Origin of the sequence: Nocardia albiluteola (assembly GCF_018860155.1) — a bacterium.
GTDB lineage: Bacteria > Actinomycetota > Actinomycetes > Mycobacteriales > Mycobacteriaceae > Nocardia > Nocardia albiluteola.
The window spans coordinates 343,781-400,642 of record NZ_JAHKNI010000005.1; the positions used below are offsets into that span (position 1 = coordinate 343,781).

57 protein-coding genes and 1 pseudogene (2 of these 58 only partly in view) are annotated in these 56,862 nt (G+C 69.3%); 35 read left to right on the forward strand and 23 right to left on the reverse strand.

Annotation, left to right across the window (positions count from 1 at the left end; genetic code table 11):
* The 4 genes from tatB to sigE all read right to left on the reverse strand — a co-directional run.
* Positions 1–272, reverse strand: partial view of a Sec-independent protein translocase protein TatB gene (tatB, locus tag KO481_RS17475; RefSeq protein WP_215918215.1) — the 5' portion only. It extends 172 nt beyond the left edge of the window; 272 of the gene's 444 nt are visible here — the first part of the coding sequence; its start codon is at positions 270–272; the stop codon falls past the left edge of the window.
* 9 nt (positions 273–281) lie between these two features.
* Positions 282–1,871: a S1C family serine protease gene (locus KO481_RS17480; RefSeq protein ID WP_372452062.1), complete on the reverse strand. Its 1,590-nt coding sequence runs from the start codon at positions 1,869–1,871 to the stop codon at positions 282–284.
* A gap of 10 nt (positions 1,872–1,881) precedes the next feature.
* Entirely contained in the window at positions 1,882–2,340 is a 459-nt protein-coding gene (locus KO481_RS17485) for a zf-HC2 domain-containing protein (protein WP_215918216.1), read from the reverse strand.
* A 61-nt stretch (positions 2,341–2,401) separates the two neighbouring features.
* Positions 2,402–3,040, reverse strand: a complete 639-nt coding sequence (sigE, locus tag KO481_RS17490) for an RNA polymerase sigma factor SigE (RefSeq protein WP_215918434.1) — start codon at positions 3,038–3,040, stop codon at positions 2,402–2,404.
* A 351-nt stretch (positions 3,041–3,391) separates the two neighbouring features.
* Here sigE and KO481_RS17495 point away from each other — a divergent pair, with 351 nt between their 5' ends.
* The 6 genes from KO481_RS17495 (at position 3,392) to KO481_RS17520 (ending at position 8,232) form a co-directional block, all read left to right on the forward strand.
* Entirely contained in the window at positions 3,392–4,039 is a 648-nt protein-coding gene (locus KO481_RS17495; protein WP_308166654.1) for an O-methyltransferase, read from the forward strand.
* A gap of 124 nt (positions 4,040–4,163) precedes the next feature.
* Positions 4,164–4,886: a TetR/AcrR family transcriptional regulator gene (locus KO481_RS17500; RefSeq protein ID WP_215918217.1), complete on the forward strand. Its 723-nt coding sequence runs from the start codon at positions 4,164–4,166 to the stop codon at positions 4,884–4,886.
* Positions 4,887–4,919: 33 nt separating this feature from the next.
* On the forward strand, positions 4,920–5,861 hold the full coding sequence (locus KO481_RS17505; protein ID WP_215918218.1) for an ABC transporter ATP-binding protein: 942 nt from the start codon (positions 4,920–4,922) through the stop codon (positions 5,859–5,861).
* The gene (locus KO481_RS17510) at positions 5,858–7,519 is read left to right on the forward strand and encodes an ABC transporter permease (RefSeq protein WP_215918219.1); all 1,662 of its coding nucleotides are present in this window, start codon (positions 5,858–5,860) and stop codon (positions 7,517–7,519) included. The genes KO481_RS17505 and KO481_RS17510 overlap by 4 nt, the downstream gene beginning before the upstream one ends.
* Positions 7,520–7,676: 157 nt before the next feature.
* On the forward strand, positions 7,677–7,916 hold the full coding sequence (locus KO481_RS17515) for a hypothetical protein (protein WP_215918220.1): 240 nt from the start codon (positions 7,677–7,679) through the stop codon (positions 7,914–7,916).
* Positions 7,917–8,004: 88 nt separating this feature from the next.
* Entirely contained in the window at positions 8,005–8,232 is a 228-nt protein-coding gene (locus KO481_RS17520) for a hypothetical protein (RefSeq protein WP_215918221.1), read from the forward strand.
* A gap of 164 nt (positions 8,233–8,396) precedes the next feature.
* On the opposite strand, the gene glgC is transcribed toward KO481_RS17520, so the two are convergent.
* On the reverse strand, positions 8,397–9,611 hold the full coding sequence (gene glgC / locus KO481_RS17525) for a glucose-1-phosphate adenylyltransferase (protein ID WP_215918222.1): 1,215 nt from the start codon (positions 9,609–9,611) through the stop codon (positions 8,397–8,399).
* A gap of 116 nt (positions 9,612–9,727) precedes the next feature.
* On the opposite strand from glgC, the gene glgA reads away from it, so the two are divergent.
* Positions 9,728–10,882 (forward strand): glycogen synthase, encoded by a 1,155-nt coding sequence (gene glgA, locus KO481_RS17530; protein ID WP_215918436.1) that lies wholly within the window; start codon positions 9,728–9,730, stop codon positions 10,880–10,882.
* Position 10,883: 1 nt separating this feature from the next.
* Here glgA and KO481_RS17535 read toward each other — a convergent pair whose 3' ends face one another.
* The 5 genes and pseudogenes from KO481_RS17535 to KO481_RS17555 all read right to left on the reverse strand — a co-directional run bounded on the left by KO481_RS17535 (position 10,884) and on the right by KO481_RS17555 (position 14,062).
* A complete protein-coding gene (locus KO481_RS17535) occupies positions 10,884–11,732 on the reverse strand; it encodes a putative RNA methyltransferase (RefSeq protein WP_215918223.1) in 849 nt (282 codons plus the stop codon).
* A 24-nt stretch (positions 11,733–11,756) separates the two neighbouring features.
* Complete coding sequence (locus KO481_RS17540) at positions 11,757–11,924, reverse strand: DUF3117 domain-containing protein (protein WP_215918224.1); 168 nt, start codon at positions 11,922–11,924, stop codon at positions 11,757–11,759.
* A gap of 167 nt (positions 11,925–12,091) precedes the next feature.
* Complete coding sequence (locus tag KO481_RS17545) at positions 12,092–12,676, reverse strand: DNA-3-methyladenine glycosylase I (protein WP_215918225.1); 585 nt, start codon at positions 12,674–12,676, stop codon at positions 12,092–12,094.
* Positions 12,677–13,508: 832 nt separating this feature from the next.
* Positions 13,509–13,794: pseudogene (locus KO481_RS17550) on the reverse strand (DivIVA domain-containing protein); the annotation flags it as partial.
* 118 nt (positions 13,795–13,912) lie between these two features.
* A complete protein-coding gene (locus KO481_RS17555; RefSeq protein WP_215918226.1) occupies positions 13,913–14,062 on the reverse strand; it encodes a hypothetical protein in 150 nt (49 codons plus the stop codon).
* 156 nt (positions 14,063–14,218) lie between these two features.
* Here KO481_RS17555 and KO481_RS17560 point away from each other — a divergent pair, with 156 nt between their 5' ends.
* Both KO481_RS17560 and KO481_RS17565 read left to right on the forward strand, forming a co-directional pair.
* A complete protein-coding gene (locus KO481_RS17560) occupies positions 14,219–15,508 on the forward strand; it encodes an NsdA family TPR-like regulatory protein (RefSeq protein WP_215918227.1) in 1,290 nt (429 codons plus the stop codon).
* A 5-nt stretch (positions 15,509–15,513) separates the two neighbouring features.
* A complete protein-coding gene (locus KO481_RS17565) occupies positions 15,514–16,431 on the forward strand; it encodes an aminoglycoside phosphotransferase family protein (RefSeq protein ID WP_215918228.1) in 918 nt (305 codons plus the stop codon).
* A 204-nt stretch (positions 16,432–16,635) separates the two neighbouring features.
* Here KO481_RS17565 and KO481_RS17570 read toward each other — a convergent pair whose 3' ends face one another.
* The 3 genes from KO481_RS17570 to KO481_RS17580 all read right to left on the reverse strand — a co-directional run bounded on the left by KO481_RS17570 (position 16,636) and on the right by KO481_RS17580 (position 20,351).
* Positions 16,636–17,772: an Mrp/NBP35 family ATP-binding protein gene (locus KO481_RS17570; RefSeq protein WP_215918229.1), complete on the reverse strand. Its 1,137-nt coding sequence runs from the start codon at positions 17,770–17,772 to the stop codon at positions 16,636–16,638.
* A gap of 29 nt (positions 17,773–17,801) precedes the next feature.
* Positions 17,802–18,650, reverse strand: a complete 849-nt coding sequence (locus KO481_RS17575) for a lytic transglycosylase domain-containing protein (protein WP_215918437.1) — start codon at positions 18,648–18,650, stop codon at positions 17,802–17,804.
* Positions 18,651–18,761: 111 nt separating this feature from the next.
* The gene (locus KO481_RS17580; RefSeq protein ID WP_308166655.1) at positions 18,762–20,351 is read right to left on the reverse strand and encodes a lytic murein transglycosylase; all 1,590 of its coding nucleotides are present in this window, start codon (positions 20,349–20,351) and stop codon (positions 18,762–18,764) included.
* 342 nt (positions 20,352–20,693) lie between these two features.
* On the opposite strand from KO481_RS17580, the gene KO481_RS17585 reads away from it, so the two are divergent.
* The 8 genes from KO481_RS17585 (at position 20,694) to KO481_RS17620 (ending at position 28,925) form a co-directional block, all read left to right on the forward strand.
* The gene (locus KO481_RS17585) at positions 20,694–21,650 is read left to right on the forward strand and encodes an HpcH/HpaI aldolase/citrate lyase family protein (RefSeq protein WP_215918231.1); all 957 of its coding nucleotides are present in this window, start codon (positions 20,694–20,696) and stop codon (positions 21,648–21,650) included.
* Between the two features lie 12 nt (positions 21,651–21,662).
* On the forward strand, positions 21,663–22,157 hold the full coding sequence (locus KO481_RS17590) for a YflT domain-containing protein (protein WP_215918232.1): 495 nt from the start codon (positions 21,663–21,665) through the stop codon (positions 22,155–22,157).
* 64 nt (positions 22,158–22,221) lie between these two features.
* Positions 22,222–22,797 carry a suppressor of fused domain protein gene (locus KO481_RS17595; RefSeq protein WP_215918233.1) on the forward strand — a complete coding sequence of 192 codons (576 nt, stop codon included), beginning with the start codon at positions 22,222–22,224 and terminating at the stop codon, positions 22,795–22,797.
* 57 nt (positions 22,798–22,854) lie between these two features.
* Entirely contained in the window at positions 22,855–23,709 is an 855-nt protein-coding gene (locus KO481_RS17600; RefSeq protein ID WP_215918234.1) for a PHP domain-containing protein, read from the forward strand.
* Positions 23,710–23,749: 40 nt separating this feature from the next.
* Positions 23,750–24,016: a hypothetical protein gene (locus KO481_RS17605; RefSeq protein WP_215918235.1), complete on the forward strand. Its 267-nt coding sequence runs from the start codon at positions 23,750–23,752 to the stop codon at positions 24,014–24,016.
* A 51-nt stretch (positions 24,017–24,067) separates the two neighbouring features.
* Complete coding sequence (locus KO481_RS17610) at positions 24,068–25,672, forward strand: FAD-dependent oxidoreductase (RefSeq protein WP_215918236.1); 1,605 nt, start codon at positions 24,068–24,070, stop codon at positions 25,670–25,672.
* A 539-nt stretch (positions 25,673–26,211) separates the two neighbouring features.
* Positions 26,212–27,408: an NAD(P)-dependent malic enzyme gene (locus KO481_RS17615; RefSeq protein ID WP_372452063.1), complete on the forward strand. Its 1,197-nt coding sequence runs from the start codon at positions 26,212–26,214 to the stop codon at positions 27,406–27,408.
* 80 nt (positions 27,409–27,488) lie between these two features.
* A complete protein-coding gene (locus KO481_RS17620) occupies positions 27,489–28,925 on the forward strand; it encodes a glycoside hydrolase family 27 protein (RefSeq protein WP_308166656.1) in 1,437 nt (478 codons plus the stop codon).
* Positions 28,926–28,997: 72 nt separating this feature from the next.
* Here KO481_RS17620 and KO481_RS17625 read toward each other — a convergent pair whose 3' ends face one another.
* Positions 28,998–30,332, reverse strand: coding sequence for a sensor histidine kinase (locus KO481_RS17625; RefSeq protein WP_215918237.1), 1,335 nt, complete (start codon positions 30,330–30,332; stop codon positions 28,998–29,000).
* Positions 30,329–31,006, reverse strand: coding sequence for a response regulator transcription factor (locus tag KO481_RS17630; RefSeq protein ID WP_215918238.1), 678 nt, complete (start codon positions 31,004–31,006; stop codon positions 30,329–30,331). The genes KO481_RS17625 and KO481_RS17630 overlap by 4 nt, the downstream gene beginning before the upstream one ends.
* 103 nt (positions 31,007–31,109) lie before the next feature.
* On the opposite strand from KO481_RS17630, the gene KO481_RS17635 reads away from it, so the two are divergent.
* Together KO481_RS17635 and KO481_RS17640 are read left to right on the forward strand one after the other, a co-directional pair.
* Positions 31,110–32,417 carry a DUF1800 domain-containing protein gene (locus KO481_RS17635; RefSeq protein ID WP_215918239.1) on the forward strand — a complete coding sequence of 436 codons (1,308 nt, stop codon included), beginning with the start codon at positions 31,110–31,112 and terminating at the stop codon, positions 32,415–32,417.
* 15 nt (positions 32,418–32,432) lie between these two features.
* Complete coding sequence (locus KO481_RS17640; RefSeq protein WP_215918240.1) at positions 32,433–33,629, forward strand: DUF1501 domain-containing protein; 1,197 nt, start codon at positions 32,433–32,435, stop codon at positions 33,627–33,629.
* Between the two features lie 40 nt (positions 33,630–33,669).
* On the opposite strand, the gene KO481_RS17645 is transcribed toward KO481_RS17640, so the two are convergent.
* Positions 33,670–34,164 carry a hypothetical protein gene (locus tag KO481_RS17645; protein ID WP_215918241.1) on the reverse strand — a complete coding sequence of 165 codons (495 nt, stop codon included), beginning with the start codon at positions 34,162–34,164 and terminating at the stop codon, positions 33,670–33,672.
* A gap of 285 nt (positions 34,165–34,449) precedes the next feature.
* Here KO481_RS17645 and KO481_RS17650 point away from each other — a divergent pair, with 285 nt between their 5' ends.
* A complete protein-coding gene (locus KO481_RS17650; RefSeq protein WP_215918242.1) occupies positions 34,450–34,818 on the forward strand; it encodes a mycothiol transferase in 369 nt (122 codons plus the stop codon).
* A 38-nt stretch (positions 34,819–34,856) separates the two neighbouring features.
* Here the strand turns inward: KO481_RS17650 and KO481_RS17655 are convergent, their stop codons facing one another.
* The gene (locus KO481_RS17655; RefSeq protein ID WP_215918243.1) at positions 34,857–36,014 is read right to left on the reverse strand and encodes an MFS transporter; all 1,158 of its coding nucleotides are present in this window, start codon (positions 36,012–36,014) and stop codon (positions 34,857–34,859) included.
* Between the two features lie 63 nt (positions 36,015–36,077).
* Here KO481_RS17655 and KO481_RS17660 point away from each other — a divergent pair, with 63 nt between their 5' ends.
* The 5 genes from KO481_RS17660 to KO481_RS17680 all read left to right on the forward strand — a co-directional run bounded on the left by KO481_RS17660 (position 36,078) and on the right by KO481_RS17680 (position 39,895).
* Complete coding sequence (locus tag KO481_RS17660) at positions 36,078–36,455, forward strand: MerR family transcriptional regulator (protein ID WP_215918244.1); 378 nt, start codon at positions 36,078–36,080, stop codon at positions 36,453–36,455.
* 303 nt (positions 36,456–36,758) lie between these two features.
* On the forward strand, positions 36,759–37,586 hold the full coding sequence (locus tag KO481_RS17665; protein ID WP_215918245.1) for an SDR family NAD(P)-dependent oxidoreductase: 828 nt from the start codon (positions 36,759–36,761) through the stop codon (positions 37,584–37,586).
* 70 nt (positions 37,587–37,656) lie between these two features.
* On the forward strand, positions 37,657–38,142 hold the full coding sequence (locus KO481_RS17670) for a hypothetical protein (RefSeq protein ID WP_215918246.1): 486 nt from the start codon (positions 37,657–37,659) through the stop codon (positions 38,140–38,142).
* 5 nt (positions 38,143–38,147) lie between these two features.
* Positions 38,148–39,269 (forward strand): sensor histidine kinase, encoded by a 1,122-nt coding sequence (locus KO481_RS17675; protein WP_215918247.1) that lies wholly within the window; start codon positions 38,148–38,150, stop codon positions 39,267–39,269.
* On the forward strand, positions 39,236–39,895 hold the full coding sequence (locus KO481_RS17680) for a response regulator transcription factor (RefSeq protein ID WP_308166657.1): 660 nt from the start codon (positions 39,236–39,238) through the stop codon (positions 39,893–39,895). Before KO481_RS17675 ends, KO481_RS17680 begins: the two co-directional genes overlap by 34 nt.
* A 20-nt stretch (positions 39,896–39,915) precedes the next feature.
* Here KO481_RS17680 and KO481_RS17685 read toward each other — a convergent pair whose 3' ends face one another.
* From KO481_RS17685 to KO481_RS17700, 4 genes are all read right to left on the reverse strand, one after another.
* Positions 39,916–40,608 carry an ABC transporter permease gene (locus KO481_RS17685; protein ID WP_215918248.1) on the reverse strand — a complete coding sequence of 231 codons (693 nt, stop codon included), beginning with the start codon at positions 40,606–40,608 and terminating at the stop codon, positions 39,916–39,918.
* The gene (locus KO481_RS17690) at positions 40,605–41,285 is read right to left on the reverse strand and encodes an ABC transporter permease (RefSeq protein ID WP_215918249.1); all 681 of its coding nucleotides are present in this window, start codon (positions 41,283–41,285) and stop codon (positions 40,605–40,607) included. The genes KO481_RS17685 and KO481_RS17690 overlap by 4 nt, the downstream gene beginning before the upstream one ends.
* Before the next feature lie 4 nt (positions 41,286–41,289).
* On the reverse strand, positions 41,290–42,435 hold the full coding sequence (locus KO481_RS17695) for an ABC transporter ATP-binding protein (protein ID WP_215918250.1): 1,146 nt from the start codon (positions 42,433–42,435) through the stop codon (positions 41,290–41,292).
* A 79-nt stretch (positions 42,436–42,514) separates the two neighbouring features.
* Complete coding sequence (locus KO481_RS17700) at positions 42,515–43,411, reverse strand: ABC transporter substrate-binding protein (RefSeq protein ID WP_215918441.1); 897 nt, start codon at positions 43,409–43,411, stop codon at positions 42,515–42,517.
* A gap of 243 nt (positions 43,412–43,654) precedes the next feature.
* On the opposite strand from KO481_RS17700, the gene KO481_RS17705 reads away from it, so the two are divergent.
* From KO481_RS17705 to KO481_RS17715, 3 genes are all read left to right on the forward strand, one after another.
* Positions 43,655–44,656, forward strand: a complete 1,002-nt coding sequence (locus KO481_RS17705) for a glycine betaine ABC transporter substrate-binding protein (protein WP_215918251.1) — start codon at positions 43,655–43,657, stop codon at positions 44,654–44,656.
* A 276-nt stretch (positions 44,657–44,932) separates the two neighbouring features.
* Positions 44,933–45,433, forward strand: a complete 501-nt coding sequence (locus KO481_RS17710) for an MTB12 C-terminal domain-containing protein (RefSeq protein WP_215918252.1) — start codon at positions 44,933–44,935, stop codon at positions 45,431–45,433.
* Between the two features lie 6 nt (positions 45,434–45,439).
* On the forward strand, positions 45,440–47,041 hold the full coding sequence (locus KO481_RS17715) for an MFS transporter (protein WP_215918253.1): 1,602 nt from the start codon (positions 45,440–45,442) through the stop codon (positions 47,039–47,041).
* Positions 47,042–47,170: 129 nt separating this feature from the next.
* Here KO481_RS17715 and KO481_RS17720 read toward each other — a convergent pair whose 3' ends face one another.
* Positions 47,171–47,785 (reverse strand): TetR/AcrR family transcriptional regulator, encoded by a 615-nt coding sequence (locus KO481_RS17720; protein WP_308166658.1) that lies wholly within the window; start codon positions 47,783–47,785, stop codon positions 47,171–47,173.
* Between the two features lie 121 nt (positions 47,786–47,906).
* Here KO481_RS17720 and KO481_RS17725 point away from each other — a divergent pair, with 121 nt between their 5' ends.
* From KO481_RS17725 to KO481_RS17735, 3 genes are all read left to right on the forward strand, one after another.
* Positions 47,907–49,418, forward strand: a complete 1,512-nt coding sequence (locus tag KO481_RS17725; protein WP_215918254.1) for a flavin-containing monooxygenase — start codon at positions 47,907–47,909, stop codon at positions 49,416–49,418.
* Positions 49,415–50,245 carry an SDR family NAD(P)-dependent oxidoreductase gene (locus tag KO481_RS17730; protein WP_215918255.1) on the forward strand — a complete coding sequence of 277 codons (831 nt, stop codon included), beginning with the start codon at positions 49,415–49,417 and terminating at the stop codon, positions 50,243–50,245. The genes KO481_RS17725 and KO481_RS17730 overlap by 4 nt, the downstream gene beginning before the upstream one ends.
* A 352-nt stretch (positions 50,246–50,597) precedes the next feature.
* Positions 50,598–52,388 (forward strand): AMP-dependent synthetase/ligase, encoded by a 1,791-nt coding sequence (locus tag KO481_RS17735; protein ID WP_215918256.1) that lies wholly within the window; start codon positions 50,598–50,600, stop codon positions 52,386–52,388.
* Positions 52,389–52,505: 117 nt separating this feature from the next.
* Here KO481_RS17735 and KO481_RS45010 read toward each other — a convergent pair whose 3' ends face one another.
* Complete coding sequence (locus KO481_RS45010; RefSeq protein WP_215918257.1) at positions 52,506–53,261, reverse strand: IclR family transcriptional regulator; 756 nt, start codon at positions 53,259–53,261, stop codon at positions 52,506–52,508.
* 156 nt (positions 53,262–53,417) lie between these two features.
* Between KO481_RS45010 and KO481_RS17745 the strand changes: the two genes are divergently transcribed.
* The 4 genes from KO481_RS17745 to ptsP all read left to right on the forward strand — a co-directional run.
* Positions 53,418–54,035 carry an MIP/aquaporin family protein gene (locus KO481_RS17745; RefSeq protein WP_215918258.1) on the forward strand — a complete coding sequence of 206 codons (618 nt, stop codon included), beginning with the start codon at positions 53,418–53,420 and terminating at the stop codon, positions 54,033–54,035.
* 13 nt (positions 54,036–54,048) lie between these two features.
* Positions 54,049–55,050 carry a dihydroxyacetone kinase subunit DhaK gene (gene dhaK / locus KO481_RS17750; protein WP_215918259.1) on the forward strand — a complete coding sequence of 334 codons (1,002 nt, stop codon included), beginning with the start codon at positions 54,049–54,051 and terminating at the stop codon, positions 55,048–55,050.
* 2 nt (positions 55,051–55,052) lie between these two features.
* Positions 55,053–55,673, forward strand: a complete 621-nt coding sequence (dhaL, locus tag KO481_RS17755) for a dihydroxyacetone kinase subunit DhaL (RefSeq protein WP_215918260.1) — start codon at positions 55,053–55,055, stop codon at positions 55,671–55,673.
* A gap of 313 nt (positions 55,674–55,986) precedes the next feature.
* A protein-coding gene (gene ptsP, locus KO481_RS17760) for a phosphoenolpyruvate--protein phosphotransferase (protein WP_215918261.1) crosses the window boundary here: on the forward strand, positions 55,987–56,862 show its start. The gene runs 1,857 nt beyond the window's last position; 876 of the gene's 2,733 nt are visible here — the first part of the coding sequence; the start codon lies at positions 55,987–55,989; the stop codon falls past the right edge of the window.

Sequence of the window (56,862 nt, forward strand, 5' to 3'; positions counted from 1 at the left end):
CGGGGTGTCATTCCTCGCAACTCGTTCAACGGCCGGGTCAAATCGCTGAGCGGTTTGCGCAATTCGTTCAGCTCTTCGAGCGGCTTACGCAGTTCATCCAGCTCGGGGCCGAGTTCGCCGCGCAGCTGGCTGGTAGCGCCGCTGGCATAGTCGCGCACCTGGCGCAGGCTCTGCGCGGTCCAGCGGATCGCCCCCGGCAAACGCTCCGGACCGAGGATCATCAAGGCGGCGACCACCAGGATCACCATCTCGGGCCAGCCGATATTGAACATGAGACCAGGCTACTGGGGTTGCTTGGGTGCGTCTTTATCGGAGCCCAGCGTCACCGGAATGGTGACCTGCCGGCCGCCGCGGACCACCTGGAAGTCGACGGACTGGCCGATCTGCTGGGACATCACCGCGACGGTGAGTTCGTCCGAGGCGGTGACCGTGCGATCGCCCACCTTCACCACCACATCGCCCTCGACCAGGCCCGCGCGGGCGGCCGGGCTGCCCGGCACCACGTCGGCGATCTGCGCGCCGCTCAGCGTGCCGTTCTCGACGGTGCCGTCCTTGGCGCTGACCCCGAGCCACGGATGGGCAATCACGCCGCCGTGGATGATCGTCTCCGCGGTCTGCTTCACCAGGTCGACCGGGATCGCGAAGCCCAGGCCGACCGATCCGCCGCTCTCACTGCGGATGGCGGTATTGATGCCGATGAGCCTGCCCTGGGCGTCGACCAGCGCACCGCCGGAGTTGCCGTGGTTGATCGCGGCGTCGGTCTGCACGGCGTCGAAGGCGCCGGCGGTGTCGTCACCGGCCTCGGGCGTCTCGACCATCGCGCGGTGCAGGGCGCTGACGATGCCCGCGGTGACGGTCTTCTGCAGGCCCAGCGGCGAACCGATCGCGAGCGTGGTGTCGCCGACCTGGACACCGTCCGACTTGCCCAGCTGGGCGACGGTGAGATTCTTGACGTTGTCGACCTTGAGCACCGCCAGGTCCCGCTTGGGATCGCGGCCGACCAGCGCGCCGGGCACGACGGAGCCGTCGGAGAAGGTGACCTGGATCTTGCCGCGGTTGGTCTTGTCCATCGCGACCATCGAGATCACGTGGTTGTTGGTGACGATGTACCCGCCGCCGTCGATGATCACGCCCGAGCCCAGTGCGCCGTTGTCGCCCACGGTCTCGCGGATCTGGACCACCGAGGGCATCACCGAGTCGACGACCTTGGCCACCGAGCTGTGCGGCTTCCCCGCGCCGTTGTCCTGGCCGATCGTGACCTTCTTCGAGGTGAGCACGTCGGTGGCCTCTGCGGTGAGCCGGCCGACCATACCGCCCGCCAGGCCGATGACCAGCGCGATCGCCCCGAGGATGGCCAGCGCGGCGGGGGCGACCCGGCTGCCGAACAGCACCTCGCGGGCGGTGAGCTTGGGGGCCGGGCGCAGCGGCGGGGCCGCGGGGGCGCCCACCGCGGGGGCGCCGAGCCGCGCGGCCGCGTCCGGGTTGCGCCACGGATCCTCGGGCGCGGCGGCGGCCGCGGGGCCGGTGGTCGCGTCCGGGTCGCGCTGCAGCAGCTCGTCCGAGCCCTCGGGACGGCCGAAGGCCTCGGCCAGCACCGCGGCGGGCGGCTGATTGATCAGCTCGGGCCCGTCCTTCGGGGCCTGCGAGGCGCCGGGGGTGTGCGGGGCGAACGATCCGGCCTGATCGCCGGGGCGGCGGAAGGCGCGCGCAGTGTGCTTATCGATGTGGGGCCGGTATACCGGCCGCGGGCCCAGTATCGGCGCATCCGACGGCCTCAGGTTCCCCCGATTGGCCGCCGAATCCGACATGGGAGACCCGGCCGCGGGCTCACCCTCGGATTGTGATCCGGTGTTCGTCGATTCGGTGGTCACCTGGAGAACTCTACTTCCGCCACCAACCGGTCCACCGTCTGCTGTCGGAACTCAATTCCCGGCCTGGCTGGGAGGCGAAACGGAACGAATCCGCCCGCAGGCCCAGGAAACTCACACCGCGGGACATATCCTCGACGCTGTTGCCGGTGAGGTCGGCGAGCGGAATCCGGCTCAGCGTGTCGTGCAGATCGTGCGGAGCGGAAATATGGCTCTGGGCGGCCTGGCGCAAAGCAATGCGGGCCTGCTGCTGGGCCTCGACCTCCGCCGCGCATTCGGAACATCGGGCCAGATGCTCGGCGGCGCGCAGATAGGGATTCATGCGCAGCTCGCCGTCGACATAGGCCGCGATGGCCTCGCTGGCCAGGTGTTCGGTCGGGGCGAAGCGCGGGCGGCGACCGGATGCACTACCGGAAACACGACCGGCCGCGGAATTCGAACCGCGATTTGTCGCAGGCTCCTCGCCACTCATACGGTGCACACCTCTTCCGACCTCACTGGTTGTGCCGGGGACGCCGCCGTGGCGGCCCGAATTACCCGACGCTTTCCTGGGCGGCAAGCCGCTCCTGAGATCCATTATGCGCAAGGTGCTCCCGCAGTGCTTGCCGCCCGCGATGGATGCGGCTGCGCACGGTGCCCAGTTTCACACCGAGGGTGGCGCCGATCTCCTCGTAGGACAATCCCTCGATATCGCACAGGACCACCGCGGCGCGGAACTCCGGCGCCAGCGCGTCCAGCGCCGACTGCAGGTCCGGATCGAGGTTCGCGTCGTGGTAGGCCTGCTCGGGATCCGGGCCGTCCGACGGCACGCGATCGTAGTCCTCGGGCAGGGCCTCCATGCGGATCCGGTTGCGCCGCCGCACCATGTCCAGGAAGAGGTTGGTGGTGATGCGATGCAGCCAGCCCTCGAAGGTGCCGGGCTGATAGCTCTGCAGCGAGCGGAAGACGCGGATGAAGGTCTCCTGGGTGAGATCCTCGGCGTCCTGCGGATCGCCCGTCAGGCGGTAGGCCAGCCGGTACACCCGGTCGGCGTGCTCGCGAACCAGCTCGTCCCAGCTCGGCATCATCGATCGATCGCCGGTGGCGTCGAAGGCCGCGGTCCCCGAGAGCTGCTCGTCCTCGGTGAGCGCGAGGGAGCCGTCGGAGGTGAGTTCGGGCGCGAGGACGGGGATGCCGTCGGTGGCGGGCAGGGCGAAGTCGGCCGGGACACCGTCGATCGACAGGCTCGCCTCTGGCAGGGTGGCGTACTCACGCGCCGCATCGACCTTGTGGATGGGGTTACCTCCTACTCGGGACCGTGGCCGGCACAGATGACAGAAGCTGTCATTCGACGGGTACAACCGCAACCCTTGCCCGGTTGTTCCCGGCACCGGCCGCCGATCGGACGGCCTTTGCGTAGTGCTTACTTAACGTGGTCTCGATGTGCTGTTGATATGGGAAGGCTGAACGACACCTGAGAAAAATTGGTTCATCGGATCTGTCACGACACGCTCCGGGCCGGTTCCGCCGTTAGCCTCATAGCCGTGAGTCTCAATTCCGCCGCATCGGCCCTGCAGCGCAACCTCGCCTATGTGGAGGAATCCGTGGTCGAGGACGAGGTGATGGTCGCCGCGCGTGAGCGGGCCACCGAATTGGGCGCGGCGCCGGTGCCGCCGTCGGTGGGCGCGCTGCTGAGCATGTACGCGCAGCTGCTGGGCGCGCGGGCGGTGGTCGAGGTGGGCACCGGCGCGGGGATCAGCGGCCTGTGGCTGCTGGACGGGATGCGCGAGGACGGCACCCTGACCACCATCGATTCCGAGCCCGAACATCAGCGCGCCGCGCGCGATGCGTTCCGGGCGGCCGAGATCACCCCGGCCCGCACCCGGCTCATCAACGGCCGCGCCCTGGACGTGCTGCCGCGCCTGGCCGATGGGGCCTACGACCTGGTGTTCATCGATGCGGCCCCGCTCGAGCATCCGCAGTACGTGGAGCAGGGGGTGCGGCTGTTGCGAGAGGGCGGCGCGATCATGCTGCACAACGCCCTGCTGGGCGGGCGGGTCCCCGATCCGACCCAGCGCGACGCCGGCGCGCAGGCGGTGCGCGCGGCGACCCGGGCCATCGCCGAGGATCCCAGCCTCACGAGCGTGCTGATTCCGGTGGGGGACGGGCTGCTCTGCGCGTCGCGGGGGTAGCCGGCGCGACACGCATGGGTCGTTACCGTCGCTAACCGTTCCTGACCTGCGGCGATAAAGAAATCGAAGAGATTCCCGGCGAGTCTTGCGTGACGATTGAACGGCTGTTTAATATACTGAACATGTGTTTAAAGGAGCAGCCGTACCGGAAGGATCCCCCGAGGATCTGAACACGCGCGCCCGCATCCGGGATGCCGCCACGACCCTGTTCGGTGAGCAGGGTTTCGGGGTCGGTGTCCGCGCCATCGCCGCCGCGGCGGGGGTGTCGCCCGGCCTGGTCAACCATCATTTCGGTTCCAAGGACGGGCTGCGGGAGGCGTGCGACGATCAGGTCCGGGAGTTCATTCGCCGGGAAAAGATGAAGTACATGGAGAATCCCTCGCCGCAGGGATTGCTCCAGGCGCTGGCCGATGTCGAGGAGTTCGCTCCGCAGCTGGCCTACCTGCTGCGCAGCCTGCAGGACGGCGGTCCGCTGATGGTCGAGCTGTTCGAGCACATGGTCGGCGATATGGAGACCTACCTGCGGGTCGGTATCGATAACGGATCACTGCGCGCGCCGAGCGATATCAAGGCGACCGCGCGAGTCATGGGCTTGCTGAACGGTGGCGGGTTCGCGATGTTCATGCAGCTCTATGCCGCACAGCACCAGGGTCCGACCGACTATCGGAAGATGCTGCGCGAGTACGCCGATCTGGTGATGCTGCCCATGGTCGAGATCTACACCAACGGCCTGCTGACCGACTCGATGGCGCTGGACACGCTGCTCGCACACCGCGACGGCGCGGCCGCGCAAGCGGATTCCGCATCAGACAACCCACCCGCACACACATCCGGCACGGACGGCTGAACCCGAATCCGTGCCGCAGACACAGGAGATTCGATGTCATCGGCAATCGTTGTCCGGGAGCTGCACAAGCATTTCGGACATGTACGTGCCCTCGACGGTCTCGATCTGGACGTCGCCGAGGGGGAGGTGCACGGCTTCCTGGGCCCGAACGGGGCCGGTAAGTCGACCACCATCCGCATCCTGCTGGGGATCCTGGCCCGTACCTCCGGCGACGCCGAGGTACTCGGCCGCGACCCGTGGGCCGACGCGGTCGCGCTGCACCGCGATATCGCTTATGTCCCAGGCGATGTCACGCTGTGGCCGTCGCTGTCCGGCGGGGAGACCATCGACCTGCTGGCGCGCATGCGCGGCGGGCTGGACCCCACCCGCCGAGCTGAACTGATCGAGCGCTTCGAGCTCGATCCGCGCAAGAAGGCGCGCACCTACTCCAAGGGCAACCGGCAGAAGGTCGCGCTGGTCTCGGCCTTCTCCTCCGACTGCGAACTACTGCTGCTCGACGAGCCGACCTCGGGCCTGGATCCCTTGATGGAGCAGGTATTTCGCGAATGCGCCCGGGAGGCCGCCGCGCGCGGGGTGACGGTGTTGCTGTCCAGTCACATCCTGTCCGAGGTCGAGGCGCTGTGCGACCGGGTGACCATCATCCGGGCCGGCAAGACCGTGGAGAGCGGGTCGCTGGCCCAGATGCGGCACCTGAGCCGTACCTCGATCAAGGCCGAATTGATCGGCGACCCGGGCGATCTGAGCCGGATCGCGGGCGTCGAGGACATCTCCGTCGAGGACCACACGCTGCGCTGCCAGGTCGACAGCGAGCACCTCGGCGAGCTCATCCGTGTGCTCGGCGATGCCGGGGTGCGCAGCCTGGTCAGCCAGCCGCCGACGCTGGAAGAGCTGTTCCTGCGCCACTATTCGGTCGAAGGGCAGGCCGTCGTCGACGGTTCGACCGGCGCGCAGAAGCTCGCGGAGGCGTCGAAATGACCACCGCGACACTCGCCGGCCCGGCCGGACGGGCCTCTGAAACATCGCGCGGCGCTTCGGAATTCACCGGGACCTGGCGACTGTTCCGGCTGTATCTTCGGCGGGATCGAATCGTGCTGCCGCTGTGGGTGATCCTGCTGTCGCTGCCACTGGGCAGCGTCTATGTCAAGGCCACCCAGAAGGTGTATTCCACGCCGGATCAGATCCGGCACTTCGTCCATTCGGTCAACACCAGCCCCGCCCAGCTGGCGATGTACGGCCCGGCCTACAACGAGACCTCCGGCGCGGCCGCGGGGCTGTGGAAGGCCGGAATGTTCTTCACGATCATCGGGATCGCGACGATCCTGACCGTCATCCGGCACACCCGCGCCGAGGAGGAGACCGGCCGCGAGGAGCTGCTCGCCTCGACCCGGCTCGGGCGCCTGGCCAATCTCACCGCGGCGCTGCTGGTGGCCTGCCTCGGCGCGCTGGCCACCGGCCTGCTCGGCGCGGCGAGCATCAAGGGCGCTGGCGTGGACGGGCACGGTGCGCTGGCGTTCGGCCTGGCCCTGGCCGGATCGGGCATCGTCTTCGCCGCCGTCGCGGCGGTGGCCGCACAGCTGTCCGCCAGTGCCCGCACCACCCGGGGCATTGCGTTCGTCGTGCTGGCGGTGACCTACACGCTGCGGGCCATCGGCGATGCCCGTGCCTCGAACGGGCCGGCCGATCCGCTCAGCTGGCTTGCGCCGCAGGGCTGGTCGATTCAGGTGCGGGCGCTCTCGGGTGACCACTGGTGGGTGCTGCTGCTGCATGTGGCGGCCACCATCGTGCTGACCGGCGTGGCCTACGCGCTGCTGAGCCGCCGCGATATCGGGGCCGGGCTGATCGCCGAGCGTCCCGGTGCGCCGGCGGCAAGCGAGAACCTGGCCGGGCCGTTCGGGCTCGCCTGGCGGCTGCAGCGGGGCACGCTGATCGCCTGGACCGTCGGGCTCGGACTGTACGGACTGGTGATCGGCAGCATCATCCACGGCATCGGAAACGAGATCGGCGGCAGTAAATCCGTGGAGGACATCGTCACTCGCATGGGCGGCGCTTCGGGGCTCGAGGACGCCTTCATCACCACCGGCTATCAGATGCTCGGCCTGGCCGCGGCCGCCTACGCGATTTCGGCGGTGCTGCGGCTGAATTCGGAGGAGTCCGCCGATCGCGCGGAGATCGTGCTGACCGGTGTGGTCGGGCGGATTCGCTGGGTCGCATCCCATCTGCTGTACGCGCTGCTCGGACCCGTTATCGTGCTGGGTGTTTCGGGCCTGCTGGGCGGGCTGGCCTACGGTATCGCCGCGCACGATGTGAGCGGCAAGCTGCCGCGGGTGCTGGGCGCGGCCATGGTGCAGCTGCCCGCCGTCTGGCTGTTCGCAGGCGCCGCGGTGCTGCTGTTCGGGCTGCTGCCGCGGTGGGCGAGCCTGGCCTGGGGTGTCTTCACCGCCGGGGTGGCGCTGTACCTGCTCGGGTCGATAGCCGGTATACCGCAATGGGTTCTGGACATCGACCCGTACAGCCACCTGCCCAAGCTGCCCTCGGCGCCGTTCACGGCGACGCCGGTAGTCGTGCTGGTGGTGATCGCCGCGGTGCTCGCCGGGATCGGCCTGGTCGCGTTCCGCCGCCGCGATCTGCGCTGAGCAGACCAACCCCGTCGGCTCGCCGGGCGAGGAAAGAGTTCACCGGCGGTACGCTCCCCGGTCGCAGGGGAGCGTACTGTTCTGGTCGATCGCCCGATTGTTCTGCGCACCATACATGTGTCGTCGCGCGGCCTCGGCGGTCGATGGGTGAGACAGGATGGCCGATTTCGACGAGCTCCAGAACGAGCTCGGGGACTTCATGCCCACCGGCTGGCTCGGACCGATGGTGGTCATGTTCGGGCTGCTGGTGTTCATCGCGCTGCTGGTTCTGCTGCTGGTCGGCGGGGCGCACTTCACCGAGCAGAAGTCCCCGGTGCTGACCACCCCGGGCACCTGCGCGCCCTTCTGCGGCGACTCGCCGTCGCCGCTGCGAACGCCGCCGCCCCCCACGTCTTGACGGAATGCCTACGCCGCTGGCCGATCCGCACGTACTGTGAACCGATATCATTGTGGCAGTGAGTGGTTCAGTCGTGGGGTGATGAACGATGGTGTACGAGCGGGCGATTCTCTTCGAAGTCCTGCCACGCGGCTGGATCACGCTGGTCATCGTCGTCCTGGGGTTCGCGGTCTTCCTCGCGTTGCTGGTGATGCTGCTGGTCAGCGGTTACGGCAACAAGCACAGCAACAGCAGCGTCATCGCGCCCACCACCCCCGCCGTCTGCTACCCGTTCTGCACGGCCACCCCCAACACCCCGCCGTCGGGCTGGGAGTGAGCACCGCGCGCCCAGGGCTTGCTGACATCGAGGTAGCCGTCCTGATGGGAGTGAGCACCGCGCGCGCCCAGGGCTTGCTGACGTCGAGGTAGCCGTCCCGATGGGAATGAGCACCGCGCCCAGGGCCTGCTGACGTCGAAGTAGCCGTCCCGATGGAGTAAGGGCTACACCCAGACGCCCTTGCCGACAGTGACGATTCCCCCGTTGCTGACGGCGAACCGTTCGCGGTCGCGAGCGAGATCGATGCCGATGGTCTCGCCCTCGCCGACCATGACGTTCTTGTCCAGGATCGCGCGCCGGACGATGGCCCCCCGGCCGATGCGGACACCCGGGAGCAGCACGCTGCCCTCGACGGTGGCGCCGTCCTCGATGGTGACATTGGAGGACAGCACCGAATTGCGGACCGTCGCCGCGGACAGGATGCTGCCGGAGCCGACGATGCACTCCTGGGCCAGCCCGCCCCGGGCGAATTTGGCCGGCGGGAGGTTTTCGGCGGCGCCGCGGATCGGCCAGTGCTTGTTATAGAGGTTGAAGACGGGGTGCACCGAGACCAGGTCCATGTGGGCGTCGTAGAAGGCGTCGATGGTGCCCACGTCGCGCCAGTAGCCGCGGTCGCGGTCGGTGGAGCCGGGCACGTCGTTCTCGGCGAAGTCGTAGACGCCGGCCTCGCCCTTGCCGACCAGGGTGGGGATGATGTCCCCGCCCATGTCGTGGTCGGAGTCCGAATCGTCGGCGTCCGCGCGGATCGCGTCCACCAGGGTCTTGGTGGTGAAGACGTAGTTCCCCATCGAGGCGAAGGTCACGTTCGGGTCGTCGGGGGTGCCCGGGGGGTGGGCCGGCTTCTCCAGGAACTGGGTGATGCGCCCGGACTCGTCGGAGTCGATGCAGCCGAACGCGCTCGCCTCGCCGCGCGGCACCCGGATGCCGGCCACGGTGACCCCCGCGCCGGAGTCGATGTGGTGCGCGACCAGCTGTTCGGGATCCATCCGGTACACGTGGTCCGCGCCGAAGACCACGATGTAGTCGGGGTCCTCGTCGTAGATCAGGTTGAGCGATTGCATGATCGCGTCGGCACTGCCGGTGTACCAGCGCGGGCCCAGGCGCTGCTGGGCGGGCACCGGGGTGATGTACTCGCCGCCGAAGCCCGACAGCCGCCACGTCTGCGAGATGTGACGGTCCAGCGAGTGCGACTTGTACTGGGTGAGAACGCATATCCGCAGAAATCCCGCGTTCACGAGGTTCGACAGCACGAAGTCGATGAGCCGGTACGCGCCCCCGAAGGGGACCGCGGGCTTGGCGCGATCCTTCGTGAGCGGGAACAGGCGCTTGCCCTCACCACCGGCAAGCACTATCCCGAGTACGTGCGGCTGGCTCCTCACGTGTTCCAACCTACCGTCCTAGCGTCGGACGGGTGGTCATGACGGAGGTGAACGATTAGGTTGGACCGGTGACTTTGGGCGCCGCCCCCGAGGAACGCGACCGGCTTCGAGTCGCGATGATGACCCGTGAATATCCCCCCGAGGTGTACGGCGGGGCCGGTGTTCACGTCACCGAGCTCACTGCCCAGCTGCGCCGGCTGTGCGAGGTGAGCGTGCACTGCATGGGCGTCTCGCGCAACGATGCGGTGGTCCATCAGCCCGATCCGATGCTGTACGCGGCCAATTCCGCGCTGCAGATGATGTCGGCGCAGCTGCGCATGGCCGATGCCGCCGAGGGTATGGACGTGGTGCATTCGCACACCTGGTACACGGGCCTGGCCGGACATCTGGCCGCCACGCTGTACGGCATACCCCATGTGCTCACGGCACATTCGCTCGAGCCGCGGCGGCCCTGGAAGGCGGAGCAGCTCGGCGGTGGATACCGGCTGTCCTCGTGGTCCGAACGCAATGCCATGGAGCACGCCGATGCCGTCATCGCCGTCAGCGCGGGCATGCGACTGGATGTGCTCGACGCCTACCCGGCCATCGACCCCGATCGAGTCCACGTGATACACAACGGGATCGATGCGAACATCTGGCATCCGGGCGGGCCCGTCGAGGAAGCCCGCGACGTGCTCGCCGAGCTGGGGGTGCGCACCGACCTGCCGATCGCCGCGTTCGTCGGGCGGATCACCAGGCAGAAGGGCGTGTCCCATCTGCTGGCCGCCGCCCGCGAATTCGACGACGGCATCCAGCTCGTGCTGTGCGCCGGCGCGCCCGACACGCCGCAGCTGGAGGCTGAGGTGTCCGCGGCCGTGGCCGAGCTGGCACAGCGCCGCGGCGGGGTGTTCTGGGTGCGTGAGATGCTGCCGGCGGAGCAGGTGCGTCAGATCCTGGCCGCGGCAACGGTATTCATCTGTCCCTCGGTGTACGAGCCGCTGGGCATCGTCAATCTGGAGGCGATGGCCTGCGGCACCGCGGTCGTCGCCTCGGATGTCGGGGGGATTCCGGAGGTCGTGGCCGATTCGACCGGCCGCCTGGTGCATTACGACGCCGACCGGGCCGCGGATTTCGAGCACGAGCTGGCAGCGACGGTGAACGCCGTCGCGGGCGACGCCGAACTGGCCGCCGCGCTCGGCACGGCCGGGCGTGCCCGGGCGGTCGCAGAATTCGACTGGGCCCGGGTTGCCGCCGCGACCCTGCGGCTGTACGACCGGATCCGCAAGGGCTGACTTATCGAGCCCGGTACCGCGAGACCGTGACCGAGGCGGTGACCTCGACCGTCTCGGGCAGCGCGGCGATCCGTGCCGCACGCAGGTCGCTCGCGTGATGCGCCGACGGACCCATGGCCACCACATTGCCCACATCCGGGTGAGTGAGCCGCAGCGAATACTCCACGGGCGCGGTGTCGACCCGGTCGAAGCGGCCGGACATCGCCTCGGCGAGCCGGTCGTCCTTCGTCGCGTCGACGCCGATCATCCCCAGCGGAGCGATGAGTTCCGAGAGATGGCGGGGCGTCGGGGTGACCACGATGAACGAACCCCCCGGTGCGAGCACCCGGGCGACCTCGTCCGGGTTGCGGGGCGCGAAGACCGAGAGCACCACATCGACCAGCCCGTCCCGGATCGGCAGGCCGCGCCAGACGTCGGCGAGGATCGAGGCGGCCCGGGGGTGCGCGCGGGCGCCACGCCGGGCGGCGGGCTTGGACACGTCCAAGGCGATCCCGTGCGCGTCCGGCGTGGCGTCCAGGGCGGCCGCGAGGTAATAGCCGGTACCGGAGCCGATTTCGAGTATGGAGTGCGGAAATCGTGTGCCCGCGCCTTCGGCGGAGATCGTCGCCATCGCGGTGGCGATCGGCGCGAAGTGCCGGGCATCCTGAAAGGCGGCCCGTGCATCGAGCATGGCCGCGGTATCGCCGGACATCTTGGTCGACGCACCCGTCAGCAGGCTGACGTATCCCTGCCGGGCGATATCGAAACCGTGTCCGCGCGCGCAGAACAACGAGCGATCGCGGACAGCCAGAATGTCACCGCATTCGGGACAGGCCAGCAGGGACGCGACCGCAGCTAGCTGTGACTCCACCACTTCGGGTGTGTCGAGCTGCTGCTAACCCGTGACTTGCATGAGCTCTTTGCCCAGAGCCTCCGCCTCTTCGGGCGTCAGCTCGACGACCAGCCGCCCGCCACCCTCGAGTGGAACCCGCATGACGATTCCACGCCCTTCCTTGGTTGCCTCGAGGGGACCGTCCCCGGTGCGGGGCTTCATGGCCGCCATCCTCTGCTCCCTCCAGATCCGCGCGGTCTTCTGCGCACTTTCTTGGAACTCGTGTTGTCACCAACAGGTAGCCCACCCATGTGGGGAGGGCTACACCCAGCCCATTCTTCCCTATCGGTGATCGAGGCGGGTACCTGAGTTCCAAAACCGACCAGCCGGGCGTGTGGTCACCCGCCTGCGGAGACCCAGCAATCGGCCACATGATCGTCGACCATTCCGGTCGCCTGCATCAGCGCATATGCGGTCGTCGGGCCGACGAACCGGAAACCCCGCCGCTTGAGTTCCTTTGCGAGAGCGACCGATTCGGGTGTGACGGCGGGCACGTCGGACAGTGCGGCCGGCCGCGGGCGCGGCGGCGGCGCGAACGACCAGAGCAGTTTGTCCAGACCGATGTCCAGCTCGCGCGCGACGCGCGCATTGGCGATGCTGGCCTCGATTTTGGCGCGGTTGCGCACTATGCCCGGATCGGCAAGCAGCCGCTCCACATCCGCCTCGCCGAACTCGGCCACCCGGTCGATCGCGAAATCGGCGAACGCCGCCCGGAACGCCGGGCGCTTGCGCAGGATCGTGATCCACGACAGCCCCGACTGGAACGCCTCCAGGCACATCCGCTCGAACAGTGCGTCGTCACCGTGCAGCGGCTTGCCCCACTCGTCGTCGTGATAGTCCCGGTAGAGCGCCGAGGACTCGGACCATCCGCACCGCACCTTGCCGTCGGACTCCGGCTCGGCCGGGCGTGGCGCGGGGCTCACCGTGCGCTCCGCTCGGCGGGCCGTTCGATGGGCTGCGATACGTGCGCGGTCGGGATCATGGGTCGAGGGTATGACCCGGCACCGACAGACTCGCCCCGGCGGTGCATCGACCGAGGTCGGCGCGGTGGAACAGGCATTCGCGCCTACGACTGCCCGGACGGGGTTCCGGCACCGCCGGGGTGGGCGGGTGGCTGCAGGAACGCGGACTGCGCCGGAGTGACCGGGGGCAGTGCCAGGCTGCCGGTCGACGGGGCGCTCCCGGCGTGCTCCGCCCCCGGAGCCACGGCGCCGGCGGCCTGCTCGGGGCGCGATATCTCCGGCACCGCCGGATGCGGCGCGCCGGAGGGAACTGCGGGCAGCAGTCCCGAGCTCCATGAGCCGGTGTGGGGCTCGGGCGCCGGATGCGGCTGGGCGATGCTGTTCGCCGCGACGGGCGGCTCCCACGGTCCGGTTCCGGCCGGTCCGGGCCACGCAATCGCGCCCGTGCCGGGGTGAGTGCCGCCGGACTGCGCGGTCGGATCGAATCCCGGTCGGGCCGTCGGCGTCCCGTTGTTCCCCGCCGTCGGCCCGGGACCGCCCTGGGGTTCGGTCCGGACGGTTCGCTCCTCGCCGGACGGACTCTGCTGATCTGTCCGGACCGGACGTTCCGCACCGCCCGCGGGCCGACGTTCGGTCCGGACCGTGCGCTCCTCGCCGGACACCGGCGCGCCGCGTTCGTCCGCTTGCGCCGGGCGGGGGGTGGCGGGCTGCGCAACGGCTGGGGTGGCGCCGGTCCACGCGCGCGGCACGGCCCCGGTCCGTTCCACCGAAGCCGTCGAGGCCGACCGTGGCGACTCGCCCCGTGCCCGGGCCAGCTGGCCCTCCAGTTCATCGATGCGGGCCGCGAGCCGGGCCAGCGCCCAGTCCACCTCGCCGGCCTTGTAACCGCGAAATACCTGCTGAAAGCGCAGGTCTCGGACATCGGCGCCGCTGATGTGCTCGGCGGGCAGGACCGTCTCGGTCGTGCCCGCCGGCAACGGGCCGAGTTCCTCGGCGCGCCCGAATACCGCGCTGGCGATCAAGAACAGCAGCGCCGCCACCAATCCGACGATCAGCACGTACAGCAGCATCGTGAGCATGGGTTCGAGAATAGGGGCACCGGGCGAGGGACGCCGGGCCGGTTCCCCCGGCTCCACCCGCTGCGCGGGCCCGGTCGGCTCGCCGCCCCCGCGGCACCGGCCCGGCGTTCCCCTCCCCTCACCGCTCCCCGGTGCGCCGGAAACAGTAGGCGGCAGCGGCGAGATACTGGCGGCATCCGCCGCCGTGCCCGGCGTGCACGGTCAGCAGGAATCGGGCGTGGTCGTAGGTGAGCTCGCCCGGATCGTGCGAGCAATCGCGGCTGTTCATCAACCACAGATCCCTGGTATCCGAGGACGGTGGGTACATGCCAACAACTTTCGTCGTTCTCGTTCCGATGCGAAATCGCGCAGTGTTGGTGTTGGTGTTGGCCTACTGTTGGCACGACAGCGCGCAACACGGAATTAACAATTGCTAGGACTTCCCATGGTGTTGGGTCGGCCGTGGACCGGCTTCGAAGCGGCCGCGCTGCAGGAAGCTACCCGAAAGTCGGTGCGGGAGTTCGCGGCTCATCTCGGCGTGGAGATGACGACCGTCGCCAACTGGCGGTCCGGTCTGAGTGCGGTCACCCCGCGCCCGCTCACCCAGGAGCTGCTCGACACCCTGCTGATGCAGGTCGGTCCGGAGGCGCGCGAACGCTTCGAGCAGATCCTGGCCGAGGGGGAGGCCGCACTGGGTGCGCGTCGGCTGCCCGCGCGTCGCGTCGCGCCGGCGCCCGCAGTACCCGCGCCCGGTGACGACGCGGCCCTGCTGGCCCGGCTCGACGATGCCCGCTCAGTCGTCGACCGCACGGTGTCGGCCTGCACGGTCGGCCCGATGATGGTCGAGCTGATGGAGGAACGAGCCGCGGGCAGAATGCTGGCCTATACCCGCACCCCGCCCGCCCGGGTGCTGGCCACGGTGCTGCCGGACGTGCTCGAGGTGCAGGGGATCGCCGCGCAGCGGCAGCCCGCGGCCATCCAGTCCCGGCTCTCGGAGGTCACCGCGGTGCTGGGTCTGCTGGTGGCGGACGCGCTGATGAAGCTCGGGCAGATCGAACGCGCCAACACCTGGTACGGCTCCGCGCGGATGGCCGCCGATGACACGGCCAACCTGCGGCTGCGCGCCCGGGTGCGGGCACAGCACGCGATGCTGCCGTACTACTACGGCACCCCCGAACAGGCGGTCACGCTCGCGCGGGCGGCACAGGCGCAGCTGCCCGGCGCCGCCGACGACGCCACCGCCCTGGCGGCCGCGGCCGAGGCGCGGGCACTGGCCCGGCTCGGCGACGCCGACGGGGCGGATCTGGCCCTGGCGCGGGCGGTGCGGCATACCGGCCAACTCGGCGACGCCGCCTCGGACGAGGCGTTCCGGTTCGGCGAAAAGCGGCTGCTGCTCTACCAATCCGGCATCCTGACCAATCTCGGGCGCACCGTGGCCGCGCGCCGGGTGCAGGAGCGGGCGCTGGCGCTGTATCGGAACAGCCCGGACGTGCTGATCGACCCGGCGCTCATCGAACTCGACGCCGCGATCGGCTATGCCCTGGAGGGTGCGGTGGATCAGGCCTGCGAGCTGGCCGTGCAGGTGCTGACCACGCTGCCCCCGGAACATCGCACCACGATCGTGCTGACCCGGGCGGCCGCGGTGGTGGACGCCATAGCGCCGGACGGCCGCGGCCGTCCGGCGGCGGACGAGCTGCGGCAGCTGATGTCCGCCGAGACGGGACAGGGTCGGTGATCGCGATGTCGCAACCGGCGGAGCCGGCGGCCGCCGCCGAGTTCACCCCGCAGCGCACCCATCGAATCCTCGAACGGGCTTGCCGCACGGCCGGATTGGATCCGACCGGGGCGCGGCTGCTGCGTCATCACACCAATGCGGTGTACCGGCTGGTCCGCTCTCCGGTCGTGGTGAAGATCGATCGGCCGTGCGACGGGCGGCCGCCGGTCGACGTCGTCGGGCTGGCTCGGTGGCTGCAACGGCAGGATGTGCCGGTGGTGCCGCCGGCGCCGACGCGTCAGCCGCTCGAGTTCGACGGCTGCGCGGTCACCTTCTGGCGGTATCTGCCGCCGTCGCGGGAGATCGTCGCCGCGGACCTGGCCGCGCCCCTGTCGCTGCTGCACGCGCTGCGTACCCGCCCGCCGCAGCGGCTGCCCGGACGGCATCTGCGCGACACCTTCGCCCGCATCGCCGAATCCATCGACGCCAGCCGGATCCTGTCCCCGTCGGATCGCATGCTGCTGCGCGCCGAGCGGGCCCGCCTGGCCGCCCGTGCCCCCGAGATCGCCTTCGCGCTGCCGCCGGGTCTCATCCACGGCGACGCCCATCATCGAAACATGCTGTGGGACAGCACCACCGCAGAGGCGGTGCTGTGCGATCTGGAGAGTGTCGCACTGGGCCAGCCGGAATGGGATCTGGTCACGGTCGAGGTGCACTGCCGCCGCTTCGCGCACCCTTCGATCGAATACGAGAAGTTCTGCCGCGATTACGGTTTCGACGTCCGCGACTGGCCCGGCCACCCCTGGCTCCGCGACCTGCGCGAACTCCGAATGATCACCACCAACGCCTACAAGTCCGCCCCGGGGAGCCCGTGCGCCCGAGAGGTATTGCGCCGCATAGCCGCATTACGCGAGGGCGTCCAGATCCGCTGGCACATCCTCTGATGGATTCGCCTCGCCACCGTGACCGGCTGGCGACCGCTCGGGAGGTATGGCGTACATCCCGGCAGGCTGTGGTCGAGATCAACGGCTGCTTACTGCGTGCCAGTGAACTCCGGTCGCGGGCGCGGCGGCTGAGCGGCCACACGCGGGCGGTATCGACCGGACCACAATGACGCTGGAACGGCCGGTGCCGGTGCGTGCCAGCGGCTACAGGTGGCGAGTGGTGTCGATGCCCAGCGACATGCCCGCCAGGCCGCGGCGGCGCACCGCCAGCTTCTCGGCGATGTCATTCAACGCCTGGGCCGACGGGTTGTCCGGGTGGCTCAGCACGATGGGGGTGCCCGAGTCGCCCGACTCGCGCAGTTCCTGGGTGATCGGGATCTGGCCCAGCAGAGGGACATTCGCGCCGACGGCCTGGGTGAGGCGGTCGGCGACGGCCTGGCCGCCGCCCGAGCCGTACAGGTCCATGCGGCTGCCGTCGGGCAGGTCCAGCCACGACATGTTCTCCACAACGCCGGCGATGCGCTGGCGGGTCTGCAGGGCGATGGCCCCGGCGCGCTCCGCGACCTCGGCCGCGGCGGGCTGGGGGGTGGTCACCACCAGGATCTCCGCGTTCGGGACGAGCTGGGCGATGGAGATCGCGACATCGCCGGTGCCCGGCGGCAGATCCAGCAGCAGGATGTCCAGATCGCCCCAGAACACGTCGGCCAGGAACTGCTGCAGCGCGCGGTGCAGCATCGGGCCGCGCCACACCACGGGGGTGTTGCCCTGGGTGAACATCGCGATCGAGATGACCTTCACCTCGTGCGCGACCGGCGGCATGATCATCCGCTCGACCTGGGTGGGCCGCTGGTCGGTGCCGAGCATGCGGGGCACCGAATGACCGTAGATGTCCGCGTCCAGCACACCGACCGACAGCCCCCGCGCGGCCATGGCCGCCGCGAGATTCACTGTGACGCTGGACTTTCCGACGCCACCCTTACCCGAGGCGACCGCGTACACCCGGGTCAGCGAGCCGGGCTGGGCGAAGGGGATCACCGGCTCGGCCGCATCGCCGCGCAACTGCTTGCGCAGCTCGGTGCGCTGCTGGTCGTTCATGACGTCCAGCTCGACGCTGACCGCGCCCGCGCCCGGCACGTCGGCGACCGCGCGGCGGACCCGCTCGCTGATCTCGGTGCGCATCGGGCAGGCCGCGGTGGTCAGGTAGACCTCCACGTAAATGGCACTGTCGCCGCCGACCGTCACGCTCTTGACCATGCCCAGGTCGGTGATCGGCTTGCGAATCTCCGGGTCGATCACCTTCGCGAGGGCGCCCCGCACATCCGATTCCGTTACCACTGGCATGAGCCGAGTCTAGCGAGGGCGGGATTTCCTCAGATTCGGGGCAGGTTCGCGGCCACCGGTGTGGCGCCGGTCTTGTAGGCGCTCTCCCAGGCCATGACGTTCGCGACGTAGGCCATCGAGTTGTTGTAGCGCATGATTGCCCGTGTCTGCTGCGACGGATCGTTCATGTCCAGGCCGTTCGCGCAGAGATACCTGCCAGCGGTGAGCGAGGCGTCGTAGATGTTCTGCGGGTCGGAGATGCCGGTGCCGCGCGCGTCGCCCGCGTACTTGCGGTACGTGTCGGGCAGGAACTGCATCGGGCCGACCGCGCGGGCGTAGCTGGCCATGCCGTCCAGGGCGCCGCCGTCGGTCTCGGGCACGACATTGTTGCCGTAGAGGCTGCCGTTGAGCTCGGGGCCATAGATCGGCTCGAGCGGGTTGCCGTCGGCGTCGAGCTTGCCGTAGGCCTGGTGCGACTCGATCTGCCCGATACCGGCGAGCAGCTCCCACGGCATGTGGCACTGCGGATCGTCCTGCGCCAGAATGTGTTCCGCGTTCTGGTAGGCGGCGTACGCCACGCCCGGCAGGCCGTTCGGACCGGCGGGCGCCGTGGACTGTGCGCGATCGCTCGGCAGCGCAACCGATTCCACGACCGGCGGCCCCTGATGCCTTGCCATGTGCATGACCTCGTCGGCCACGGGTGCGGCCGCACGCGCCGCCTGCGCCTGCCGATTCGGCGAATCATGGTGTGCCACAGCCAAAGCCGTGAACTCTGCGGTATTCACCTCCGCGGCGGAGGCGGTGCTGACGGCCACGACCCCTGCGGGGACGAGACCCGCCAGGGCGACTACGGATCCGCGCCGGACCAGGGGTTCCGGCTGCTTGCGGTGACGTCCCACGGTGTGGTGACCTCCCATGCTCGCTATGAGCCTTGCGCGATACAACGATGGAAGGTTACCGCATCCGAGATCTTTTCGTTACCCCTTCGTGATCGTCCCTGGTGTTTATCGTTATCGGCCGACCGGAGGCAGCGGAATCACGATGTTGAACGGCAGGGGGATAGCGGGCGGAGCCGGCGCGACCGGCGGCGTGTGGACGGCAGGACCCGGTTCGGGCGTCTTCGACGGCGCGGGGCCGGATTCCGGTGCCTTGGGCGGATTCTGGGCCTGCTGGGTGCCCGCGAGGGCGGGGGCCTGCGCGTTCGGCTGAGCGGGCCCCGGCTGCCCCTGAGCCTGCGGCTGAGTGCAGACGGCGGGCTGCTGGGACTGCGCCTGCGGCGGCTGCGCACCCGGAAGCTGAATGCCGGGCAGTTGCACGCCGCCGGGCAGTTGCACGCCGCCGGGCAGTTGCACGCCGCCGGGCAGTTGCACGCCGCCGGGCAGTTGCACGCCGCCGGGCAGTTGCACGCCGCCGGGCAGTTGCACGCCGCCGGGCAGCTGGATGCCAGCCGGTTGGCTGTTGGGCTGCTGGGCATTCGGTGCCGTCTGCCCGCCGAGGGGGAGCTGTCCGCCCGGCCGCAGCGGTTCGCCCGAATTGGCCTGATTGCCGAGTATGCCGGGCGCCCAGCGCTGTTCGCCGGTCACGTTGTCGCCCGGCGTGGGCAGCGACGGTACCGCCGCCGGGTCGCAGGGATTGGGCTGCGGCGGAGGGCAGAAGATCCCGCAGGGGATCGGAGGCAGGCCCGGGATGTTGATCATCACCGGGGTGGGTGCGGACGGGATGGTCGTGACTACGGGTGCGGGGGCGGTGTCGGGCGCCGACGAGCTGGCCGTGGTCATCTGCGAGCCCGCGCCCTCGGGCATGGTGTCCGGTGGGATCAGGTCGGGGGAGATGCTCACCTGGGTCGGCACACCGCCGGTCCGGTAGGCATCGGACCAGCTCAGCACCTGCGAGGCATAGGCGACCGAATCGTTGTAGCGCAGCACCGCCCGCAGCTCCTGCTGCGGATCGCGCAGGTTCAGTCCGCCCGAGCACAGGTATTTGCCCGCGGCCAGCGCGGCATCGAAGACGTTGTTGGGGTCCGGGTGCCCGTTGCCCTTGGCGTCGGTGGCGTACCGGGACCAGGTGCCGGGCAGGAACTGCATCGGGCCGATCGCGCGCACGTAGTTGCCGTCGGCGGCCCTGATGACCTCGTTGCCCGGCAGTGTGCCGTCCAGCGCGGGACCGTAGATGACCCCGACCGTGGTGCCGTCGGCGTCGGTGTGCCCGCCGCCGGCGTGGTTGGACTCGACCTTTCCGATGCCGGCCAGCAGATTCCAGCTCAGCCCGCAGCCCGGATCGGAGGACTGCAGTGCCAGCTCGGCGTTGCGGTAGGCGGCCAGCACGATCTGCGGGATTCCGAAGGCTCCGGGGCCGTCCGGTAGCGAGAAATCCTGCAGCGGCACGGTGCCGCCGAACAACGCCAGGCCATCGGTCGACGCGGGCATCGCGGTAAGTTTGCGCGCCGGTTCCGGGGCGGCGGGTACCAGCCCGACGCCGGGATCCTTGCCCGGCGCTGCCGAGGCGTCGGCGGCGGCGGCGAGCCAGGGCCCGGGCGCGGTGGGCGCACTCGGGTGCGGAGCTGTACCGACCGCCGAGCCTGAGGCAACTAAACCGGCCACTACCAGCGTCGATACGGTAACCGGTCCAGATATTCGCATCGGCACACCTATCCCCTCTGGTCGTGTCAGCGGCCCCTCGACCACCCGCCGCTGAAGGACAACGTGATCCAGGTTACCCATCGGTCAGCTTGTTGCTATCGATATATGCGGTCAGTTGCCACTGATTTGTCGTGAAACCGGTACTCGACCCCTCTTTTCATCGGATTCTTCCGGTCGCGCGGTCCGGTCGCGCGGGGTCGTCGGTGCCTGCCGGGCATGTCGACGTTCGGGTGCCAGGCTAGAGGGAGCTGCGCGGTTTGCCGTAGTTAGACTCACCGCGAATCAGATGTGGAGGAGTCGCGCATGCCTACCCGCCGTTCGGTGCTCGCCGTCCCCGGCAGTAATCCGCGAATGATCGAGAAGGCCAAGGGGTTGCCGGCCGACGAGATCTTCCTGGACCTCGAGGATGCGGTCGCGCCCGCGGCCAAGGCCGCGGCCCGGGCGAACATCGTCGCGGCGCTGAATTCGCCGGGCTGGGGCGAGCAGATCCGGGTGGTGCGGGTCAACGATTGGACCACCGCGTGGACCTACGCCGATGTGATCGCCGTCGTCGAGGGGGCCGGGGCGCGGCTGGACGCGATCCTGCTGCCCAAGGTGATCGATGCCGGGCAGGTGCGGGCGCTGGATCTGCTGCTGACCCAGCTGGAGAAGGCGTGTGGCCTCGAGGTCGGGCGCATCGGCATCGAGCCGCAGCTGGAAAACGCCCTCGGGCTGCGCAACATCGACGAGATCGCGACCGCGAGCCAGCGGGTGCAGACGCTGGTCTTCGGCCCGGCCGACTTCATGGCCAGCATCAATATGCGCACGCTGGTGGTGGGCGAGCAGCCCGAGGGATACGACACCGGCGATGCCTATCACCACATTCTGATGACCATCCTGCTCGCCGCCCGCGCGCACGGCCTGCAGGCCATCGACGGCCCGTATCTGCAGATTCGGGATCTGGACGCGTTCCGCCGCGCCGCCGCGCGCACGGCGGCACTGGGTTTCGACGGGAAATGGGTGCTGCATCCGACCCAGATCGAGGCCGCGAACGAGATTTTCAGCCCACGCCAGGCGGATTACGACCGGGCCGAGGAAATTCTGGACGCCTACGCGTATCACACCTCGGAACAGGGCGGGGCGCGCGGCGCGGTGATGCTGGGCGAGGAAATGATCGACGAGGCCAGCGCGAAAATGGCTCAGGTCATCGCCGAGAAGGGCCGCGCCGCGGGAATGGCGCGAACCACACGTTTCGTAGCCCCTTCCCCCGCCGCGAACTAGCATTATTGAGTTATGACCAACCCGCTGGGGAACACGAACCGTAATCGGGGGCCGGGCCTGCCGACACCGCCGTCCGGCTGGCCGGTCGGGTCGTACCCGACCTATGCCGAGGCGCAGAAGGCGGTCGACTATCTGGCCGACAATCAATTCCCCGTGCAGAATGTGACCATCGTCGGGGTCGACCTGATGCAGGTCGAGCGGGTCCTCTACCGGCTGACCTGGGGCAAAGTCATTGGCGGGGGCATGGTTTCGGGCGCCTGGCTGGGCCTGTTCCTGGGACTGCTGCTGAGCCTGTTCACCACCGGCGGCGCGGTCGGCCCGCTGATCGTCGGCCTGGTGGGCGGTGTGATCTTCGGTGTGATCTCCACCTCGATTCCCTACGCGGCCACCCGCGGCCAGCGCGACTTCGCCTCCACCATGCAGTTGGTGGCGGGCCGCTACGACGTGCTGTGCGAGCCGAAGGCGGCCGAGCAGGCGCGCGACATGCTGGCCCGGCTGGCCATCTAACGGGGACGGAGAGCCGGCGGAGCTGGCGGGGTGGGTGAGCTCAGGGCTGGGTAGGCTCGAGCGCATGGATGTCGTCGATACCGTCCGGGCGTCGGTGCTGGGCCATTTCGGGGTGCCGTCGGCGGATTCGGCCTCGGTGACCTTCCTGGGGCTCGAGCCGATCGAGATCCTGCGCATTCCCGACGGTGAGTTCGTGCACTATGTCACCCTGGGCGGCGCGCGGCATCCGATGACGGATCCCACTGCGGCCGTGGTGGATCCGACTCGTGGCCCGCGGGCGGAACTGGTGCTGACCCTGCACGCGCGCCGCGGCGTGCCCGCGGGCCTGACCCGGGCACTGGGCGTACTGATCGCCTCACCGGCCGTGGAAGGCATTGTGCTGCAACCGGATGCACTGCTGGATCTGGGAGAACCGCTGTGGGACAACGCGACCTTCACCGCGGCGCTGCTCGGTCCGGGCGATATCCCGGAGCTGCCGCTGCCCGAACCCGCTGACCCGGTGCGCTTCCTGTCGGTCGCACCCATCACCGCGACCGAGGCGGCATGGGTGCGCCTGCGCGGCGCGGCGGCCTTGCGCGAGGCCTGGGCCGAGGCGGGCATCGATATCCGCGATCCCGATCGGGGCGCGGCGAAGCTCTGACCGCGCGATCACCGGGCCCGCTCGGCGCGTCGAGATCGTTTGGGCAATATGGACAGGGTGCGCATCGACCTTCATACCCACAGTTCGGCCTCGGACGGCACCGACAGGCCCGGGGAGCTGGTCCGCAATGCCGCGGCCGCCGGGCTGGACGTGATCGCGATCACCGACCACGACACCACCGCGGGCTGGGCCGAGGCCGTCGAGGCGCTGCCGCCGGGCATGAGCCTGGTGCGGGGGATGGAGATGTCGTGCCAGGGCATGGGGGAGGACGGCTGGCCGGTGCCGGTGCACCTGCTGGCGTACCTGTTCGATCCAGCCGATGCGGCCTTCGCGCGCGAGCGTGAGCGGCTGCGCGCCGAGCGGGTGGCCCGGGTGCGGGCGATGGCCGAGCGGATGGCCGCCGACGGCCTGCCCGTCGATCCCGATGCGGTGCTGGCCTCGGCGGGACCGGCGGCCGGACGACCGCATCTGGCGCGCGCCCTGGTGGCCGCGGGCGTGGTGCCGACGGTGGACGCGGCATTCGTGGATCTCCTGGCCCCGCGCGGGCGGTACTACGCGGAGAAGGCCGATACGCCGCTGGCGAGCGCGGTCGACATGGTGACCGCCGCGGGCGGAGTCGCGGTGGTGGCGCATGCGCGGGCCCGCACGCGCGGGCGGCTGCTGGCGCTGGACGACATCCGTGAGCTGGCAGCGGCCGGGCTCGGCGGGCTCGAGGTGGACCATCCCGATCACAGCGTGGCCGATCGCGAGACGCTGCGGTCCCTCGCGGCCGAGCTGGGCCTGCTGACGACGGGTTCCTCGGACTACCACGGCGCCAACAAGACCATTCGCCTCGGCGAATGCACCACGGACCCGGCGCAATTCGAGAAGCTGGCCGGAAAGGCCACGGGAGTGCCGGTGGTCTCGGCGTGAACGATGTGCGATGCCCCCTCCACACGGGAGGGCGGACGGCATGAGAGTACTGCGGGGGCTGAGCGGGGTGGTTGCCGCCGGAATGGTGGTGCTGATGCTCGTAGTGGCCGGTTCGGCGGTGCTGGGTGCGCTGCGCGGCTACCCGGGGCCGGGGATGCGCATGGTGGCGTGGCATATCGGATTGTCGATAGTGGCCGTGACAGCGCAGGTATTTACCGATAAGCGTCGGGGTTTTGCCGCCTTTTCCGGATCTTTAGTTGTTTTTCTGGCCGCAGGTTATCTATTGGTTACGCAGTGGTGGAATTAACCCATCCGGGATGGTTGCGGTTCGGTGAATTGTGCCCGAACCTTATTAATCGTGACCGCGATTGAGAGCGACGTGCTGGTGCTGGGTGGTGGACCCGCGGGCGTGTGGGCGGCCCTGGCCGCGGCGCGCGCCGGAGCGCGCGTGATCCTGTTCGACAAGGCCCGCTGCGGAAGTAGCGGGCCGACCGCGAAAAATACTGTGTCGCTGTGGAATATTCCGCCCGGGCCGGCGCGCGACGAGGCGGTGGCGCGCGGCCTCGAGGACGGCGGCGGGCTCGGTGATCCGGAATGGATGACGCGGGTGCTGGCCGAGACTCATCGCCGGGTGGATCAGATGACCGGCTGGGGGTATCGCCTCCCGGGTGACCGCGCGGGCCGGTCCGCCCGGGTCTTCCTGAACGGGGCGCACTACCTCACCCGGATGCGCAGGTCCCTCGTCCTGGCCGGGGTGCGGATCTTCGATTTCCACCCGGCGCTGCAGCTGCTCGCGGACGACGAGGGCGTGGTGGCGGGCGCCGCGGGCGTGGAGGTCCGCGACGGCGACCGCGTCTGGTCCGCGCGCGCGGGTGCGGTGGTGCTGGCGACCGGCGGGTGCGCATTCCGCTCCGGCGGCGCCGGGACCGATGTGGACACCGGTGACGGGCTGCTGATGGCCGTCGAGGCCGGGGGCGAGTTGTCGGGAATGGAGTTTTCCAGCGCCTACTCGCTGGTCCCGGCGGGTGGGGCGGTCGTGCCGTGGGGCGCGGCCGGGGCGCGCCGGCCGGGGGCGAGTCCGGCGCCGCCCGAGCTGTCCCACCATTTCGCGATCCTCTGCGACGAGTCGGGCGCGGTATTGGGCGGTGGCGGATTCGGTTCGCGCGCCGAGGCTTTCGCGGCCCTGGCGGACGGACGACGGGTCTATGCACTGGCGCAGGCCGACCCGGAGGGCCTGATGTCCGAGGCCGGCCCGGCGCGGCAGATGCTGTGCCTCGATCCCGAACGGGTGCCGCTGCGCGCCGTGCTGGAGGGCACCGTGCGGGGGACCGGTGGCGTGCGCCTGATCGGATTCGATTGCGCCACCACGGTTCCGGGCCTGTTCGGCGCGGGCGATGTGACCGCGCGCGAGCCGATCACCGGTGCGGTCGGCGGATTCGGCGGCCAGGGCGGGGCCTGGGCGGTGTCGTCCGGGGTGTGGGCCGGGATGGGCGCGGCGAGATTCGCACGCGGGCGGGGACGCCGGGGTCCGGCCCGGCCGGTCCGGGGCGCCGGGTTGCACAGCGTGCCGGGCATCGATCCGCGCGCGGTGATCGGCCTGGTGCAGGAGCACACGCTGCCGCTGCGGCGCAGCTACTGGCGCAGCGCGGGCAGCCTGCGCAACAGCATTGCCGAACTCGACGCCATCTGGCCGGCCACCGAATTCGATCTCGGTGGCAGTGGTCCGGACCAGGTGCGGGCCCGGGAGGCGGCGGCGCTGCTGGCGGTGGCGCGGTGGACGAAATACAGCGCGCTGGCCCGCACCGAATCGCGCGGCATGCATCGGCGCACCGACCATCCGGTGCCGGACGAGCGGTGGCGCACGCGGCTGCTCGCCGGGGGCCTGGACGCGGTGTGGGTGCGCCCGGACGACGAGGGCGTGCTGCACGGCAGCCCCCAACCGACGGATCTGGCCTCGGTGTGACGGCTCACCCGGGGCCGCCGCGGCCGGTGCGACTGCTCACCGAGATGTCGCAGGGCTGCGAGTCTTCACTAACCCGGGGGTAATTCGGGTCACCTACCGTCGGACGATGGAATGCACCACCGTCCGAACCGTGATTTGGCAAGTCCGCGACCTACTGGCAGAATGTTCCGGATCCCGGCCGACGCCACCGCCCGGCCCGGGATGGTTGGTGAACGGCGATCCGTGACGCACGGCTCCGGTCCGCGGTTCGCCACTGGATCCACCTGCCCGGCGGTTCCGCACGCTCCGCCGCCTAGTTATCCCCGAAGGCATTGCCCGGACCACCCGTCCGGTTTCTCGCTCGATGGATCTTGTGCCGCAATACGCAAACCGTGTCTCGAAATACCCTGCGCGACTTGCCGCAATGTAACTACTGAACGGTATTGAGAGACGAGCGCGAGCGTCTTGTCCGCACCCGCGAGTAACCCGTAAAACCCCTATTTTCCATACCCGACGGTAACCGTCCCCCGGTTTAGCCCGCACCGAGCAGGAGTGAAATCGTGTCATCTGTGACTGACGCACCGAATGCAACTTCCAGCCTGTCCGAGATCACGCACGATGAGATTTTCGCCGGCCATCTCGGAGGCAAGCTCTCGGTGGAACTCAGCGCGCCGCTCGAATCGCAGCGCGATCTGTCGATCGCTTATACCCCGGGCGTGGCGCAGGTGAGCCGGGCCATCGCGGCCGACGGCGAGCTCGCCAAGCGGTACACGTGGACCGACCGGCTGGTCGCGGTCATCAGCGACGGCACCGCGGTGCTGGGCCTGGGCGATATCGGCCCGCGCGCCTCGCTGCCGGTCATGGAGGGCAAGGCCGCGCTGTTCAAGAAGTTCGCCGGGCTCAATTCGATTCCGATCGTCCTGGACACCAAGGACGTCGACGAGATCGTGGAGACCATCATCCGGCTGCGGCCCAGCTTCGGCGCGGTCAACCTGGAGGACATCTCGGCCCCGCGCTGCTTCGAGATCGAGAAGCGTGTCATCGAGGCGCTGGACTGCCCGGTCATGCACGACGACCAGCACGGCACCGCGATCGTGGTGCTGGCCGCGCTCAACGGCGCCGCCGCCGTGCAGGGCCGCGACATCAAGGGCTTGAAGGTCGTCATCTCCGGCGCGGGCGCGGCCGGTGTGGCCTGCGCGAACATCCTGCTGGCCGCGGGCGTTTCCGATGTGGTCGTGCTCGACTCGAAGGGCATCGTCAGCACTGCCCGTGGCGACCTGAACGAGGTCAAGGCCGAGCTGGCCCAGCGCACCAACCCGCGCGGCCTGAGCGGCACCGCCGCCGACGCGCTCGCGGGCGCCGACGTGTTCATGGGCCTGTCCGCGGGCACCATCGCCGAGGACCTGATCGCCTCGATGGCCCCGGAGGCGATCGTGTTCGCCATGTCCAACCCGGATCCGGAGATCCACCCCGACGTGGCGAGCAAGTACGCCGCGATCGTGGCCACCGGCCGCAGCGACTTCCCGAACCAGATCAACAATGTGCTGGCCTTCCCCGGCGTGTTCAAGGGCGCGCTGGACGCGGGCGCGCGCCGTATCACCGAGGGCATGAAGGTGGCCGCCGCCAACGCGATCTTCGGCGTCGTGCGCGACGAGCTGGCCGTGGACAAGATCATCCCGAGCCCGCTGGACCCGCGGGTCGCCCCCGCGGTGGCCGAGGCCGTCGCGGCCGAGGCGCGCGCCGAAGGCGTTGCGTAGCAATCGAAGTGGTAACAGGTAAGGGGCGCCCCACGCCGCGGCGGGTGGGGCGCCCCGCGCCGTCCGGGGACGGTGGTGCGGTGCCGGACGGTCCGGTGTCTGTCGCCGGGCCGGTCGTCGCCGATCAGCGGATCGACGATCCGGCGGTGGATACTGCTGATGCTCGGGTGCTCACTCCGGTCGGCGATGCAGCGCACCGCGCGGCGGGCCCGCGGCGCCCGGGGGCGATGGTCGTGGGGCCGTTGGCTATCGCGCTCGCGGTGGCGCTGGTGCTCGTGGGGTGTGTGGCATCTGCGCCAGTCGACGACAGCGTGCGGCTGAGCGCGTCCCCGGTGGCGATCGCCGGTGTGGCGCCGACCCCGCCGATGGGCTGGAACTCCTGGAACGGCTACGGCTGCGGCGTGGACGCGCGGACGGTCGAGGCGGCGGCCGACGCGATGGTCGCGAGCGGGATGCGCGCCGCGGGTTACCGGTACGTGGTCGTCGATGACTGCTGGTTCACCCCGCGACGCACGACATCGGGTGCGCTGCAAGCGGATCCGACGCGGTTTCCGCAGGGGATGAAGGCGCTGGCGGACTATGTGCACGCGCGCGGGCTGAAGTTCGGGATCTACCAGAGCCCGAACGCGCGGACCTGCGCGCAGCTCGGCGGCACCTACCCAGGCAGCACGGGGAGTGCGGGCCACGAGGCGCTCGATGCCCGCACGTTCGCCTCGTGGGGGGTGGATTACCTCAAATACGATTGGTGCGCACCGGATTCCAATCTCGATCGGCAGGTCGCGGCGTTCACCCGGATGCGGGACGCGTTGCGCGCCACCGGGAGAGCGATCGTCTACAGCATCAATCCCAACAGCGATGTGCCCGGCGCGCCGCCGGGCGCGATCTACGACTGGTCCGGCATCGGCACGCTGTGGCGCACCACCAACGACGCGTATCCCGGCTGGGCACTGGGGATGGGAACGGCAGGGGGCCAGGGCATCCGCGAAATCCTGGAAGCCGCGGCGACCCCGGTCGCCCGTTCGGGGCCGGACCACTGGCCCGACCCGGACATGCTCGACGTCGGTGTGGCGGGCGTGCCCGGCACCACCTATCCCGGGCTCACCCCCGCCGAGCAGCGCACCCAGTTCGGCATGTGGTCCATGCTGGCCGCCCCGCTGATCGCGGGCAATGCGCTGCCGTACATGGACGAGACGACCTGGCGGCTGCTCACCGATTCGGAAGTGATTGCGGTGGATCAGGATCCGTCGGGACCGGCGACGGTTGTTCCGGAAACGGGCGGAAAGGTTTGGCGCAGGACACTTTCGGACGGTTCGGTCGCTGTTGCCCTGTGGAACAACGGCGATTCCGATACTCGAATTTCTGTTCCGCTCGATGCATTAGGACTACCGGCCGCGGACCGCTACGTGTCCCGAAACTTGTGGACCGGGGACCAGGTACAGTCGAGCGGCGCTGTCGCCGACGAGGTCGCCGCGCACGACACCGTAATACTGCGCGTGCGTCCGGCCTCGTCGACCTGATTGCGGTGCAGCGCTATCGGCCCTCTTGCGCCCGCGGCGGAATACAAGAATTCGTCCGAAAATACGCCACGGCTAGTGCTCCTCGGCTCTCGGCATGCGCATGGTGAACACGAATGTCGCGCCGACACCGTCGATCGGCTCGGCGCACACCAGATCCCCGCCGTGGGCGCGGGCGATGCCGCGAGCGATGGGCAGCCCCAATCCCGCACCGGCGGAGCGGGTTTGGCGCGCCTCGTCCAGGCGGACCATCCGGTCGAATATTCGCATGCGATCGGCGACCGGCACGCCGGGGCCGGTGTCGGAGATCGTGATCCGGGCGCAGTCGCCCACGACACCAACCTGCACGTCGACCCTTCCGCCCTCGGGCATGGCCTGGCAGGCGTTGCCGAGCACGTTCACCAGCACCTGCCCGACGCGGTCGGGATCGGCCAGGACCGGCACGGATGCACCGTTCAGCGCGAAATCGACGGTGGGATGCAGCATCCGGATCCGATCGAGCTGCACCTGCGCCAGCTCGTACAGGTCCACCGCCTCGAAGTCCAGGTGCAGCCCCGCGTCGATGCGTGCCATGTCGAGCAGATCCTCGACCAGCCGACCGGCCCGCTGCGCCTCGCGCGCGAGCAGCAGATACATGCGTTGGCGCTCCTCCGGATCGGCGTCCGCGGGCTGATGCAACACCGCCTCGGCGATGGCGCGGATGCCCGCGACCGGCGTGCGCAGCTCGTGCGCGGCGTCGCCGACGAAGGCACGCAGCTGCTGTTCGGAGTCGCGCGCCCGCGCCTCAGCACCCTCGAGCGCATCGAGCATTTCGTCGAAAGCGCTTGCGGTACGGCCGAGTTCGGTATTGGTGCTGGCGGGGGTCAGGCGCCGCCCACGGTGGCCGCGGGCGATGTCGCGGGCCAGCCGGGTCATCGCGTCCAGGGGCGCCAGCGCGCGCCGCACACCGAACCACAGCCCGCCCGCGAGCAGCACCAGCGCGCCCGCGATCGCGCTGATCAGCACCCATCCCAGCTGCTGCTGGATCTTGGCTAGCAGCGGGGTGTCGACCTGCAGCGTGAGGTGCGCGTGGTTGGCCGCACCGCGGCCGGTCAGCACGACCTGACGGGTCTTGGCCACGGTCTCGGCCTCTCGGCGCGGGGTCAGGCTGCCGTAGGCGCGCCCGTCGGTGAGCACCAGCCGCGCGCGCACCGAGCGGTTGTCCACGCGGGTGATCAACTCGGCCGGCGGAGTGCCCTGCTGGGCGAGCTGACGGGCCAGCTGGATCCGGTCGGCCAGGGTGGTGTCCTCGCTGCGCGAGACCACGACCCCGAACAGGCTGTTCACGACCAGCGCGACGACCACGAGCGCGATGCCGGAAACGACTGCGGCGGTGAGGGTTACCCTGCGGCGCAGGGAGACGGTCTTCATTCCGCCCGCAGCGCGTAGCCCATGCCGCGCACCGTGTGCAGCAGGCGGGGTCCGTGTTCCTCGAGCTTGCGACGTACCGCGCTCACATACACCTCCACCAGATTCGGGTCGTAATCCTCGTAACCCCATACGGCGGTGAGGATCTGGGTCTTGGTGACCACCTGGTCGCGGTGCGCGGCCAGATAGGCCAGCAGCTTGAACTCGGTCGCGGTCAGGGCCACGGATTCCCTGCCGCGCAACACGATTCCCGAATCGACATCGACGATCAGATCCGCGACCGTGATCTTGGTCTGCAGCTTGCCCATCCGCCGCAGCAGCGCCTCCACCCGGGCCACCAGCTCCGCCAGATCGAACGGCTTGACGACGTAGTCGTCCGAGCCCGCGCGCAGCCCGCGCACCCGGTCCTCGACGCCGTCGCGCGCGGTCAGCATCACCACGCCCGCCGCGCAGCGCGCGCGGACCGATTCCAGCAGCTCGAAGCCGTCGCGCCCGGGCAGCATCACGTCCAGGACCACCACATCGGGGCGGAACTGGCTCAGATCGCGCTCGAGCTGGGCGCCGTCGGGGCGGGCGAGCACCTCGTGACCGGCGGCGCCCAGGCCGGACGCGACCGCCGCCCGAATGGCGTCGGCATCTTCGATGACCAGAATTCGACCGTTCTGCACGCATTTCATTCTTGCCGGTCCACGGCGAGAAATATCGGTCCGGGCTGAGGATTGGCTGAAGGAAGGCCCGGACGGGCGCCGATCCGGTCATTGTGCGGCCGATACTCGATTCATGGGCAGCCAATCAGCACAGTGGATGCGCAGCGCGCGGGTGCTGCGCCGGGCGGGATTCGGCGCGACCGGGCCCGAGATCGACGCGGTCACGGACCCTACGGCGTATCTGAACGCCGCGCTGACCTCGGACCCCGAGGCCGATCCCGGCGCCCGCGCCACCCCGATGCCGCAATTCACCCCGCCGGCGCCCACGGGCAAGAACGCGAGCATCGCGGATCGCAAGCACTACAACGCCGAGATCAACGCGCAGCAGGACGCGCTGACCATATGGTGGCTCCGACGGATGGCCGCGGTGCAGGTGCCGGTCCGGGAGAAGCTGACCCTGCTGTGGCACAACCACTTCGCCACCTCGGCGCAGAAGGTCCGCAGCGCGGTGCAGATGGCCGCGCAGAACCGGACGCTGCGCACCCTGGGCGCCGGGGACTTCTCGGCCCTGGCCTACGCGATGCTGACCGACCCGGCGATGTTGCGCTGGCTCGACGGCCAGACCAATACCGCCAAGGCGCCCAACGAGAATCTGTCCCGGGAGTTCATGGAGCTGTTCGCGCTCGGGCACAGCAACGGCTACACCGAAACCGATGTGCGCGAGGGCGCCCGGGCCCTGACCGGCTGGGTTATCAAGGACGAGGCCGCGGTCTTCGATCCCAAGCGCCACGATTCCGGCACCAAAACCCTGCTCGGCGTGACGGGTCCGCTGGGTACGCGGGAGTACTGCGATGTGGTGCTTTCCCACCCGCAGTCGGCCGGGTTCGTGGCCGGGCGCATGTGGCAGCAGCTGGCCTCGGACGATCCGCCGTCGGCGGCGGCGCTGGGACGCCTGACCGCGGCGTACGGGCCCGGCCGCAACCTCGCCGCGCTGATCACCGCGATCCTGTCCGACCCCGAATTCACCGGCGCCCGAAACACGGTCGTGCATGCCCCGGTGGAATGGCTGATCGGTGCGGTGCGCGCGTTCCGGGTGCCGCTGACCGAGGATGCCGATGCCCGGCACGTCGTCTACCTGTTGCGCACCCTCGGACAGCTGCCCTTCTATCCGCCGAATGTGGGCGGCTGGTCCAGCGGTCAGTCGTGGATGTCCACCGCCGCCGCCCAGACCCGGCTCTCGGCGATCACGGGCCTGCTGAAAAAGGCCGACCTGAGCCCGATTTCGGACGCGGGCACCTCCGAGCGCGTGGACGCCGCCGGGCATCTGCTCGGCATCGGCGCCTGGTCCGACCGCAGCGCCAAGGTGCTGAGCGCGGCGGTCGCGAATCCGGCCCGGCTGGCCGCGATCGCCGTGAACACGCCCGAATACCTGACGAGCTGAAAGCCGAGAATCGCCATGCCACAAGTCAGTCGCAGGAATTTTCTGGTCGGCTCCGGCGTGCTGGGCGCGCTCGGGGTGCTGGGCGCCGCCTCCGCGATCACCTGGGACGAACTCCAGCAGCGCGCGAGCACCACCCCGTTGGCCGCGGGCTCGGGAATCCTGGTGCTGCTCACGATGTACGGCGGAAACGACGGTATCAACACCGTAATTCCCTACGCCGACAACGCCTATCACGACGCCCGCCCCGAACTGTCCTATCGCCCTGAGGAAGTGCTGCACCTCGATGCGCAGCTGGGCCTCAATCCGGCCATGAAAGGCATGGCCGAGCTGTGGGGCAAGCACAATCTCGCGATCGTGCGCGGCGTGGGCTACCCGAAGCCGGATCACAGCCACTTCCGGTCCATGGACATCTGGCAGACCGCCGATCCGGATACACCCTCGTCCACCGGCTGGATCGGCCGCTGGCTCGATGTGACCGGCACCGATCCGCTGCGCGCGGTCAATATCGGATCGGTGCTGCCGACCCTGGCGATGGGCGCGAAACACACTGCCTCGGCGCTGGATCCGTCCTCGGCGCCGCTGACCACGCAGCTGAAGGCCGAACTCGCGGGCCTGTCGGCGGCGGACCCGGCCGACTCGACGGCGCAGGGCTACGTGTGCGCGGGATACAGTGCGGAACAGACTGTGGCGCAGCGCCTTTCGTCGGTCGCGACCGCCAAGCGCGCCGCGGGGCCGAATGCGCTTGCCGCGCAGCTGGATCTGGTCGGCAAATGCATCAAGGCCGGGGTACCCACCCGCGTGTATTCGGTGAGCCTGGGCGGTTTCGACACCCACGCCGACGAGCGCGGAACCCAGCAGGATCTATTGGGCCGCATGGACACCGCGGTCACGGGCTTCCTGAACGACCTGGTCGGCCATCCCCGCGGCCGCGACATCGTGCTGATGGCCTACAGCGAGTTCGGCCGCCGAGTGCGCGCCAACGCCTCCCAGGGCACCGACCACGGCACCGCCGGCCCGGTCTTCCTGGCCGGCGCCCCGGTCAAGGGCGGCTTCTACGGCGACGAACCTAGCCTCACCGACCTCGACGACGGAGATCTGAAGACCACTGTCGATTTCCGCGACATCTACCACGAGTTGCTGGAGCGGGTGGTGTCCACCGATCCCACGCCGGTCGTAGGCACGGGCCGCCGCGATCTGGGCATCATCGCCTAGATTCGCCGGTCGCCGAACCGAGCCCACCCACACCGGCGGGTCACACGGACTCGTCGAGCAGATGCGCGTTCCATACCGCAGCCGCTTGCTCGTGCGAATCGACACCGGAGAAGAAGGCATCGGCCAACGCGTCGTAGTCGGGTTCGTCGAAACCCTCGGTCTCCACGAACTTGGGCCGGTACACCGCGAATCCCGCGGAAGCCGCCTGCGGGCGGTACGGAACTGCCATGCGCATCGACCAGCGAGCGGGAAGATATTCGACGGCGTCCACGATCAGTGCATCGACCCTCCCGCGATCGATATGCAAGTAGGCGTCGGTAACCAGCACCGCCCGGACCCAGCCCTCACGCCCGTCCGCCAACGCGGCCTGCCCCGCCCGCGCACCGTCGGCGACGTCGTCGAACATCAACCGTTCCATCACTCGGTCACCGTCGGTCTGCTCGTAACCGAGCATGGGAACCAGCGTCGCCCCGTCCGAAACACTCCATATCCCATGGGCCGCAAGAAATCCCGCCATCGAGGCAATTTCACTCATGGCGACCGAGCGTACCGCGGCTGATCTGTACCGCCACAACGCTTTTCCGACCGTCGCTGAGTCGTGAGGCCGCTCTGCAAAGGATCTGGGCGCAATCCGGGCCGCTAAACGCAGCGGCAGGCTAGATTCGTGAGCGGCTCGCCGCGCCCACTTCCGATGTGGGCTGCCAATGCGAAACATTCGGCCACCCCGGCGCCGGTTCCTTCCGGCGAACCGATTCCGACCCCACCAGCACATCGGTCTGTCTGGCGTGTGCCGGACCGGCCGAGGAAGGACCACCCTGCGATGACCACTCCAACCCGCACCACCGGCACCGAACGAGAACTGCTCGAAACCATGCTCGACCAAGCGCGCGCCGACCTCATCGACACGGTGCGCGGACTGTCCGAAGCCGACGCCAGACGCCGACTCGTACCGTCGCTGACAACCCCGATAGCTCTGATCAAACATGCCGCGTACGCCGAGCGAATGTGGTTCCAGCGCACACTCGGACAACTCGCCGATGCCGACTGCGACGGCCCGCTGTGGGCGCATGGCGGTTTCGGCGTAAGCGATGAGGAAACCGTGGCCGCGGTGATCGCGGAGTTCGAACGTGCGAGCGCCCGACACGCCGGCCACGGAGACATCCTGCGCGAGCAGATCGAGGCCCGATGACGGTATGTCCTGTGGGTGGCGGATAGCCAGACGCCTGGTCACTGCGTCTTCGCGGCGGGCCCACGCGGGGTGCGGGTAGCCGCAGCGGTCAGTAGTAAGCCACACAGGGTCAGGCCCGCGGCGACGAGGTAGATGGGCCTGGGTCCGGCGGTGGAGTCGGCGATGAGTCCGCCGAACAAGCCGGCGCAGGCGGCCGCGACCTGGTAACCGGAGGCGTTGACGGCCATGGCCAACGTGGGCGCTTCGGCGGCGGTCGTCATGACGCGTGCTTGCATGCCGGGAATGATCGCGAAGCCGAGCAGGCCGATCGCCACGACCGCCACCGCGGTGAGTGTGGTCGAGGTGGCGACGAACCAGGTACTTGCCAGGATCACGGTCAACAGCCCGAGGAGGGCTGGTTGGAAGAGGCGCGGGTTGCGATCATAGAGCGTGCCGCCGACGAGGTTGCCGATCGTCGCGCCGACGCCGTAGGCGAGCAGCAGGACCGGCAGGCGGGTGGCGCGGTGGCCGCCGAGGTCGGTGAGCAGCGGGGCGAGATAGGTGAAGACCATGAGAACACCGACGTTGCCGACCGCAGTGATGGCCAGCGCCACCAGCACTGGCCGCTGTCGCAACACCTGCAATTCCGAGACCGCCGAGGTCCGACCCGCATCGCTCGGCGGGGTGAGCAGCCAGAACACCAGGCCCAGCCCGATCAGGCAGGCAACCGCAATCGCGGCGAACGTCGCGCGCCAACCCCACTGATGGCCGATCTGGGTGCCGATCGGCGCTCCGAGGATCATGGCCAGATTCATCCCGAACGCCAGCCGGGCCACCGTGGTCCCGGCTCGTTCGGGTGGCGCGGACTGCACGGCGATCACGATGGCCTGGGCGAAGAAGGTCGAGGTCACCAGCGCGGTGAGCACGCGGGCGGCCAGGAGCACGGGGAATCCGGGGGCGAGGGCCGAGACCGTGTTCCCGACGACCGCGACAACCAGCAGTGCCAGCATCAGTCGTTTTCGGTCGATCCCGGCGGTCACCGCGGTGAGCACCGGGCCGCCGATGATCATGCCCACGGCGTAGGCCGTGACCAGCAGGCCTGCGGCGCCGACGGCGACCCCGAGATCGGTGGCGACCTCGGGCAGGATTCCGGCCACCACAAACTCACCGGTCGTGATGCTGAAGACGCAAAACATGAGGATCGCAAGTAGAAGCATGCTGGCACGCTAAACTCTCACGTCAACGTGAGAGTCAAGCCCGCACAGCGAACGGAGCGGCAGGTGAAGATCGGCGAGCTGGCAGACCGGACCGGCGTCAGCGTGCGAGCGCTGCGCTACTACGAGGAGAAGGGCGTCCTGAATCCGGATCGAACCCCCAGCGGATATCGGATCTTCACCGACTCCGATATCAACAAGGTGGCGCACATCCAGACGCTTCTCGCCGCGGGCCTCGGCATGGACCTCATCGGCCAGATCCTGACCTGTCTGTCCGGCGAATCCCTGCTACTGGACAACTGCCGGGAACGTCTCGAAACAGAACGCCGCCGGATCACGAACGACATCGACCAACTAGTCCACACTCGGTCGCTGTTGGACAACTTGCTTGCCACGACGCAGACCCCGGCTCAACACAACCTCGCAGCGTCAGCCGCCACGTAGTGAGGATCCCGGTCTGTCACCAACGTCTGCGTTATCCGCCATGATAGAGGCGTTCGGCATCGATCAGCTGGATCATGCGGTCCTCGTTGGCAATTCGCCGCAGCTCAGGACTGAACCTGGTCCCGATGAACAAGGCCGGCACAGTCGGATCCGCGTCGACACCGGTGTGCGATCTCGGAATCATCGCCGGGACCGCGTGTGAATCTCAACTGCCGGGATTTGGAATGTCTTCCGGACGCTCTCCGCTGGTTAGCTGCCAACTATCCACGGGTCGTCTTCGCGGCCCGGCAGAGAGGAGACATCGTGACTGCTCCGGCCGAACTTTTCGGTGGCAAGGTTGCCGTGATCACCGGCGCCTCGAGCGGCATCGGCGCCGGACTCGCCCGCCATGCGGCGCAGCTGGGGATGCGCTTGGTCCTGGCCGACATCGCGGCCGATCGGTTGCGGGAGTTCGCCGAGACCCTGCCCGGCGAGGTGCTTCCGGTGGCGACCGACGTCTCGGATCCGGCCGCCGTCGAGGCGCTGGCCGAGGCCGCTTACGCGCGTTTCGGGGCGGTCGACATGCTCGTCAACAATGCGGGCATCATGGCGTTCGGCTGGTCGTGGGAGATCCCGGCCGAGCGGTGGGATGCCATGCTGCGGGTCAACATCGGCGGCGCGGTCAACGGCCTTCGCGCCTTCGTGCCCCGCATGCTCGAGCAGGGCACCCGCGCCTGGATCGCGAACCTGTCCTCGGTGGGCGGCTTGCTGCCCAGCCCGCTGATGGCCCCCTACAGCGTCACCAAGTTCGGGGTGCTGGCGCTCACCGAGAGCCTGCACTACGAGATGCTGATGAGACAGGCGCCGATCCAGGTCTCGGTGATTACGCCCGGACACGTCAAGAGCGAGATCTTCACTGTGCGCGACGCCGCTGAGCTGTCTCCCGAGGTCGCGGGATTCCAGCAGTGGCTGCAACACGATGCCGACTCCAACGGCCTCACCCCCGAGGACCACGCGGAGCGGGTCTTCGCCCAGATCGCCGAGGGCCGGTACTGGGTGATCCCGCAGCCCGAGGCGATCGACCCCGCCCTGCAGCCCCGCACCGACATGATCCTGAGCCGCGCCACCCCACAACTGCAGATTCCCACCTGAGCGCCGAAATCCACCCCGGGTCCACCCGCGGGTGGTGGGTGGATGCGCCCGCGAGGCCGATCGTAGAGCTATGACCTCGCAGAATGTTCTCGAAATCGGGCTCGCGGTGCTAGTGCTCGGATGGATCGTCTACCGGCAGACGCGTTGGCAGACGCTGGAGCGGGCGCGGATCTGGCGCGGGCCGATCATCCTCGCGGTCATCGGTGTCGTCAGCATGCGGACCGGCCTGGCCGGAGCGGCGCTCGGGACGACGGCGGTGGCGCTGCTGGTGCTGGAGGCCGTGCTGAGCCTGTCGGTCGGTGTCGGGATGGGGATGCTGTCGCAGATCCGGAACGTGGACGGCTCGCCGGCCGCGCGCACGGGGCTGATCGGCTCGCTGCTGTGGTTCGTGATGCTCGCGGTACGCGTGGGCGTGGACGTGTGGGCCACCGCGGACGGGGCGAAGATCGTCGCGTCGACCGGGGTCATCCTGCTGATGCTGGCGCTGAACCGGGCCGGGCGGACCGCCGTGCTGATGCGGCGTGCCGACCAGTTGCGGCCCGTTGGGGCACACTGAATCCGATGAGCATTGCCGGGTCGCCGACGGGCCTGAACAGGTTGCTGCGCCTGTTCGGGTTCGTCGCTGTGGTGTTGTGGTCGCTCTATGCCGGGATGTGGAACGAGCCGTGGGTGATTGCGGGCGCAGCGCTGTCGTGGCTCGGCTGGGCCGTCTGGTTCGTGGCACCCGCGCATTCGGCGGTGACCACCCGAATCATCCTGTGCGCCATGGTGATCGGGGGAGGGTTGACTGCCACCCGATTGGCCGGGTCGTCGATCACGGTGATGGTCGCGGTATTCGCCGCCATGTCGTTGGGTACCGAGCCGGTCGTGATCGGACTGGGCATCTCGGCGCTGGCCGCGGTGTGCACCTGCCTATCGGTCCTCACCGCGCCCGAATCCCGAGCCGGGGCGCTCGGTCTGCTGGGGGGCCTGGCGGTGATGGTCGTCGCGGGCTACGGCCGCCGTCAGTCCCGCGCGGTCGACGAGCAGAACCGGCTGCTGGTCGAGCAGAACCGGGTGATCCGCGCCGAGCGTGATCGCGCCGCGGCGATGGCCGAGCGCGGGCGGCTGGCCCGCGACATCCACGACGTGCTCGCCCACACGCTGGGCGGGCTGGTGTTGCAGTTGGACGCCGCGGACGCGCTGCTGGAGGCGGGCGATGTGCCGCGCGCCGCGGAGCGGGTCAAGGCCTCACACCGGCTGGCGGTGTCGGGGCTGGAGGAGGCCCGCGGGGTGGTGAACGCGCTGCGCGCGGACGGCCTCGATCTCGCCACCGAGCTGGCGCGGCTGGCCGAGGATCATCGCGCCGCCGGTGGACAGGTGCGGCTGCTGGTCGACGCCGAGTTGCGCGGCATGGACGAGCAGACCGCGGTCGCTGTCGCCCGCGCCGTGCAGGAGGCGCTGACCAATGCCCGCAAACACGCTCCCGGACAACCGGTTACGGTGACGATCCGAGGCCAGGAGGGGAGCCTCGCGGTGGAGGTGTCCAATCCGGTTACCGCCCTTCGCAGTTCGCTGAGCGTCTCCGGGGTGGGCGCGGGCCTGCTGGGAATGACCGAGCGCATCGCGGCGGTGGGTGGCACAGTGGACGCACGGAAGGAGGATCGGGAGTGGAGAGTGCGAGTTCTGGTGCCGCGCCGGTGATCTCGGTGGTGGTGGCGGACGATCAGACCACGGTACGCGACGGCCTGTCGACGGTGCTGTCGCTGCTGCCGGACGTCGAGGTGGTCGGGGAGGCCCGCGACGGCGCGGAGGCGGTGGAGCTGGTCCGCACGCTCGCGCCGCGGGTGGTGCTGATGGATCTGCGCATGCCCGGCATCGACGGCGTCGCCGCCACCGCCGCGATCACCGCCGAGCATCCACAGACCGCGGTGCTGGTGCTGACCACTTACGCCGACGACGCCTCCATTGCCGGGGCGCTGCGGGCGGGTGCTCGCGGATACCTGACCAAGGACGCCGGACGCGCGGAGATCGCCGCGGCCATCCGCTCGGTCGCCAGCGGCCACACCACCCTGGCCGCCGACGTGGGCGCCCGGCTGGTGTCCGCGCTCGGCGCGCCCGCGCCCGCGGCGCGGGCGGATCTGACCGACCGCGAGCTCGACGTGCTGCGCCTGATGGCCCAGGGCCGCAACAACTCCGAGATAGCCAAGGAGCTGTTCATCGGCCTCAGCACGGTCAAGAGCCACATCAATTCGCTGTTCGCCAAGCTCGACGTACGCGACCGCGGCCAAGCCATCGCGTTCGCCCACCGCACCGGACTCGCGGGCTGAGCTCGTACGGTGTAGTCATCCTACTGCGACACGGGAACCGTTGCGCGACGGCGCAATCGGCCGGTACCCGGCACGCTCAACCACACCACCACGGCCATGATCGCGTCCAGTACCAGCGCCAGCACGGCCACCAGCAACGCCCCGACCAGCACCCGGTCGTACTTGTAGAGGCTGATGCCGTCGAAGATGTAGCGGCCCAGCCCGCCCAGGTTCACGTAGGCGGCGATGGTCGCGGTCGCCACCACCTGCAGCGTCGCCGAGCGCAGGCCGGTCAGCAGCACCGGCATGGCGTTGGGCACCTCTACCCGCAGCAGCACTTGGCGCTCCCGCATGCCCATCGCGCGCGAGGCGTCGACCACGTCCGGATCCACGTTGGCGATGCCCGCGTAGGCACCCGCCAGCAGCGGCGGGACGCCGACGGTGACCAGCGCGAGCAGCGGCGGCAGCAGTCCCAGCCCGAGCCCGAGCACTACGAAGGTCAGCACGCCCAGCGTCGGCAGCGCGCGCATCGCATTGGCGAAGCCCACGACCGCGCCGCCGCCCCGGCGGGTGTGGCCGACCAGCAGCCCGATCGGCACGGCGATCACCGCCGAGAGGGCGATCGCCAGGAAGCTGTACCACAGGTGCTGGACGATCCGGTGCCCGATGCCCGCCGGGCCGCTCCAGTTCCCGGACGTGGTGAAGTAATGCCACGCATCGATGAAAAGGTTCATGCGCCGGCGCCTTTCGGGGACAGGAGCGTGCGGCTCGGGCGCCGGCCGTTCCGCAACCACGGTGTGGCCCAGCGTCCGAGCAGGAACAGCACGCGGTCCACCACGAGCGCCAGCACCAGCACCACGATGATCCCCGCGACGATCTCGTCGGGATAGTTGCGCTGATAGCCCTGGGTGAACAGCTTGCCGAGACCGCCTACCCCGATCAGCGCGCCCACGGTCACCATGGAGATGTTCGTCACCGCGACCACCCGCAGGTTCGCCACGAAAACCGGTATGGCCAAAGGGAATTCGACCGTGATCACGCGCCGCAGCCGGGTGAATCCGATGGCGTCGGACGAATCCAGCACCGCCGCGGGCACCGAGTCCAGCGCCGTCGGCACCGCGATGACCAGCAGCGCCAGCGAGTAGATGCTCAGCGCGATAACGACATTCAGCGGATCGATGGCCGCGATGCCCACCAGCGGCGGAATGATCACGAACAGGGCCAGCGACGGAATGGTGTAGGCCAGGCTCGCGGTGGTGACCGTGATCCGCCGCAGCCACGGCACCCGCCGTACCAGCGCGCCCAGCGGAATCGCGATCACCAGCCCGATCAGCAGCGGCACCAGCGCCAGATACAGATGGGTGCGCGCGAATCCGGCGATATCGGAGAAGTTGTCGACCAGATACTTCACCCGACTACAACCCCTGTTCGGCGACGAGCTGATTGCGGGCGGTGTCCTCGCTCGAACGCTGTTGCGCCAGTTGGTCGATGACCTCCGTGGCCAGCACGCCGCCGACGACGGCTCCCGAATCGTCCACGGCCACACCCCATCCGGACGGCGAGGAGATCGCCGAGTCCAGCGCCAGGCGCAGATCGCCGCCCGGGGTGAACAGCGAGCCGCCCGCGGCCATGCTGTCCGCCAGCGCGTGCCCGGCGCGGATCTTCTCCAGGCCGGTGACGTCGACCCAGCCCAGCGGGCGCTTCTCCGCGTCGACCGCCAGCACCCACGCGCCGGCTACCAGCCGCCGCTCGGGCAGCTGCTCGGGTGTCGCGGTCTCGATCTCGTGCACCTCGACCCCGGACGCGCTGCGGAACGACAGCCCACGATAGCCGCGGTCGCGCCCGGCGAAATCGGCAACGAAATCGGTTGCGGGCTCGGCCAATACCACCTCCGGCGGATCGTACTGCTGCAGCACGCCGCCGCGGCCGAACACCGCGATGCGGTCACCGAGCTTGATCGCCTCGTCGATGTCGTGCGTGACGAAGACGATCGTCTTGCGCAGATCCGCCTGCAGCCGTTGCATTTCGGCCTGCAGTTCCTCGCGCACCACCGGATCCACGGCGCTGAAGGGCTCGTCCATCAACAGGATCGGCGGATCCGCGGCCAGCGCCCGGGCCACGCCCACGCGTTGCTGCTGCCCGCCGGACAGTTGCGCGGGATACCGGCCCGCCAGCGCCCGGTCCAGGCCGACGCGGTCCAGCACCTCCAGCGCGGCGTTCCGGGCCGCGCGGCGGGTCTGCCCGCGCAGCACCGGGACCGTGGCGACGTTGTCCAGGACGCTGCGATGCGGCAGCAGCCCGGCGCTCTGGATCACATAGCCCATGCCCAGGCGCAGCTTGACCGGGTCGATCTTCGAAATATCCTCGCCCGCAACGGTGATCGTGCCCGAGGTGGGCACGACCATCCGGTTGATCATGCGCATCGAGGTGGTCTTACCGCAGCCCGAGGGGCCCACGAAGACCGTGAAGGACCCCGATTCGATGCGCAGGTCGAGATTCGTGACCGCCCCCGTGCCGTCCGGATAGACCTTGCTGACGCCACTGAACTCGATATCCGTCAAAGCTTCACCTCGCCGGCGCTCGGCTCCGCTGCGCCCGATGCCGGCTGTGTCATCGGTTCGCTCGCAATCCCGCCCACGACTATCCGACCGGCTTGTCCAGGCCCTGCGCGGTCACCCACGACTTCGCCGCCGCCGCGGGCTCGACCTTCGCGTTACCGGAGACCTGCTCGTTGAGCGCGACGAGCTGATCGGTGGTCAACTTCGCCGAGACGGCGTCCAGGACCTTGACCGCCTTGTCGGACTTCTTTTTGGCATTGAATACCGGCACGACGTTCTGGGGCGCGAAATTGTGCTGGGGATCGGCCAGCACGATCAGATTGTTCTGTTTGATTGCCGGGGAGGTGGTGAAGATATCGGCCGCGACCACCTGTCCGCTGGTCAAAGCGCGCACGGTCGCGGGGCCGCCGCCGTCGCTGATCGGGACGAACTTGTCGGCCGCGACGTTCAGCGAGTAATGGGTCTTCAGGCCGGGCAGGCCATCGGAGCGCTCGGAGAATTCCGGCGGCGCGCCGAAGGTCACCTCCGCCGAATGCGACGCGAGATCGACGATCGAATGCAGATTCCACTTATCGACCGTGGCCTGGGTGACGACCACCGCATCCGAATCCTGGCCGGGTGCGGGTGTGGCCGTTGCCAATTGATCGCCCAGGGCCTTGGTCAGGGCCGCATTCACCGCGCCGGGATCGGTCGCGGTCGCGGACTTGTCCAGATATTGCAGCAGGTTGCCGGTGTAATCGGGGATCACGCCGATCGAGCACTGCTTCAGCGCCGGAATGTAGGCCTCGCGGCTGCCGATGTTCAGCTTCGTGTCGACGCTGAAACCGTTGGCGCGCAACGCCTCGGCGTACACGTCGGCGACGGTCTCCGATTCCGGGAAGTTCGCCGAGCCCACGGTGAGCTTGTTGGCGTCGCCGTCGCAGCCGTTCGATCCCGAGGCCAGCGGGTTGGAGCTGCTACCGCACGCGGACAGGGCCATCGCCGCGGCCAGCGCGACCGCGGTGGCGACGAATCGCACGGCGGTGAACGCGGGACGCAATCCGCGCCGGCGCGCAGAGGAGGTGATCGAGGATTTCACTGCTGTCCTTCCAGGGGCCCGGCGCTGCCAGGTGTGGTCCGGCGCGCCCCGGCTACGATTCGTCGGCGGGGCGGCCGCTACTGGCTGTCCATCTTTGCAGCCGGGAGTCGTTCTTACTATCCAATCGAGAGTAGGTGTCGCCGGATGGAGTTGACCACGTCGGTGCGGGCCGCGGCCGGTGTCATGGTCGCCGTCATTGCGTCCGCGCTGGTCGCATCGTGTTCGCACGGTGGTTCGGCCGCCCCGATCGCGATGGGTGCGGGGGATTCGGCTCAGAGTGAGTTAATTGCCGAGATTTATGCCGGGGCGCTCGCGCGCACGGGCGCGCGCACGGTCGTCGACGCGCGATTGGGGCGGCGCACCGATTATCTCGCGGCCCTCGATGCCGGGCGGGTGGCAGTGGTGGGGGACGAGAGCGGCGATCTGCTCGCGGCATTGGATTCCGGATCTCCTGCGCGAATTCCCGATCCGAGCGCGGCCGCCGATTCGGGTACCGCCAGCGCGCCCGCTGGTTCCAGCGAGGCAGCCGCGACGACGCCGACCCCCAGCGTGTCGGATGCGCTGAGCCGGGCGCTGCCCGAGGGCCTGGCGATCTCCGATATCGCCGACGGCACCGATCTGCGCGCACAGTTCGTGCTCGCGCCCGCCGTGGCCGGGCGATTTCCGCACTCGCTGAAGGATCTGGCCGCGCACTGCGGGGAACTGACCGTCGGCATCGCGACCGGGCACCAACTCGATCCGCTGCGCCCCGCGCCGGATCCGCGGCGGGATGTGCTCACACCGCTGCGGCAGGTCTACGGCTGCGATATCGCGCACTACACGGTCCTGCCGGACGACACCGCGGCGCGGAATGCCCTGCGGGACGGCCGGGTTCAGGCCGCGGTGCTGACCGCGCCCGCCGCGCTGCTGCCGGGCGGGCCGGGTGAGGTGGTCGGTGTGGCCGATCCGGAGTACGCCTTCCGCGCGCAGAACGTGGTCCCGCTGTTCCGGCAGGGCGCGCTGACCGATACGCAGATCAAGAAGCTGAATTACGTTGCGGGCGAACTGACCACCGACGAGCTGACCGAGATGGTCCGCCGGATTCGTGACGACCACGCCGATCCCGGCGCCACGGCCAACGCCTGGCTGGACAAGCACAACCTGTAGTTTCGCGCCGATTCCACGCGCCGTGCCGGTGATCCGGTTGTACCGCACCCGGATCCGGCCGGGCCGCGCCGGGGATGTTGTCCGGGATTCCGTCGAATTCGGTGCCGTAACGACCGCCGCCAATCGGGGCGCGCCGTCCGGTTCCGGCGAGTACTGTCTAGAGAGTTGATCAAGCACCCGTCGCCGCGTGCCACCACGGCGTGCGACGGCGGTCCGGCGGCGATGCCCGCGCCAGACGGACGCCCGTCGGAATAGCCACCCGAGGGAGGCGCAGGCATGTTCACTGGGACGATCGCGGCGCGCATGTTCACCGTCTGCGCGCTGTCGGCCGTACTGGCCACCACCGCCGCCTGCGGCGGCTCCGGAAACAAATCCTCGAGCAGCCCGGCCACCACCCCGGCGGCCACGGCCACACAGGCCGTCACCCAGCTCTACCAGCAGTTCTTCGACGGCAAGACCACGGCCGACGAGAAGATCGCACTCCTGGAGAACGGTCAGGCCTTCGCGGCCACGATCAAGGCGCAGGCCGGCACCCCGATGGCCAAGAGCACCACCGCGACGGTATCGAACGTCAGTGCCACCGCGGACCACGCCACCGTCACCTTCACGGTGCTGTTCGACGGCAAGCCCGCACTCGTCGGGCAGCCGGGCTCGGCGATCCGGACCGGCGGCAGCTGGAAGGTCACGGCCTCCACCTTCTGCGCGCTGCTGACCATGGAGGGCAATCCGCCCCCGGCCTGTGCGACCGCGACGCCGACGCCCCCGCCGGCCAAGTGAGCCCCGATGTCCTGGGCCGATGCCTCGAAACCGCTGTGGCGCAGCATCACCGGTGAGGTCGTGAACGAGCGGGCCGACCGGCCGCGCGTCGCGCTGCTCACCGTCACCGCGGTCCTGTTCGTGACCTTCCTGGACACCACGATCGTCAGCGTGACCCTCGGCAACGTCCAATCCGACGTGCATGCGGGGGTGGTCTCGCTGCAGTGGGTGGTCAACGCCTACACGCTGGTCTTCGCCAGCCTGATGCTGACCGCGGGCTCGCTCGGCGATCGGTGGGGCCGCAAGCGCGTGATGATCGGCGGGCTGGTGATCTTCTGCGCCGGGTCGGTGCTCTCGGCCGTCGCCGGCGGCGTGGGCGTGCTGATCGCCGGGCGCGCGGTGATGGGGCTGGGCGCCGCGGCCTCCGAACCCGGGACGCTGTCGGTGATCCGGCACATCTTCCCCGATCGCGGGGAGCGGGCCCGGGCGCTGGGAGCGTGGGCGGCGGTGTCGGGGCTGGCGCTGGCGGCCGGGCCCGTCATCGGCGGACTGCTGGTCGGCGCCTTCGGCTGGCGGGCGGTGTTCTGGTTCAACCTGATCGTCGGCGTGCTGGTGCTGGCCGCGGCGGTGCGCTACGTGCCCGAGAGCGCGGATCCGCAGCCGGGACCGGTCGACATCTCCGGATTCGTGCTGGGCGCAACATTTCTGGGCTGCGTGATCTACGCGGGTATCTCGGGCGAGCAGGTCGGGTACGGCGCCGCCTCGGTGCTCACCCTGTTCGTGATCGGTGGCCTGGCGGGGGTCGGATTCCTGCTGGTCGAGATGCGCGCGCGGAACCCGATGTTCGACTTCGCCTATCTGAAGCGGCCTTTGGTGCGCAGCGCGCTGATTGTCGCGTTCGCGGTGTATTTCGGCATCTTCTCGATCTTCTTCTTCACCGCGCTGTATCTGCAGGAGGTGCAGAGCTATTCGGGCTGGAAGATCGCGGGTGTCTTCGCGCCGATGGCCGTGGCGATCATCGTGGGCGCGCTGTTCGCCGGGTTCTGGGTGGCGGTGCGCGGGTCCCGCACCCCGATGATCGTGGGCTGTCTGCTGGGTGCGGCGGGGCTGCTGCTCACACGGCAATTTCTCGGTGTGACAGTGGAATTCGTGCCGCTGGCGTTGTCGCTGCTGGTCGCGGGACTGGGCTTCGGCATCGCGGTGGTGCCGCTGACCTCGGCGGTGCTCTCGGGCGTGCCCGCCGAGCATTCGGGCATGGCGGCCGCGGCGACCAACACCATGCGTCAGGTCGGCGCGGTCGTCGGCGTGGCCGCGCTGGGCTCGCTGGTCAACTCGTTTCTCAACTCGGACTTGACCTCCCGGCTCAACCAGCTCGGGGTGCCGCTCAACTTCCAATCGATCGTGATCGACGCGATCGAGACCGGCAACGTGCCCGCGGGCGGGGATCAGGCGGCCTCGCAGGCCTACGGGCCGATCGTCAACCAGGTCATCAACGCCACCTACGCCGCCTTCCATAGCGGACTCGAGGTGGCCCTGCTGGTTTCGGGCATCATGGTGCTGGTCGCGGCGGTCGTGACGGCGGTTTCGCTACCGCGGCACGATCGTTCGGGGTACGAATACGAGACCTGAGCGAGGCGGGCGATGGCCGGAGCAAGGTCCGGAACGACCCCTCCGCGCCCCGGGCCGCTTGCTCCGGCCCTGTCTCAACCGTAGGAGCGCCGGCGCGTTCGCAGAAGCCCGCTATCCCAGGGGCATCGGTCAGTCGCGCAGCGCCGCGGCCAGGATCGGATCGGCCGCCAGCCCGGGCAGCGATTCGACCAGCGTTTCGATCAACTGCTCGCGGGTGATGGTCTCGGCGCTGAGCCAGCTGAGCGTGACCTCCTCGACGAATGCGATCCAGCCGCGCACCACCAGCGCCAGCCGCGGCCGGGCCGGATCGTCCTGGGGCAGCGGAACTTCGGCCAGGATGCGGGTGGCCAGGGCGGCGCGGGTGGCATCGGCCAGCGCCATCAGTTCGGCGCCGGCGGGCCGGCGCAGCAGGGCCAGGTACGAGGTCCGGTTCTCGCTGGCGTAGTCGACATAGCGCCGCACCGCATCGCGCAGCATGGCGCCCAGCTCGAGGGTGCGGTCGGGGGCGGTGTGGGCCAGCAGTTCGGCATTGGCGTTGGCCACGATCGCGAGGTGGAACTCCTGTTTGGAGGAGAAGTAGTGGAACAGCAGGCCGCGCGAGATGCCCGCCTGCTTGGCGATCTCACCGATGGAGATGTCCTCGAGGGCGCAATCGCGCAGCATCCGGGTGCCGAGCGAGATGAGCTGGTGGCGTCGCTCCTCGGGGCTCAGACGCACCCGTTTACCGGGATCTTTTCCACTCACGCCCCTATCTTACTGAACATGAGTCAATATTGAGCTCGCTCACCCCGCCGGCTCCGCAAGCTCCGCCGGCTCACCATCCCCGTTGTTGACTCGCGATCAATAAGCCCCTACCCTCGGGTACATGAGTCGCAAGGTTACAGACAGCGGTGTCGGTGATCCGGATGTCCGCCACGTGCACATCCTCATCATCGGCAGTGGGTTCTCGGGCCTGGGCATGGCCATCCGGCTCAGCCAGCAGGGTGTCCGGGACTACCTGGTGCTCGAGCGCGGGGGTGATGTCGGCGGTACCTGGCGCGACAACACCTATCCCGGCGCCGCCTGCGACGTGCCCTCGCAGTTGTATTCGTATTCCTTCGCGCTGAACCCGGACTGGTCGCGGTCGTTCTCCCGGCAGCCGGAGATTCAGCAGTACATCCAGGGCGTGGCCGACCGGTACGGCGTGCGCGACAAGCACATCTTCGACTGCGAGATGCTGGGCGCGCAGTGGAGCGAGGCGCGGGCGCGCTGGGATGTGCAGACCAGCCAGGGGGCATTCACCGCCGATATCGTCATCTCCGCGGTCGGCGCGCTGTGTGAGCCGAATCTGCCGGATATCAAGGGCATCAACGAGTTCCAGGGCCAGATCTTCCACTCCGCCCGCTGGGACCACGAGGCCGATCTGAGCGGTAAGCGGGTCGCGGTGATCGGCACCGGCGCCTCCGCGATCCAGATCGTGCCCTCCATCGCGCCGAAGGTGGCGCAGCTGGATCTGTATCAGCGCACCGCGCCGTGGCTGCTGCCCCGCATGGACCGGCCCTACACGCTGCCCGAGCGGCTGGCCTTCAAATACGTTCCGGGCGTGCAGCGGCTGTCGCGGGCGGCGATCTATGCCGCGCGCGAGACGCAGGTCGTCGGCCTGGCGAAGTTCCCGCCCGCGATGCTGGCGCTGGAGACGATCGCCCGGACCAAGCTGCGCCTCGAGGTGCCCGATCCGCAGCTGCGCGAGAAGGTCACCCCGAATTTCCGCATCGGCTGCAAGCGGATGCTCATCTCCAACGAGTACTATCCGGCGCTGGGCCGGGAGAACGTCGATGTGGTCACCGACGGCATCCGCGAGATCCGCTCCGGATCGATCGTGACCGCCGACGGCACCGAGCGTGAGGTCGATGCCATCGTCGTGGCCACCGGCTTCCACGTCACCGATTCCCCGGCGTTCGAGACTATCTCCGGGCGCGACGGCCGCACGCTGGCAGAGGTTTTCGACGAGTCCGGCCAGCAGGGTTACAAGGGGACCTCGATCGCCAACTACCCCAACATGTTCTTCCTGCTCGGCCCGAACGTCGGCCTGGGGCACACCTCGATGGTCTACATGATCGAATCGCAGATCGCCTACGTCGCCGACGCGATCGCCACGATCGATCGCCTCGGCCTGAGCACGGTCGAGGTCCGCAAGGATGTGCAGGACACGTTCAACCGGGAGCTGCAGGGCAAGCTGGTCGGCAGCGTGTGGAGCACCGGCGGCTGCGCGAGCTGGTATCTGGACAAGCACGGCAACAACACCACGCTGTGGCCGGATTTCACGTTCCGCTTCCGGCGGATGCTGGAAAAATTCGACATGTCGGCGTACGAAACGAAAGTGATGGCACAACAGTGAGCAGCGACGCTTATTTCACCGGAAAGGTCTGCGTGATCACCGGTGCCGGTTCGGGCATCGGCCGCGCGCTGGCGGAGAATCTGGCCGGGCGCGGCGCGAAGCTCGCGCTGTCGGATATCGACGCCGAGGGCCTGGCCGAAACCGTCCGCCGCTGTGAGGCATTGGGCGCGCAGGTCAAATCGGATCGGCTCAACGTCGCCGAGCGCGAGGCCGTGCTGCTCTACGCCGATGCGGTGCACAAGCATTACGGCGTCGTGCACCAGATCTACAACAATGCCGGTATCGCCTATCACGGCAACGTCGTCGACTCCGCGTTCAAGGACATCGAACGCATCATGGATGTCGACTTCTGGGGAGTCGTCAACGGCACCAAGGCATTTCTGCCCCATCTGATCGAATCCGGTGCGGGCCACGTGATCAACGTGTCCAGCCTGTTCGGTCTCATCGCGGTGCCCGGCCAGAGCGCCTACAACGCGGCGAAATTCGCCGTGCGCGGCTTCACCGAGGCCCTGCGGCAGGAGATGCTCGTCGAGCAGCAGCCGGTCCGGGTCACCTGCGTGCATCCGGGCGGCATCAAGACCGCGGTCGCGCGCAACGGCACGTACGCCGAGGGGATCGACGCGGCGGGCTTCGCGGCCTTCTTCGACAAGCATCTGGCCCTGCACACCCCGGAAATGGCGGCGCGGACTATCACCGAGGCCGTGGCCAAGGGACAGGGCCGCGTGCTGATCGGCTGGGAGGCCAAGGCATTGGACCTGTTCGTGCGCACCACGGCCTCCTACTATCAGCGCGTCGCCTCCGTCGTGACCCGGCGCTTCCTGCCGTGACTACCTCGGCCTAGTCGCGCCCTGGGCCGATCCCAACGATCCCGCGCCGCCCGCGAGCGAAGCGAGCAGTCGGATACAGCCGGGATCTCGCTCCTGGCGGAGCCGAGCGCTAGCGAGGCGCATGTGGCCCAGCTGCAGGCCGCACTCGTCGCCCCGGCGGCCGCCGCGGTGCGTGAACTCGCGGGCTTCCTCGGCGAATCGCTGCAACCAGCGTAAAACCGGCCAATAGGATAGGTTTCTGGCGGTCTCGAGCCGGGGGAGGGCCCGGTCGCGGCGCACCGGGCGGTCGGGTAGGGGACCGCCGCGCGAGTGGCGTAGATTACTGGCGAGTAAACCACGTGGAAGGGCACCGATGCGAGAGTTCGAAGTCCCGGCTACCTACACCATCCCCGAGGACGTGAATGTCTCTGACAGCGTCTTCCGGCACGCCGAGCGCACGCCCGGCCTGGTGGTGTTCAACAGGCCGGATGGCAAGGGCGGCTGGACCGATGTGACTGCGAAGCAGTTCGCGCAGGCCGTCACGGGCGTGGCCAAGGGGCTGGTCGCCTCGGGCATCGAACTCGGTGATCGCGTCGCCATCCTGGCCTCCACCCAGTACGACTGGGTGGTGCTGGACTTCGCCATCTGGGCGGCCGGCGGCTGTACCGTCGCCATCTTCGACAGCTCCTCGGCCGAGCAGGCCAAGTGGATCCTGCAGGATTCCGCGACCAAGCTGCTGGTGGTGGAGACGGCCAAGCAGCACACAATGATCGGCGAGATCTCCTCGGCGCTGCCGGAGTTGAAAGAGACCCTGCTGCTGTCCGAGGGTGCGGTCGCCGAATTGACCGCTCGCGGCGCGGAGCTGGACGATGCGATCGTGCACGAGCGCCGCGCGCAGGTGAAGGCCGCCTCCCCGGCGACGCTGATCTACACCTCCGGCACCACCGGACGCCCCAAGGGCGTGATGCTCTCGCATTCGAACCTGTATGCCGAGTCCGCCGCGGATCGCTCGACGATGCCGGACCAGCTGCGCGCGGGCAAGCGGTCGCTGCTGTTCCTGCCGCTGGCACACGTCTTCGCCCGCGCGGTGGCCCTCGCGGCCTTCGACGCCGGAGTCACCGTGGCCCACACCGCCGACTGGTCCACACTGGTCGAGCAGTTCGGCCAGTACAAGCCCGACTTCATCCTGTCGGTGCCGCGCGTGTTCGAGAAGGTGTTCAACGGCGCCAAGCAGAAGGCGCACGACGGTGGCCAGGGCCGGATCTTCGACATCGCGGCCGACACCGCCATCGAGTACAGCCAGTCGTTGGAGACCGGCGGGCCGGGGCTGGTGCTCAAGCTCAAGCACGCGGTGTTCGACAGGCTGGTGTATTCCAAGCTGCGCGCGGCCATGGGCGGCCAGTGCAAGTCCGCGGTGTCCGGCGGTGGCCCGCTGGGTTCGCGGCTGGGGCACTTCTTCCGCGGTGTCGGCGTCATTATCTATGAGGGCTACGGCCTGACCGAGACCACCGCCGCCATCACGGTCAACACCCCCGCGCACATCCGCGTCGGCTCGGTCGGGCACCCGCTCCCGGGCCACGGCGCGAAGATCGCCGAGGACGGCGAGCTGCTGGTTCGCGGCCCGGTCGTGTTCAGCGGCTACTGGGGTAACGACGCGGCCACCGAGGACGCGTTCGTCGACGGCTGGTTCAAGACCGGCGATCTGGGCGCCATCGACGACAACGGCTTCGTCGCCATCACCGGCCGCAAGAAGGAAATCCTGGTCACCGCGGGCGGCAAGAACGTCTCCCCGGCCATGCTCGAGGATTCGCTGCGCGCCAACCCGCTGATCAGCCAGGTCATGGTCGTCGGGGACGGCAAGCCGTTCATCGGCGCCCTGATCACCCTCGACCAGGAGGCCCTGCCGGGCTGGAAGGAGCGCCACAACCTCCCCGCGGACACCCCGATCGAGAAGCTGATCGAGAACCCGGACCTGGTGGCCGACGTCGAGGTCGCCGTGGCCGAGACCAACAAGCTCGTCTCGCACGCCGAGGCCATCAAGAAGATCCGCATCCTGTCGGTCGACTGGACCGAGGAGAGCGGCGAGCTCACCCCGAAGATGTCGCTGAAGCGCGCGGTCGTGATGAAGAACTGCGCCGCCGAAGTGGATGCGATCTACAGCTGAGTTTCGCTGTGTGACAACTGAATCCGACGGCCCATCCGCTTGTGCGGGTGGGCCGTCGGCGCTTTCGCTCCAGCGCCACCGAATGCTCGCCGCGCGAGGCTGATTCGCCGGATGTGGCTACTCGGGTTGGTCCCGCCGGGGTGCGGGCCAGTGGGTGGAGCCCAGTTCGCGGGAGATGGTGCGCGCGGTGGTGCGGACGGCGTCGATGGTGGGCACCGGGGCGGGCCAGTCGGTGGTGGGGATGACCACCCCGACCGCGCCGACCGGGGCGCCGGTTCGATCGAAAACCGTTCCGGCGACGCAGGATTCGCCGAGCACGGCCTCGTCGCATTCGTAGGCCACACCCGAGGCGGTGACCGGCTTCAGGTGGTCGGCCAGGGCCGTGACCGAGGTGATCGTCTCGCCGGTCATGCTGCGCAGCGGGCCGGATTCGGTGCGGGGCAGGAACGCCAGGATCGCCTTGCCCAGCGCGCTGGCGTGGGCGGGGATCTCGATGCCGACCTCGGGCATCTGGCGGGTGCCGTCGGGGCGGGGCTCGTGGTGGATGATGACGATGTCGTCGCCGAACAGGACGCCGACGCGCACGGCCAGGCCCGTGCCGCGGGCCAGCTCGTGGGCCCAGGTGAGGGAGCGCGAGCGCAGGTCCAGGGTGTCGAGGTACACGTTGCCCATGCGCAGCACCGCCGGACCGAGCTGATACCGCCCGCCGCCGTACTCCTGCACCACGACGCCGTGGGCCGCCAGGGTGCGGACGATGCCGTGCACCGTGGTGGCGGCCAGGCCCAGCTCGCCGGCCAGCTCCGAGAGCGTCATGCGGCGGGAACCCTGCAGCGCGAACAGGATTCGTACCGCTCGATCGACCGATTGGATCATGCGGACTCCCGTATCCGATGGATCGTGTGGACCGTGCCGGCCGGCGTCGGAAAATCCGCCGCGGTCCGGGTCTTGTGAGCTACGCAACACCCGCGTACTCTTCGAACATCATTCGACATTATCGAATCTAGTTCGAAAATGCATCTGGAGTTTCCCATGGATGGAATGCGGACGCCGCAGCGGCTCGCGGCGGAAGTGCTCGGCACGGCTTTCCTCGTATTCATCGGCGTCGGCGCGGTACCGGCGACCCTCATCGTGAACGGTAACGCGCCCTTCACGATGGCAGACCTCGGCATGATCTCACTGGCCTTCGGCACGGTCGTCGTCGCGACCGCGTACGCGTTCGGTCATGTCTCGGGTAATCACATCAACCCGGCGGTGACGCTGGCCCTGGCACTGACCAGGCGGTTCCCGTGGCGGGAGGTGCCCGCCTACCTGGCCGCGCAGCTGACCGGATCCATCCTGGGATCGCTGGCGATCCTGGGCGTGCTGGGTCGCCGGGCCAGCGAGGTCGGGCTGGGCGTGGCGGCCTACGGGCAGGGCGTGGGCGCCGGGCAGGTCGCCCCGGCCACCGGCGCGTCGATCAATCCCGCCCGGACGCTGGGCCCGATGCTGGTGCAGCAGCTGTGGGGTGGCCACGTCGCCTGGATCCAGGCTCCGGTGTATCTGACCGCTGAATTCCTCGCCGGAGCCGCTGCCGCCGTGGCAGCGTACGGATTGACCCGCATCCATGCCGTCGGAACGGTCCGCGAACCGGCCGAAACCGCCGCGTGAGAAGGAGAGTGCAGTGAAGAAGCTCATCAACGATCCGGCGGACATCGTCGCCGAAGCCCTCGCGGGGATCGCCGCGGCGCATCCCGAGCTGCGGGTCGACGAGAAGAACAAGCTGGTGCTGCGGGCCGATGCGCCCGCGCCCGGCAAGGTGGGACTGGTCTCCGGCGGGGGATCCGGGCACGAACCGCTGCACGGCGGGTTCGTCGGGCCCGGAATGCTCGATGCCGCCTGTGCCGGTGAGGTTTTCACCTCGCCGGTGCCGGACCAGATACTCGCCGCGACCGCGGCCGTCGATTCCGGGGCGGGCGTGCTGCACATCGTGAAGAACTACACCGGCGACGTGATGAACTTCGAGATGGCGGCCGAGCTCGCCGCCGCCGAGACCGGCGCCGAGGTGATGGCCGTGGTCGTGAACGACGATGTGGCCGTGCAGGACAGCACCTACACCGCGGGTCGTCGCGGGGTCGGCGGCACGGTGATTCTCGAGAAGATCGCCGGCGCCGCCGCCGAGCAGGGCCGCCCGCTCGCACATGTTGCGCAGGTCGCGGACGCGGTGAACGCGAACTCGCGCAGCATGGGGATGGCGCTGACCTCCTGCACCGTGCCCGCCGCGGGCAAGCCCACCTTCGAGCTGGCCGAGACCGAGATGGAGATCGGGATCGGCATCCACGGCGAGCCCGGCCGGCACCGCGTGCCGCTCGCCCCGGCGCGGGAGGTCGCCGCGATGCTCGTGGAGCCGATCCTGTCCGATCTGCCGTACACCAGGGGCGACAACGTCATCTGCTTCGTCAACGGCATGGGTGGCACGCCGCTGCTGGAGCTGTATGTGATGTACAACGAGGTGGCGCGGATCCTGCGCGGGCACGGGGTGGTCATCGCCCGCTCGCTGGTCGGCCCCTACATCACCTCGCTGGAGATGGCCGGATGCTCGGTCACCCTGACGAAGGTGGACGACGACCTGCTGAACCTGTGGGACGCGCCGGTGCGCACGCCGGCCTTGCGCTGGGGAGTATGACAATGACGGATCTCGATCCGATCCGGTGGATGCGCGAATTCGCCTCGCTCGTCGACGAGAACGCCGACCGCCTCACCGAACTCGACGCGGCCATCGGCGATGCCGATCACGGCAGCAATATGCGCCGGGGGACGGCCGCGGTCGTCGCCGCCTTCGACGAGGCCGCACCCACCGACCCGGCCGCCGCGCTGAAACAGGCGGGCATGGTGCTGATCCGCTCGGTCGGCGGCGCCAGCGGCCCGCTGTACGGCACCTTCTTCCTGCGGGCCGCCGCGGCCTGCGGCGAGAATGCCCTGGGCACGGCGGATTTCGCGAAGGTGTTCCGGGCCGGGCTCGACGGCGTGGTGGCGCGCGGCAAGGCCGAAGCGGGCGACAAGACGATGTTCGACGCGTTGGCGCCGGCGGCGGATGCGCTGGATGAGGGCCTCACGGCCGGAGCGGATCTGGGCGACGCGCTCGATGCCGCGGTGGCGGCCGCCGAGGCGGGCTGCGCGGCGACCATACCCATGCAGGCGCGCAAGGGGCGCGCGTCCTATCTGGGCGAACGCAGTGTCGGACACCAGGATCCGGGCGCGACCAGTGCTGTGTTGCTGGTCCGGGCGGCGCGCGGGGCGGTGCGGTGATGGGCGTCGGCGGGCGAGTTGATGACTGTCCGGCGCTTCGCCCGGACTGCCGCGCAACGGATTCGGTGCGGTCCGGAACCCGCGGGCTCCGGCTGATGGGCGTCGGCAAGCGAGTTGAGGATTTTCCGGCGCCTCGCCCGGACTGCCGCGCAACGGGTTCAGCGCGGATCGGAACCCGTTGGCTGCGGTGTCGGTGCTCACGGCCGGGTGAGTGCCGCTGCCGAGCGGGTGAGTTCGCTATCGACCCGGTTGATACGAGGTCGTCCCGAGTGTCCGGGCCGGGGCGGACCGTGCCCGCCGCGGGGTGGTGCCCATGATCGGCATCGTCATTGTGTCCCACAGTAATCCGCTGGCGCGGGCCGCTGTCGCGCTGGCGGGTGAGATGCTGCACGGCGCGCCCGTTCGCATCGAGATCGCCGCGGGCCTGGACGAGACCACCCTCGGCACCGACGCCGTCGCCGTCGCCGAGGCCATCGCTGCCGCCGATTCCGGCGACGGCGCGCTGATCCTGATGGATCTGGGCAGCGCCGTGCTCTCGGCCGAGCTGGCCTTGGACCTGCTGGAATCTCCCCATCGGACGCGGCTTTGCGCGGCGCCCATCGTCGAGGGACTGATTGCCGCCGCGGTCTCCGCGGCCGGCGGCGCCGACCTGGACGAGGCCGCCGACGAGGCGGACAATGCGCTGCTGGGCAAGCGGGTTCAACTGCAGCAGGACGTTGCCGCGGTCGGCGCGACTTCCGTGCGCTCGGGCGCACTGCGCGAATCCGACTCTGCCGCAGAGAGTTCCGGAACCCTCGGCGCGTCTCGCGGGCGCGATGCTGTGCGGTCGGCCGAATCCGCGAACGGCTCCGGCGGTGATATCGAGGACAATGCCGGCAGTGCGGTGGCGACCTTCCGGGTGACCAATGCGCACGGCCTGCACGCGCGCCCCGCATCCATGCTGGTCGGTGCGATCCGCGGCCGCGAGGTGCGGGTGCTGCTGCGCAACCTGACCACCGGCGCGGGACCGGCCTCCGGCATCAGCCTCACCCGGGTCGCGGCGCTCGGGGTGCTGGCCGGGCACGAGGTCGAGATCTCCGCGACCGGTCCCGACGCCCGGGCGGTCGTCGACCGGGTTGTCGCGATGGCGGAGGATCGATTCGGCGAGGAGCCCGCCGAGGGGTCGTCACTCGATCCGAGTGCAGGCCCG

Coding starts and splice junctions, on each gene's coding strand:
- KO481_RS17735 (WP_215918256.1), top strand. CDS start 50,598: ATGCGAGAGTTCGAAGTCCCGGCTACCTACACCATCCCCGAGGACGTG.
- dhaL (WP_215918260.1), top strand. CDS start 55,053: ATGACGGATCTCGATCCGATCCGGTGGATGCGCGAATTCGCCTCGCTC.
- KO481_RS17560 (WP_215918227.1), top strand. CDS start 14,219: ATGGTGTTGGGTCGGCCGTGGACCGGCTTCGAAGCGGCCGCGCTGCAG.
- KO481_RS17590 (WP_215918232.1), top strand. CDS start 21,663: ATGACCAACCCGCTGGGGAACACGAACCGTAATCGGGGGCCGGGCCTG.
- KO481_RS45010 (WP_215918257.1), bottom strand. CDS start 53,261: ATGATCCAATCGGTCGATCGAGCGGTACGAATCCTGTTCGCGCTGCAG.
- KO481_RS17520 (WP_215918221.1), top strand. CDS start 8,005: ATGGTGTACGAGCGGGCGATTCTCTTCGAAGTCCTGCCACGCGGCTGG.
- KO481_RS17540 (WP_215918224.1), bottom strand. CDS start 11,924: ATGGCGGCCATGAAGCCCCGCACCGGGGACGGTCCCCTCGAGGCAACC.
- KO481_RS17625 (WP_215918237.1), bottom strand. CDS start 30,332: ATGAAGACCGTCTCCCTGCGCCGCAGGGTAACCCTCACCGCCGCAGTC.
- KO481_RS17700 (WP_215918441.1), bottom strand. CDS start 43,411: ATGGCCCTGTCCGCGTGCGGTAGCAGCTCCAACCCGCTGGCCTCGGGA.
- KO481_RS17725 (WP_215918254.1), top strand. CDS start 47,907: ATGAGTCGCAAGGTTACAGACAGCGGTGTCGGTGATCCGGATGTCCGC.
- KO481_RS17595 (WP_215918233.1), top strand. CDS start 22,222: ATGGATGTCGTCGATACCGTCCGGGCGTCGGTGCTGGGCCATTTCGGG.
- KO481_RS17605 (WP_215918235.1), top strand. CDS start 23,750: ATGAGAGTACTGCGGGGGCTGAGCGGGGTGGTTGCCGCCGGAATGGTG.
- KO481_RS17565 (WP_215918228.1), top strand. CDS start 15,514: ATGTCGCAACCGGCGGAGCCGGCGGCCGCCGCCGAGTTCACCCCGCAG.
- KO481_RS17570 (WP_215918229.1), bottom strand. CDS start 17,772: ATGCCAGTGGTAACGGAATCGGATGTGCGGGGCGCCCTCGCGAAGGTG.
- KO481_RS17670 (WP_215918246.1), top strand. CDS start 37,657: ATGACCTCGCAGAATGTTCTCGAAATCGGGCTCGCGGTGCTAGTGCTC.
- KO481_RS17645 (WP_215918241.1), bottom strand. CDS start 34,164: ATGAGTGAAATTGCCTCGATGGCGGGATTTCTTGCGGCCCATGGGATA.
- KO481_RS17630 (WP_215918238.1), bottom strand. CDS start 31,006: ATGAAATGCGTGCAGAACGGTCGAATTCTGGTCATCGAAGATGCCGAC.
- KO481_RS17485 (WP_215918216.1), bottom strand. CDS start 2,340: ATGAGTGGCGAGGAGCCTGCGACAAATCGCGGTTCGAATTCCGCGGCC.
- KO481_RS17710 (WP_215918252.1), top strand. CDS start 44,933: ATGTTCACTGGGACGATCGCGGCGCGCATGTTCACCGTCTGCGCGCTG.
- KO481_RS17705 (WP_215918251.1), top strand. CDS start 43,655: ATGGAGTTGACCACGTCGGTGCGGGCCGCGGCCGGTGTCATGGTCGCC.
- KO481_RS17515 (WP_215918220.1), top strand. CDS start 7,677: ATGGCCGATTTCGACGAGCTCCAGAACGAGCTCGGGGACTTCATGCCC.
- KO481_RS17510 (WP_215918219.1), top strand. CDS start 5,858: ATGACCACCGCGACACTCGCCGGCCCGGCCGGACGGGCCTCTGAAACA.
- KO481_RS17505 (WP_215918218.1), top strand. CDS start 4,920: ATGTCATCGGCAATCGTTGTCCGGGAGCTGCACAAGCATTTCGGACAT.
- KO481_RS17715 (WP_215918253.1), top strand. CDS start 45,440: ATGTCCTGGGCCGATGCCTCGAAACCGCTGTGGCGCAGCATCACCGGT.
- KO481_RS17655 (WP_215918243.1), bottom strand. CDS start 36,014: ATGCTTCTACTTGCGATCCTCATGTTTTGCGTCTTCAGCATCACGACC.
- KO481_RS17745 (WP_215918258.1), top strand. CDS start 53,418: ATGGATGGAATGCGGACGCCGCAGCGGCTCGCGGCGGAAGTGCTCGGC.
- KO481_RS17650 (WP_215918242.1), top strand. CDS start 34,450: ATGACCACTCCAACCCGCACCACCGGCACCGAACGAGAACTGCTCGAA.
- KO481_RS17640 (WP_215918240.1), top strand. CDS start 32,433: ATGCCACAAGTCAGTCGCAGGAATTTTCTGGTCGGCTCCGGCGTGCTG.
- KO481_RS17635 (WP_215918239.1), top strand. CDS start 31,110: ATGGGCAGCCAATCAGCACAGTGGATGCGCAGCGCGCGGGTGCTGCGC.
- KO481_RS17555 (WP_215918226.1), bottom strand. CDS start 14,062: ATGAACAGCCGCGATTGCTCGCACGATCCGGGCGAGCTCACCTACGAC.
- KO481_RS17685 (WP_215918248.1), bottom strand. CDS start 40,608: ATGAACCTTTTCATCGATGCGTGGCATTACTTCACCACGTCCGGGAAC.
- KO481_RS17675 (WP_215918247.1), top strand. CDS start 38,148: ATGAGCATTGCCGGGTCGCCGACGGGCCTGAACAGGTTGCTGCGCCTG.
- KO481_RS17585 (WP_215918231.1), top strand. CDS start 20,694: ATGCCTACCCGCCGTTCGGTGCTCGCCGTCCCCGGCAGTAATCCGCGA.
- glgA (WP_215918436.1), top strand. CDS start 9,728: ATGATGACCCGTGAATATCCCCCCGAGGTGTACGGCGGGGCCGGTGTT.